Origin of the sequence: Prevotella denticola (assembly GCF_900454835.1) — a bacterium.
In the GTDB taxonomy this organism is placed as follows: domain Bacteria; phylum Bacteroidota; class Bacteroidia; order Bacteroidales; family Bacteroidaceae; genus Prevotella; species Prevotella denticola.
The window spans coordinates 634,384-692,054 of record NZ_UGTM01000002.1; the positions used below are offsets into that span (position 1 = coordinate 634,384).

General features: G+C 48.0%; 38 protein-coding genes, 1 tRNA gene and 1 pseudogene (2 of these 40 only partly in view). 17 read left to right on the plus strand and 23 right to left on the minus strand.

From position 1 onward, the window contains the following. A protein-coding gene (locus DYH27_RS10725) for a helix-turn-helix domain-containing protein (protein ID WP_025067902.1) crosses the window boundary here: on the minus strand, positions 1 to 21 show its 5' portion. It extends 1,719 nt beyond the left edge of the window; the window shows 21 of its 1,740 coding nt (coding positions 1-21); it begins with the start codon at positions 19 to 21; the stop codon falls past the left edge of the window. Positions 22 to 571: 550 nt separating this feature from the next. Between DYH27_RS10725 and DYH27_RS10730 the strand changes: the two genes are divergently transcribed. From DYH27_RS10730 to DYH27_RS10745, 4 genes are all read left to right on the plus strand, one after another. Next, positions 572 to 1,591, plus strand: coding sequence for a helix-turn-helix transcriptional regulator (locus tag DYH27_RS10730; RefSeq protein ID WP_025067903.1), 1,020 nt, complete (start codon positions 572 to 574; stop codon positions 1,589 to 1,591). 193 nt (positions 1,592 to 1,784) lie between these two features. Further along, a complete protein-coding gene (locus DYH27_RS10735; protein WP_025067904.1) occupies positions 1,785 to 3,188 on the plus strand; it encodes a DUF4099 domain-containing protein in 1,404 nt (467 codons plus the stop codon). Positions 3,189 to 3,208: 20 nt separating this feature from the next. Beyond that, a complete protein-coding gene (locus tag DYH27_RS10740) occupies positions 3,209 to 5,293 on the plus strand; it encodes a type IA DNA topoisomerase (protein WP_025067905.1) in 2,085 nt (694 codons plus the stop codon). A 93-nt stretch (positions 5,294 to 5,386) separates the two neighbouring features. Beyond that, complete coding sequence (locus DYH27_RS10745; protein WP_029216611.1) at positions 5,387 to 11,662, plus strand: helicase-related protein; 6,276 nt, start codon at positions 5,387 to 5,389, stop codon at positions 11,660 to 11,662. 86 nt (positions 11,663 to 11,748) lie between these two features. Here DYH27_RS10745 and DYH27_RS10750 read toward each other — a convergent pair whose 3' ends face one another. The 9 genes from DYH27_RS10750 to DYH27_RS10790 all read right to left on the minus strand — a co-directional run bounded on the left by DYH27_RS10750 (position 11,749) and on the right by DYH27_RS10790 (position 20,437). Next, complete coding sequence (locus DYH27_RS10750) at positions 11,749 to 12,384, minus strand: PP2C family protein-serine/threonine phosphatase (protein ID WP_081457123.1); 636 nt, start codon at positions 12,382 to 12,384, stop codon at positions 11,749 to 11,751. Beyond that, positions 12,365 to 13,219 (minus strand): nucleotidyl transferase AbiEii/AbiGii toxin family protein, encoded by an 855-nt coding sequence (locus DYH27_RS10755; RefSeq protein ID WP_004378811.1) that lies wholly within the window; start codon positions 13,217 to 13,219, stop codon positions 12,365 to 12,367. The genes DYH27_RS10750 and DYH27_RS10755 overlap by 20 nt, the downstream gene beginning before the upstream one ends. Next, positions 13,197 to 14,198, minus strand: a complete 1,002-nt coding sequence (locus tag DYH27_RS10760; protein WP_004378812.1) for a type IV toxin-antitoxin system AbiEi family antitoxin — start codon at positions 14,196 to 14,198, stop codon at positions 13,197 to 13,199. Before DYH27_RS10760 ends, DYH27_RS10755 begins: the two co-directional genes overlap by 23 nt. A gap of 140 nt (positions 14,199 to 14,338) precedes the next feature. Continuing rightward, positions 14,339 to 14,647: a helix-turn-helix domain-containing protein gene (locus DYH27_RS10765; protein WP_004365230.1), complete on the minus strand. Its 309-nt coding sequence runs from the start codon at positions 14,645 to 14,647 to the stop codon at positions 14,339 to 14,341. Next, positions 14,635 to 16,695: a bifunctional DNA primase/helicase gene (locus DYH27_RS10770; protein WP_029216612.1), complete on the minus strand. Its 2,061-nt coding sequence runs from the start codon at positions 16,693 to 16,695 to the stop codon at positions 14,635 to 14,637. Before DYH27_RS10770 ends, DYH27_RS10765 begins: the two co-directional genes overlap by 13 nt. After that, positions 16,692 to 17,072 carry a hypothetical protein gene (locus DYH27_RS10775; protein WP_004365228.1) on the minus strand — a complete coding sequence of 127 codons (381 nt, stop codon included), beginning with the start codon at positions 17,070 to 17,072 and terminating at the stop codon, positions 16,692 to 16,694. The genes DYH27_RS10770 and DYH27_RS10775 overlap by 4 nt, the downstream gene beginning before the upstream one ends. A gap of 6 nt (positions 17,073 to 17,078) precedes the next feature. Continuing rightward, the gene (locus tag DYH27_RS10780; RefSeq protein WP_004365227.1) at positions 17,079 to 17,414 is read right to left on the minus strand and encodes a helix-turn-helix domain-containing protein; all 336 of its coding nucleotides are present in this window, start codon (positions 17,412 to 17,414) and stop codon (positions 17,079 to 17,081) included. A gap of 464 nt (positions 17,415 to 17,878) precedes the next feature. Beyond that, the gene (locus tag DYH27_RS10785; RefSeq protein WP_029755018.1) at positions 17,879 to 19,156 is read right to left on the minus strand and encodes a site-specific integrase; all 1,278 of its coding nucleotides are present in this window, start codon (positions 19,154 to 19,156) and stop codon (positions 17,879 to 17,881) included. A 51-nt stretch (positions 19,157 to 19,207) separates the two neighbouring features. Continuing rightward, a complete protein-coding gene (locus DYH27_RS10790) occupies positions 19,208 to 20,437 on the minus strand; it encodes a site-specific integrase (protein WP_004381960.1) in 1,230 nt (409 codons plus the stop codon). A gap of 810 nt (positions 20,438 to 21,247) precedes the next feature. Here DYH27_RS10790 and gyrA point away from each other — a divergent pair. From gyrA to DYH27_RS10840, 10 genes are all read left to right on the plus strand, one after another. Beyond that, positions 21,248 to 23,830, plus strand: coding sequence for a DNA gyrase subunit A (gyrA, locus tag DYH27_RS10795; protein ID WP_004354305.1), 2,583 nt, complete (start codon positions 21,248 to 21,250; stop codon positions 23,828 to 23,830). 47 nt (positions 23,831 to 23,877) lie between these two features. Continuing rightward, positions 23,878 to 25,140 carry a tetratricopeptide repeat protein gene (locus DYH27_RS10800; protein WP_004354355.1) on the plus strand — a complete coding sequence of 421 codons (1,263 nt, stop codon included), beginning with the start codon at positions 23,878 to 23,880 and terminating at the stop codon, positions 25,138 to 25,140. Positions 25,141 to 25,226: 86 nt separating this feature from the next. Then, complete coding sequence (locus DYH27_RS10805) at positions 25,227 to 26,339, plus strand: tetratricopeptide repeat protein (RefSeq protein WP_025067907.1); 1,113 nt, start codon at positions 25,227 to 25,229, stop codon at positions 26,337 to 26,339. Continuing rightward, positions 26,336 to 27,541: a tetratricopeptide repeat protein gene (locus DYH27_RS10810; RefSeq protein WP_025067908.1), complete on the plus strand. Its 1,206-nt coding sequence runs from the start codon at positions 26,336 to 26,338 to the stop codon at positions 27,539 to 27,541. The genes DYH27_RS10805 and DYH27_RS10810 overlap by 4 nt, the downstream gene beginning before the upstream one ends. A 2-nt stretch (positions 27,542 to 27,543) precedes the next feature. Further along, the gene (locus tag DYH27_RS10815; protein WP_025067909.1) at positions 27,544 to 28,857 is read left to right on the plus strand and encodes a DEAD/DEAH box helicase; all 1,314 of its coding nucleotides are present in this window, start codon (positions 27,544 to 27,546) and stop codon (positions 28,855 to 28,857) included. Positions 28,858 to 29,063: 206 nt separating this feature from the next. Beyond that, on the plus strand, positions 29,064 to 30,131 hold the full coding sequence (gene serC, locus DYH27_RS10820) for a 3-phosphoserine/phosphohydroxythreonine transaminase (RefSeq protein WP_025067910.1): 1,068 nt from the start codon (positions 29,064 to 29,066) through the stop codon (positions 30,129 to 30,131). Between the two features lie 91 nt (positions 30,132 to 30,222). Continuing rightward, positions 30,223 to 31,140, plus strand: a complete 918-nt coding sequence (locus DYH27_RS10825; protein ID WP_025067911.1) for a 3-phosphoglycerate dehydrogenase — start codon at positions 30,223 to 30,225, stop codon at positions 31,138 to 31,140. Positions 31,141 to 31,228: 88 nt separating this feature from the next. Next, the gene (locus DYH27_RS10830) at positions 31,229 to 32,476 is read left to right on the plus strand and encodes a DUF1015 domain-containing protein (protein ID WP_025067912.1); all 1,248 of its coding nucleotides are present in this window, start codon (positions 31,229 to 31,231) and stop codon (positions 32,474 to 32,476) included. Positions 32,477 to 32,496: 20 nt separating this feature from the next. Further along, entirely contained in the window at positions 32,497 to 33,090 is a 594-nt protein-coding gene (locus DYH27_RS10835; RefSeq protein ID WP_025067913.1) for an IMPACT family protein, read from the plus strand. 254 nt (positions 33,091 to 33,344) lie between these two features. Next, positions 33,345 to 33,436 (plus strand) — tRNA-Ser (locus tag DYH27_RS10840). A 642-nt stretch (positions 33,437 to 34,078) separates the two neighbouring features. Here the strand turns inward: DYH27_RS10840 and DYH27_RS10845 are convergent. The 8 genes and pseudogenes from DYH27_RS10845 to DYH27_RS10890 form a co-directional block, all read right to left on the minus strand. Then, positions 34,079 to 35,716: a dipeptidase gene (locus DYH27_RS10845; RefSeq protein ID WP_029216613.1), complete on the minus strand. Its 1,638-nt coding sequence runs from the start codon at positions 35,714 to 35,716 to the stop codon at positions 34,079 to 34,081. Between the two features lie 17 nt (positions 35,717 to 35,733). Next, the gene (locus DYH27_RS10850; protein WP_025067914.1) at positions 35,734 to 37,371 is read right to left on the minus strand and encodes a M23 family metallopeptidase; all 1,638 of its coding nucleotides are present in this window, start codon (positions 37,369 to 37,371) and stop codon (positions 35,734 to 35,736) included. A 68-nt stretch (positions 37,372 to 37,439) separates the two neighbouring features. Then, on the minus strand, positions 37,440 to 37,670 hold the full coding sequence (locus DYH27_RS10855; RefSeq protein ID WP_004354354.1) for a hypothetical protein: 231 nt from the start codon (positions 37,668 to 37,670) through the stop codon (positions 37,440 to 37,442). Continuing rightward, positions 37,667 to 38,620 carry a DUF4296 domain-containing protein gene (locus DYH27_RS10860; protein ID WP_004354299.1) on the minus strand — a complete coding sequence of 318 codons (954 nt, stop codon included), beginning with the start codon at positions 38,618 to 38,620 and terminating at the stop codon, positions 37,667 to 37,669. The genes DYH27_RS10855 and DYH27_RS10860 overlap by 4 nt, the downstream gene beginning before the upstream one ends. Further along, positions 38,607 to 39,335 carry a lipoprotein signal peptidase gene (locus DYH27_RS10865; protein WP_025067915.1) on the minus strand — a complete coding sequence of 243 codons (729 nt, stop codon included), beginning with the start codon at positions 39,333 to 39,335 and terminating at the stop codon, positions 38,607 to 38,609. Before DYH27_RS10865 ends, DYH27_RS10860 begins: the two co-directional genes overlap by 14 nt. Further along, positions 39,335 to 39,718 (minus strand): TraR/DksA family transcriptional regulator, encoded by a 384-nt coding sequence (locus DYH27_RS10870; RefSeq protein WP_004354373.1) that lies wholly within the window; start codon positions 39,716 to 39,718, stop codon positions 39,335 to 39,337. The genes DYH27_RS10865 and DYH27_RS10870 overlap by 1 nt, the downstream gene beginning before the upstream one ends. Positions 39,719 to 39,852: 134 nt before the next feature. Next, a complete protein-coding gene (gene ileS / locus DYH27_RS10875) occupies positions 39,853 to 43,518 on the minus strand; it encodes an isoleucine--tRNA ligase (RefSeq protein WP_029216614.1) in 3,666 nt (1,221 codons plus the stop codon). A 600-nt stretch (positions 43,519 to 44,118) separates the two neighbouring features. Beyond that, positions 44,119 to 45,420 (minus strand): annotated as a pseudogene (locus tag DYH27_RS10890) (IS1380 family transposase). Between the two features lie 160 nt (positions 45,421 to 45,580). On the opposite strand from DYH27_RS10890, the gene DYH27_RS10900 reads away from it, so the two are divergent. Next, positions 45,581 to 47,344, plus strand: a complete 1,764-nt coding sequence (locus DYH27_RS10900) for an AIPR family protein (protein WP_025067916.1) — start codon at positions 45,581 to 45,583, stop codon at positions 47,342 to 47,344. Positions 47,345 to 47,730: 386 nt separating this feature from the next. After that, a complete protein-coding gene (locus DYH27_RS10905; protein ID WP_025067917.1) occupies positions 47,731 to 48,576 on the plus strand; it encodes an aldo/keto reductase in 846 nt (281 codons plus the stop codon). A 721-nt stretch (positions 48,577 to 49,297) separates the two neighbouring features. On the opposite strand, the gene DYH27_RS10910 is transcribed toward DYH27_RS10905, so the two are convergent. After that, positions 49,298 to 49,729, minus strand: a complete 432-nt coding sequence (locus DYH27_RS10910) for a Fur family transcriptional regulator (RefSeq protein WP_004354362.1) — start codon at positions 49,727 to 49,729, stop codon at positions 49,298 to 49,300. A gap of 419 nt (positions 49,730 to 50,148) precedes the next feature. On the opposite strand from DYH27_RS10910, the gene DYH27_RS10915 reads away from it, so the two are divergent. Next, positions 50,149 to 50,685 carry a flavin reductase family protein gene (locus DYH27_RS10915; protein WP_025067918.1) on the plus strand — a complete coding sequence of 179 codons (537 nt, stop codon included), beginning with the start codon at positions 50,149 to 50,151 and terminating at the stop codon, positions 50,683 to 50,685. Positions 50,686 to 50,854: 169 nt separating this feature from the next. Here DYH27_RS10915 and DYH27_RS10920 read toward each other — a convergent pair whose 3' ends face one another. From DYH27_RS10920 to DYH27_RS10935, 4 genes are all read right to left on the minus strand, one after another. Further along, positions 50,855 to 52,144 carry a histidine-type phosphatase gene (locus DYH27_RS10920; RefSeq protein ID WP_029216661.1) on the minus strand — a complete coding sequence of 430 codons (1,290 nt, stop codon included), beginning with the start codon at positions 52,142 to 52,144 and terminating at the stop codon, positions 50,855 to 50,857. Between the two features lie 70 nt (positions 52,145 to 52,214). Continuing rightward, on the minus strand, positions 52,215 to 53,372 hold the full coding sequence (locus DYH27_RS10925) for an OprO/OprP family phosphate-selective porin (RefSeq protein WP_004354290.1): 1,158 nt from the start codon (positions 53,370 to 53,372) through the stop codon (positions 52,215 to 52,217). A 182-nt stretch (positions 53,373 to 53,554) separates the two neighbouring features. After that, complete coding sequence (locus DYH27_RS10930) at positions 53,555 to 54,346, minus strand: acid phosphatase (RefSeq protein ID WP_004354343.1); 792 nt, start codon at positions 54,344 to 54,346, stop codon at positions 53,555 to 53,557. 154 nt (positions 54,347 to 54,500) lie between these two features. Continuing rightward, a protein-coding gene (locus tag DYH27_RS10935) for a ligand-binding sensor domain-containing protein (protein WP_036860773.1) crosses the window boundary here: on the minus strand, positions 54,501 to 57,671 show its 3' portion. 84 nt of this gene lie beyond the right edge of the window; only the last 3,171 of its 3,255 coding nucleotides appear in the window; its start codon lies beyond the right edge, outside the window — the gene reads right to left on this strand; its stop codon occupies positions 54,501 to 54,503.

Sequence of the window (57,671 nt, forward strand, 5' to 3'; positions counted from 1 at the left end):
TAATGTGATAAAATGTTTCATTTCCTGTATATATTCAGTTTTACGGTTTCATAGACATAACAGGTTTCTTGTCCTTCCTCCCCCTAAAGTATATCCCGCAGGTAGTAGCAACGACTGCTCTGTTTGAGCTATTTTCTATCCCTGCCGTGCCACCAGTATCAGGACGAAGAGGTAGGTGCTGATCCTGATTCTCTGAATGATGCCTGTTGTTTTTCATTTGCCATAATCTCATTCTCTTTATGAATAACTCTTTTTGCTAATTATGAATTAAATATATTTCTACGTTCTCATTTTCTCATTTCGCATTCCTTTCTGCTGAATTTCGTATGCTGGACAGTTCATTTCTTGGCTGTTCTGCAAGGAATATTTCTGCGAGAACAGCAAAAGACTATACAAAAATAACAAACAGAATGTTATAAATCAGAGTTTCTTAGCAGAAAGACCATTTAAAGGCTTTCATTACACCCCTAAAAACCTTAATTATCCCTTAAAAACACTTAATAAAAAGCTTGGTAAAGAGAAAATAAAAACGTATCTTTGCAGTCGTTATAAAAAGTAAAAAACGGCAACAATGTTCATTCATTCTCTCACAGAAAAGGTATCGGCATTCCTACGGTCGCGCACTACAAACACCATTGAACGGCACCGCGTCATCGTGTATTTGCTCCACTCCCTTCTCGTTGTTTCCGTCATCTCCTTGCAGTTCATGAGGCTGGGTGGCTCACACGACAGGCTGCCACTTTCCATGAGCGGCATACACCTTGCGACATGCCTTCTTTCGCTGCTGCTCTATCTCACGCAGCGGCTGACACTTCCCAAGGCTTTTTCACTCACGGTGCTCGTGGCGCAGTGTACCATCGCCGTGCGCTTCTTTTATTTCGCCACCGTACGTCCCGACCATTTTCTGCAGCTCATCCTCATCAATCAGGTAACGTCGCTGCTGGCCGTCTTCTTCCTTGTGTTGAGCTTTGTCCGGATCACCCCCTTTATCGTCTCTGCTATCAGTGTGGTTAGCTACGGTTGTGTGGCAGCCTATCTTCAAGAGCCTTCGCTTTGGCGTCTGTTCGCTTTCTTCCTCTTCGTGCAGTTTTTCCTCTGCACGCTGGGCGAGCTGCTGCGATATAATGTGATGAGTGTAACGAAGGAAAATACCGATTTGCATCACCGTGAGACGGCACTGATGCACGCCGTCAGGCTGAACAGGCAGGAGATAGAGGCCTATCTGCGCATGAGCGGCAACAGCCACCCTTCGCCCGAGGACACGGACCGCCTGTTTTCCATGCTCAAACCGAAATCGCAACGCAACCTTATCAACGCCGTGCGCCTGCATCTGAAAAAACACTTGATGGATGACTGCGATCTGGGGCACCACTTTCCCTGTCTGACTAAATCAGAAACGGATGTGTGCCGCCTCATTCTCGCGGGAAAGAAGCGGAGCGAAATCGGCCTGCTACTTGACAAAACCGAAAACAACGTCGACGTGACGCGTAACCACATCCGCAAGAAACTCAATGTACCCACTGACCAAGACTTGCAGAAATTTCTCATCAATTTATTGATAGAAAAAGAATATTCGAAAAGGAGGAAATAAATAAATAAGTTCCTCTACCGGAAACGTTCATATTTATTTATAACATGCCATTATCCGCTTTCCATATAGATTCGGATAATGGCTTCTTGTTTTTTCCCTGTATTTCCCGATTTTCCCAAAAGTTTTTCAATTTCTTCATATACCTATAATTTAGCTGCTTGATAACAATATTCATCATTAAAATTATCAAGCAATGGAATCAAACAGCAATGACAATTATGTGCTGGTTCTGGAAGACCGCACGGAAGTGAAGAATGAAAAGGAAGTGGGGAAACTCTCCGTTGTTTCAGGTATCAACGACAAGGGAAAACTCCAAACAACGGAAGCCACAGCAGCCAATCAAGCAGCGTTTTTGAAATTCAACAACAAAGACGGCTTGCTGAAGAACTTCATGACCAACTTCCTCAAACAGTTTAATAACCCGACTCATTTCGGGTTGTACAAGGTCGTGGCAGACAACGTGGAACAGGGCGTGGGCAACCTGCGCACTATGCTACAAAACCGAGAGAAGCCAGAAAGCAAACAGCAACTGGCAGAGATGGGTGTTTCCTTTGAGGATTATTTGCCCAAACAGAAGAATGCCACCGCCATCGATCCTGAAAAGGTGGACTGGAAGCAACTCGACAATCTCGGTCTTACCCGTGAGCGATTGGAGCAGAGTGGAGAATTGGAAAAAATGCTTTCTTGGCAGAAGAGCAACCTCATTACGATTGCCATCCCGATGGGTGATACCACCATTTATACTGATGCACGCCTTGCATTCCGCACGGATGACAACGGCAACATCGGTTTGGCTATCCATCCTTTACGCAAGGAGCCACAACTCGATTTTCCCTATATGGGCTACAAGTTCTCTCCCGAAGAAAAGGAGCAACTCCTCACTACCGGTAATCTCGGCAAGACCATCGAGGTGACACCCAAGAACGGAAAGCCTTTCTCTGCATACGTTTCTATTGACCCGCAGACGAATGAAATCATCGCCCTGCGTGCAGATCGGGTAAACATTCCCAAGGAAATCAAGGGCGTGACACTTTCTGATGCTCAGTATAAAGACCTTGTGGAAGGCAAAGCCGTGAAAGTGGAAGGTATGACTGCCAAGAGTGGCAAATCCTTCAATGCCACCCTGCAGGTCAATGCAGAGAAGAAAGGCATTGAATTTATCTTTGGTGACAACCGTGGATTCAAGGAACGGCAGCAGCAGACACAGCAACAAGGCGTCCCGCATAAACTCTGCGGACTGGAACTCTCAGAAAAACAGCGTGAAGCTTTGGATAGCGGTCGTACACTATATCTAAAGAATATGGTGGACAAACAGGGGCAGCCTTTCAATGCATACGTTCGCATGGACAAGGAACAGAACCGCCCACGTTTTTACAAGTGGAATCCTGACAAGAAGCAGGAAACCGGCAAAGAAAAGGTGGTTGCCGTAGCCGAAGAACACAAAACACAGGTAGCCGTGAATAACCACGGTAAGACGAATGAAGCCACCAAGAACGTGAAAGAACCACTCAAAACGGGACAGACACAGCCTACTGCCGAGCAGAAGCAAAAGCAGGACGAAAACAAACAGAAGAAATCCCGTGGACGTAGAATGTAACCTTAAAACCATTTATCACTATGACAACTTGTATTATTGCCGAGAAGCCCTCGGTAGCCAGAGATATTGCCCGCATTGTTGGGGCAGATAGTAAGCAGGACGGAAACATGGAGGGCAACGGTTACCTCGTTACTTGGGCAATGGGACACCTCATCGCCCTTGCCATGCCCGAAACCTATGGTTTTTCTGCCTACAAAGCTGAAGATCTACCCATCCGTCCCAATCCTTTTCAGTTAGTGGTACGACAAGTACGTAAGGATAAGGACTATATATCCGACCCAGCAGCACTCAAGCAGCTCAAGGTGATACGATCCTGCTTTGACAAGGTTGACCGCATCATCGTTGCTACCGATGCAGGTCGGGAGGGTGAGCTTATCTTCAGATACATCTATTCCTATCTCAATTGCCGAAAACCCTTCGACCGCCTTTGGATTTCTTCACTCACGGACAGAGCTATCCGTGAGGGGCTTTCTAATCTCAAGGCCGGAAGCCATTACGACAACCTCTATCATTCCGCCAAGGCAAGAAGCGAAGCCGACTGGCTCGTGGGTATCAATGCAAGTCGTGCGCTGTCCATTGCTCGCAAAGGCGGCTATTCCTTGGGACGGGTACAGACCCCAACCCTTGCTATGGTCTGCCGTCGGTACATAGAGAACCGTGATTTTTCTTCCGCACCCTATTGGAAACTTTCTGCTTTCACGGAGAAAGAGGGCATGTCGCTGAAAGCCGTTGGCTGTGAAGACTATGAGGATAAAGCATCGGCACAGACAGCTCTCGCTGCGCTCCGCAGTCAGAGCCGGCTTAAAGTAGAGTCGGTCGCAAAACAGGTGGGACATACCGTACCACCACTCTTGTACGACCTTACTGCCTTGCAGAAAGAAGCCAACAGACGCCACGGCTTTTCAGCAGACAAGACCCTCTCGATTGCCCAGAGCCTCTATGAGAAGAAAATCACGACCTATCCCCGCACAGGCAGCCGATACATCAGTGAGGATGTCTTTGAGGAAGTACCCGTCCTGCTTCGCAAGATAGACAAGGCGCTATCCAATCCGCTTAACCGCCATTCTGTGGACAATGCAAAAGTTACCGACCACCACGCTATTATCCCCACAGGAGAAACCCCTTCGGGCTTGTCGGTGTACGAGGCGACCATCTATCAAATGATAGTAACTCGCTTTTTAGAGGCTTTCTCTCCCGACTCAGAGGAAGAACGTATGCAGGTGAAGTTCACGGACGGCACCAATACCTTTACTTGGAAGGCGTGCCGACAAATCTCTTTGGGTTGGAAAGACGTGCAGCAAGGCGCTGACACTCAAAATGAAAATGGAAAGGAAAACGAGGAACAGACCTTATCCGCCCTGCCCAGCTTAACGGAAGGTGAAGTCCTGTCACTTCTCAATGCAGAGATTACCGAGCATAAGACCAAGCCGAAACCACTCTACACAGAAGCAACTCTGCTCTCTGCAATGGAGAACGCTGGGAAAGATGTCGAAGATGCTGAAAGCAAGAAGGCGATGGCAGAGTGCGGTATCGGCACACCTGCAACCCGTGCCAACATTATCGAAACGCTTATTCTCCGTGACTATATCCGTAGGAATAAGAAAGCTATCATACCTACCGAAAAAGGCTTGTCAGTCTATGAGATTGTCAAGGACAAGAAGATTGCCAATGCGGAGATGACTGGCAGTTGGGAACTGGCTCTTGCCGCTATCGAGGCGAGACAAATGCCGGCGGAGAAGTTCGCGCAAGGCATCAACTCATACGTCGGCACTATCTGCGAGGAACTCCTTGCCCTTGCTCCACAGGTGCAGAAGTCTTACCCCACCTACCACTGCCCTAAATGTGGTAACGAAAGTGTGGGCATTTATACCAAAGTCGCCAAATGCAGACACGAGGGATGCGACTTCCACATCTTCCGTGAGATCTGTGGCACGCTGCTCTCCGAGGACAATATCCGGGACTTAATAACCACAGGACGGACACCCGTTCTCAATGGCTTGACCAGCAAGGCTGGTAAGAAGTTCAATGCTCGTCTGGCATTGCAGGACGACTGTACCACTGCATTTGAGTTTGAGAATAGGAAAGGAAAACAACGAGGGAGATAATCCCGACAGAAACAAAGAGGAACAGAATTGGTCGGGAGGTAGCACGAGTATCTTCTGACCTTTTTCACTTTTCTTTAATTAAAGCATATTATTATGGCATACAATAAGAAAGCAGTCTTGGCGGCCAACACGGAAGCCATCCGTGTCGTGCTGCGCTTGGAGAAAGAACGCCGTGAAGCCACCGAAGCAGAGAAAGGCATATTGCGCGACTATCAGGGCTTCGGTGGCTTGAAATGCGTGCTTAACCGCACGGACAACCCCAACGACATTCGTTATTGGAGCAAGTCGGAGCAACACCTCTTCGAGCCTACCCAAAGGCTCAAGCAGATGATTTACCGTGATGCCGTCGATGCCAATACCGCCAAACGTTATTGGGAGAGCATCAAGGCAAGCGTGCTCACGTCCTTTTATACTGACACCCGTATCGTCAATGCCATTGCAGACGCACTCTCTTCAGTAGATGTTCCCATACGTCGATGCTTGGATCCGTCGGCAGGCATGGGAGCTTTTACTGAGACCTTTGCGAAAAAGGCCGGTATGGTCGATGCAATGGAGAAAGACCTGCTCACAGCCCGTATCTCACAAGCCATTCATCCTTATGGGCAAGGCAATATCATTGTCCGCCAAGTCCCTTTTGAAGCCATCGGGGAATTTGAGGATAAGGACAAGTACGACCTAATAACGAGTAACATTCCCTTTGGTGATTTCATGGTCTATGACCGTGAGTACAGCAAGGGCAAGGACATTCTCAAACGCGAATCCACACGAGCCATCCACAATTACTTCTTTGTAAAGGGGCTGGACTGCATTAAAGAAGGTGGGCTGATGGCATTCATCACCTCGCAGGGTGTGCTGGACAGCCCGAAGAACGAAGCCATCCGCCGTTATCTGATGCAGAACAGCCGGCTTATCTCCGCTCTCCGCCTGCCGTCGGGTATGTTCTCTGAGAATGCAGGAACGGAAGTCGGCAGCGACCTCATCGTCCTGCAAAAGCAGTCGGGCAAGACCATCGGCGAGGGCATCGAACAGCAGTTCGTAGCTTCTGTGTCTGTTCCCATAGCCGAAGGTTCCTCTGTCGTATTCAAGCACAACTCGCTCTTTGATGGTGAATGGAAGGACATAGCCCACCGCACCATTGCCACGGAACGCACGATGGGCAGGGACCCATACGGCAAACCTGCATGGGAGTATCGCTTCGATGGCAGCATTGATGATATGGCGGAGAGTATCAGAACACAACTCTCCTTGGAATTTGAGCAACGCTTTGACCGAAAGCTCTATGAAACTGGCATACCGATGACGGAAGAGGAACGACAGAAAGAAGTGGAGAAACAACTGCAGAAGTTGGGTATAACGGTTGATTTGCCCAACGAGGAGCCAAAAACGGACAAGGAGGCGGATAACGCCTATAATCTCATGCCCGACAGCATCAGGAAACAATTGCCCAAACTATACAGCACGGAGAAGGAACTCATTGGCGATAAAATAGCCTACGCACGCTATTTCTTCCCGATGGGGGCATATACGGCCTACCTCTTGGAGTACGACCCGAAGACCCGCATCGGTTTCGGTGCTGTCACGATGGGCTATGGTTGGGAACTGGGCAATATGTCGCTTGACGAAATGGAGGAAGTCAAGATACATGGGTTAGGCATTGAGCGAGACTTATATTTTAGCCCCAAGAAACTGCACGAGATTGCAGAACTGGAGGAGATTGTCCAAGGACAATACACCAAGGAGCCGATTATTGAGGAAATCAAGAAAAAAGCCGAGCCGACAGTTCTGGCTCAGCCAATGGAGGAGAAGCTCTCCACGGAAGAGGACAAGGAGGAAGTTCAAGTAGAAAAGGCTGGGGAGCAAGTCAGGGAAAAGGCTAATAGGCAAATCGTGCAGGCTATCGACCACATTTCCTATGAGCCTGCTCCTGAAGGCGTGCCTACATTGACTCTTCACCGTCAGTATGAGCAGGATGTGAAGGAAATCCGTACCGATGTGGAGTCTCCACGGGAGATGAACGGCCAGATGGTCTATTTCGACGATGACCATCATCCGGTGATGAACGGCATGGACGAGCGACAGGAAACGGAGCAGCCTTCACTGTTCGCTCCGGAGGAATACAATCTCTGGACGCAGGAAGTAACGCGCGTGAACAGCGAGATTAAAGAAGCTCCAAAATCGCAGGTGCAGACAGCTCAAAAGCAACCGGAAAACAAAGCAGGAAAGGAGAGCGAAAAACAACCTACAGTCACTCCAGGGCGTAAAACCAGAGGAAAGGGCAATAAGAAGATCATCTCCCCCTCATATCGTGAGCCATCTCTCTTTGACTTCATGAATGAAGCCGAAGAGCGAAAACCACAACCGATAGCGGAGGTGAAAAAGGAGTTTGATTCCTCACCCCGTCCCTTTCTCTCATCGCCCGATTCGCATTTGAGGGACGGCTCCATTGTCGTGCAGAAGGGGCAGGTCGGTTTTCTTTCTGATTTGAAGCGGCATCCCACCTTCAATCCGATGGACTTGCCTTATTCACAACTCTCACGGCTCAAGGCATATATCGACATCAGGGATAGTTATCACAGACTGTATGACTATGAAGCGAACAATCAAGCAGAGGACAAGGAAGAACGCGAGAAACTCAACCGACTTTATGACGGCTATGTCCTACGCTGGGGCTATTTTAACCAGAAGACGAATACCGACATCATCAAGATGGACGCCACGGGCATGGAGATACTGTTCTTGGAACGTTCCGAGAACGGTAAATATATCAAGGCGGACATCTTTGACCATCCCACGGCATTCGCCACCACCGAACTGACCGTCGCAGCTGACCCGATGGAAGCACTCGGTGCATCGCTCAACAAGTATGGCTCGGTGGAACTCGACTATATGAGTTCCCTGCTACCCGATATGGAAGAGAGCGACATCATTTCAGCTCTGGAGGGACGCATCTTCTACAATCCCGAAGAGGGCGGTTATGAGGTGGCGGACAAGTTCATTTCGGGTAACGTGATTGAAAAGGCGGAACGTATCGAGTCGTGGCTCTTGGACCATCCCGGACACGAGGAAGCCAAGCTAAGCCTTGCCGCCCTACGTGCAGCCACACCTACGCCCATTCCCTTTGCCGAACTTGACTTCAACCTCGGTGAGCGATGGATACCTGCCAAGGTCTATGGCAGGTTCGCCTCTGAGTTCTTCGGAACGGAGATAGGCGTGTCGTATCACTCCAATATGGATGAGTATTCCATTTCATGCGACCGCAAGAATGCCAACATCTGGCACAAGTATGCAGTACAAGGCGAGTTTCGTCGCTATGACGGCATCAATCTCCTGAAGCACGCCCTGCACAATACCATTCCCGACATCAACAAGAGTAAGGAGGTGGCGGATAAGGTTACGGGAGAAATTAAGACCGTCAAGGTACGTGACGGACACGCCATACAGATGGCAAATGCCAAGATTGAGGAAATCAGGCAGGGCTTTGTCGATTGGCTCGGACAGACACCCGATACGTTCAAGCAGCAACTCTCCGACCGTTACAACCGCCTTTTCAACTGTTTTGTGCGCCCCAACTTTGACGGTACGCATCAGACTTTTCCCGATCTTGACCTAAAAAGATTGGGTATTGCCGATCTGTACAAGAGTCAGAAAGATGCCGTATGGATGCTCAAAACCAACGGCGGAGGTATCTGCGACCACGAGGTGGGAGCAGGCAAGACTCTCATCATGTGTACGGCAGCCTACGAGATGAAGCGATTGGGACTGGCCAACAAGCCGATGATTATCGGTCTGAAGGCAAACGTATTCGACATTGCCGATACCTTTAGGAAAGCTTATCCTAATGCTAAGGTACTCTATCCAGGTAAGAACGATTTTAATAAGCAGAACCGCCAGCGCATCTTCAACGATATCAAGAACAACGACTGGGACTGCATCATCCTCACGCATGAGCAATTCGGCATGATACCGCAGGCCTTGGAGATACAGGAGGCTATCCTGCAGAAGGAGATGGACTCCGTGGAGGAAAACCTCGAAGTCCTGCGTATGCAGGGAGCGGAGATTTCCCGTGGAATGCTCAAAGGTTTGGAGAAACGCAAGCAGACGCTTGAAGCGAAGCTGCAGAACATACAGGACAGCATCGCCGAAAGAAAAGACGATACCGTGGACTTCAAGATGATGGGTATTGACCACCTCTTTGTCGATGAAAGCCACCAATTCAAGAACCTGATGTTCAACACCCGTCACGACCGTGTGTCGGGCTTGGGCAATCCCGACGGCTCACAGAGAGCCCTCAATATGCTCTTTGCCATACGCACCATACAGGAGCGGTCGGGCAAGGACTTAGGAGCGACTTTCCTTTCGGGAACGACCATTTCCAATAGCCTGACGGAGTTGTATCTTCTGTTCAAGTATCTCCGTCCGCAGGCATTAGAAAAACAGGGTATCAACAGTTTTGATGCTTGGGCAGCAGTCTTTGCCAAGAAATCAACTGACTATGAGTTCTCCATCACAAACGACATCATTCAGAAAGAGCGGTTCCGCACCTTTATCAAAGTGCCGGAGCTTGCCTCGTTCTATGCGGAGATTTGCGACTTTCGCACAGCCAAGGACATCGGTATCGACCGCCCCGAGAAGAACGAGATACTGCATAACATACCGCCCACGCCCGAGCAGGAGGTTTTTATCGGCAAGTTGATGGAGTTTGCCAAGAGTGGAGATGCCACAATCTTGGGACGAGCACCTCTGAGTGAGAGCGAGGGAAGGGCAAAAATGCTCATCGCAACGGATTACGCCCGCAAGATGAGCCTTGATTTACGCATGATTGATGAAAATGCTTACTCAGATCATATCGACAACAAGGCAAGTCACTGTGCCAAAATGCTCAATGACTATTACCAAAAGTACGATGCACAGAAAGGAACGCAGTTTGTTTTCTCAGACTTGGGTACTTACAAGCCTGGTGGAGACTTCAATATCTATTCGGAAATCAAGAGAAAGTTGGTAGAAGACTATCATATTCCATCTTATGAGATACGCTTCATTCAGGAGTGCAAGAACGAGAAAGCAAAGAAGGCAATGGTAGATGCGATGAACCGTGGTGATATTCGCATTATCTTCGGTTCTACGTCCATGTTGGGCACAGGTGTGAATGCCCAGCAGCGGGCAGTAGCGGTCCATCAACTTGACACGCCGTGGCGACCATCGGACTTAGAGCAGCGTAACGGGCGTGCCATCCGTAAAGGTAATCTTGTTGCCAAGGAGTTTGCCGACAACAAGGTCGATGTGATTATTTATGCCGTGGAACGCTCGTTGGACAGTTACAAGTTCAACCTGCTGCACAACAAGCAGCTTTTCATCAACCAGTTAAAGACGAACACTTTAGGGAGCCGTACCATTGACGAGGGATCGATGGACGAGGACAGCGGTATGAACTTTTCAGAATATGTAGCAGTACTTTCAGGCAATACCGACCTTTTGGAAAAAGCAAGATTGGATAAGAAGATTACCACCTTGGAATCAGAGCGCAAGAACTTTCTCCGTGAGCGTGATGCCGCAACGGGCAAGCTGGCAGAGATTGAGAGTTCCGTGTCTTTCCATACAGACAAAGTCAAGGAGGCACAGTCTGACTTGGCTCTCTTTGAGAAGCGTGTGGAGCGTGATGAGGAAGGTGTGCCTATCAATAAGCTGACTATCAAAGGTGTGGAAGACAGCACCGATATCAAGGCCATTGCTGCACGTCTGCAGGAAATAGACGAGAAAGCACGCACCAAGGGGGAATACAACAAAATCGGTGAGATTTATGGCTTTTCTATTATGGTTAAGACGGAGAGCACTTCCAAGGACTTGTTTGATTGCTCTGTAAATCGTTTCTTTGTGAAGGGGCAGGAGAGTATCTACTATACCTATAATAACGGTAAGCTGGCATCCGATCCGAAACTTGCTTGCCAGAACTTTATCAATGCCTTGGAGCGTATCCCGAAGGTAATAGAGTCGCACGAAAAGGAGATGGAAAAGGTCGCAGCCAATAAAGACGTTTACACCAACATTGCGGGCAGCTCTTGGAAAAAGGAAGAAGAGCTTCGCACGCTCAAAGGCGAGGCAGCCGAACTGGATAGGCGAATTGCACTTACCCTTGCTCCACCGGAGGAGGAAAAAGAGGATATAGGGCAAGAGGCACAGCATGGTGCCATACAGCAAAGTAAATCAGTAGATGATATATCAGAACCCCGTTCTTATAAGAATTCATTCTCAAAAAACACAGACAACATACCTTTGCCCACATCTCCCAAGAACAATAGTCAGCAGAATGTATCCGACAACAATGACATTACGAGCAAAGTTATTATCTCAAAACCAAAGTGGAAGATGTAGAATGTCTTATTGTATCGAAAAGCGCCAAGTACTTGAAATAAAGTGTTTGACGCTTTTGAGAAACCGTATCAGAGAATTTGACAGATTCATTGTATAATTTCTATTCTGACAACAGAGCTGTCGTCATCTACCAATGTTGGAGGTGTCTGCTCTTTATGGTGAAAACAATGGGGAATATCATGAACTTTGTAATAGCCATCACTACAAAGCAGCAGAGAATCACCCATGTTCAATGGCAAACGTTGAACCTGAATGGGGTTTCTAAAACCTCTTCCCGCAATGCAAGTTGTCAGATAAGTGTCTGCTCCTTGCATAATGGTATCATCGTTTGTTAGTTGAGTTACTTCTCCTTGTTTGTCTCGATAGTATAGGCGCACATCTCCCAAAGATGTGTAGAAGAGCATAGCATCACTGATATATACAAGAAGTAAAGCCGAACCCATCTTGGATTTCTTCTCCTTGCAAAAAGCAGCCAAACGCTCATCAGCATATTTGATGCTCCTGAGGATATGTTCCGTACAATCAATTATATCGGTTTTTACAAAATATTCTGAGATAGCTTCGCAAACAATTTTTGAAGCACTTTCCGGCAACGACAAACCACTCATCCCATCTGCAAGTAGAATGAGTGTTGCTCCATTAGGCAATTCTCGTTGGAGAATGTAATCTCCATTTTCTTTACCAGCCGGAATACTTAAGCTTTCAATCTGAATCTTCACCATGCAAAACTTTATCAAATACGGCAATCATTTTTTGAAATGCGAGGAGCAGTTTCTCATAAGAAAAAACACTGCTACTATCTATAACCTGTTGTATCAGCCTGCTATTTTCTCTTTTCTCTATCTCATTCCGCAGACATTGCTCATAGTGGAAAAGATGCTCTTTTGATAGAAATCCGACAATGTCATAAGCAAGCCAATAAGCTCCGACAACAATCTCATCAAAGTCTTCCCAATCATACACTTCTGCATGCAAGTTCCTATTCAAGTTAGCAATGAAATAGTTTTCCAGAATGAATGCCATATCTACGGCATCTTTATTCGTTTGGATATTCCTGTCTAACCAAGCATTGAACTTCAATACAAATAATCCATGCAACGATGCTATCTTGATGTCGAATTCATTGTCAATCGTTACGGTAATAGCACCACTCAGCACATCAGCAAACCCCTTAACGGACATAGCTATATCCTCCTCAGGAGGCCAGTATATGTATCCATCTTCTCTTTCTATATCTCCGTATGGTACTATGTCCATTTCGTAGTCGCCATCATAGAACCGTTGATACATCTGTCCGTCTTTTTGAAACCCTTGTGCTAATAATGCCCGCTTAATCTCTTCGAATGCATCCCAATCGGGAATGGCTATGGCGAGGTCTAAATCCCTCGTCTTTCTCCCTGAACTTATACCTACTAACTGCCGAATTAAAATATCTCGCGCAGTAGCCCCGATAACAAAGAAATCCTGCCCAATCTCAGCAAAACAATGACTGACTTTTCTTAGCAGTTCAACCAACAGGGGGTTGCCAATCTTCTTACTCGAAATCTGAAAGTTCATCTTTTAATAATTTATTTGCAGCTTCAATACAACGGCTGTCTCCGCTACTTACTAAATCGGCATATATCAAAATGCAGGGCATTACATCGCCTTTCCAAAACTTCTGATATACATAAATAACTCCTTCGGTAGTCCGTGTTGCGCCAGTCTTCATCAGATTGGAGAAAGATGTCTCTGTATAGAGTTCAAAAAGTTCCGGAGTAAGGTAACCATTCAATAAATTAGATGCACACTCTCCACCCCATAACATACCATTTGGCAATGCTATTTCTTCCCATTTTTCTTTTTGTTCCGGTGTCCGAAAATCCAGCTGCTTCAACAGCAACTTGGGCTTTAATATCTGATGATAGTTTTCCGACCATAAATCGAGCAAAAGACGACGTTTTTTCAGAACTCTTTTCTTCTGAGTTACGAGAATAAACTTACGGACTTCCAATTCATCAATCACATTTTTGACAGTACCTATCGAAACTCCACTATACTCCTTGATTTCCCGAAAAGATTTGCCCACATTCTCAGGAGCTTGCAAGAGATAAAAGATTACCTTCAGGCCTGCTTCTTGGAATATAGGATAGTTTTTGTTGTTATTCACAGGGGCTTTCTCCCCTGTGTGAGAAAGGTGGAATATCACTTTCCTGCCCTTCGTGTACTGTATATTGTAGTTACCTGCCGTGTCAGCAAAGTTAAGTTCCATTTTACGCAAAGTTCCATAGACAGATGGCTGTACATATCTTGCAACCAATATGACAGGTCCCTTGTAAGTCCCCATACAGCTCTTTGATTTTTCTTCAATGCGCAGGATATTTGTTCCATTTATCTCATTTTCAACAAGGCATCGGAACTCTATGCCCATAATTCTGACGTATTGTTCCATCGAAGGCGTTTCCGGCTGAAGCGCATCGATTATGACATCTTGAGAATCCTCCCACTGTCTCCTTATCGCACTAACCGCCTGATCTATAATCTGTATTCCGTACATATCTTGTTCAATATTTATAGTCGTTCAATAGGATTGAACACTGCAAAGATAGTGAACAAAAATCAAACTGCAAATTTTTTCGTTCATTATTTAATGCTTGTTCAATTTTGTTGAACAAGCATTAAATAATGAACGGGTGCCTACCAGTTCCCTTGTTTCCGTAGCATTTCATCTATCTCTTTCCGAAGGAAAAGTAATCTGCCATTGGCTTTAAGATAAGGAATTTTTCCAGCCCAAACCCAGTTGTAAATGGTCTTTTGTTCCACCTTCAAAATTTTGGAGACATCTATGATATCCAAGTATTCGGGTTTCAATGGAGGGTGAATGGTCGTATCTACTTCTTGTTCCCGTAGGACAAGCAGACGGTCGAGCTTGTCTTCCATATTCTTCAGTTTATCAAACAGGCGTTTCTGCCATGTATCTTCTGGCTGTTGATCTAAGTATGGCATAATTCTCCTTTTTGATAATTCCCACTTGTATCTTGTATCAAAATACGCTGCTCTTTCATATAGGCAATATATTTCTTTGCGGTCCTGTCCTTGATTTCCATCTCTCGCATCAGAACCTCACAAAGTTCTTGGTAAGTGAGCTTGAAAGAATTTCGGAAGGCTTCTTTGACAACGCCAATAAGCTCATCAGTCTTGCGCTTTTCCTTGTCCTCCTTGGACTTCTCACCACGATAGACGTGCATGTCTTCTTCCTTGTCCCAGCCGAAAAGCATCATCGGTACGTCCAACGGACTTCCGTCACGCACTTTCAACGCCTTTACGACCGAGTATTCGGGATTGTCGTCTTTCTCTATGGAAAGGATACCCGCCGCCTTACGTTGAAGCTCCGAGCCGATATGTCCCCGAAGTTTGATGCCGTTCGGCACGAAGTGCAATACGCAGATAATACAAGTATTGTATATCCCTGCCAAGCGGTAAAGTTCGTCAACAATGGCTATACTTTCCGTTTCATCGTTCGCAGAACGTATCAGATCAGCAATACCATCAATGACAACGAGGTGTATTCCACCATGCTTGTGATGGAACAAGTCCATACTTTCACGGATAAGTTTCAAGCGGTCCTTACGAGAGAGTGAGGCAAGGTAGAGTGAATGGTAAAACTTCGGTACTGCCGTCAATGAAGCCCGGCGCAATGTCTTGCCCAGATTCTTGTGCAGTTGAGCCTCGGACTGTTCTGTGTCATAATGTAGGACTGCCAAGTCTTTGGGATTGGCGGTAATCTCCAATCCCAAGGTTTTCTCTATCGGCAGCCGTTTATTCCCCAAAGCTCCGGCAAGGATGGCTCCTACATAGTTGCTCTTGCCCGTACCCTCACCTCCGGTAATGCAGAACAGATTGTCCTGCGTTCCCAAAGGGACACCATTCACAGCCACCACAGTCTTGGAAATATCCGGTGGATTGTCGTAGTCAATCTCACAGGAGCGAAGCATCATCATGGTTTGGCTATATAGGTCTGTAAACATCTTGGCAAGCAGTTCTTTCAGTTCCTTCGCCCCGTTGCCTAAGGCAAAGAAATCAGAAATGTCCTTTTCCGTCTTGGTTCCACTAAGTGGGAGTGTAAGATTCAATACCTTGTATTCTGCCAAATGTTCAGCTTGTCTATGCGCTTCCCGTACACCCGTCTCATCTGCATCATACAAGAGAATGATATGCCGAAAGCGAAGTTGAAGGCTCTCTATGATGCTTTCCGGTATTTGTGCCGTTTCACTGTTGAAGCAGATTGCATTGAACCCGTGCGCATACAACGAGAGCACATCTTTTTCCCCACCTGTAATGAAGAGCATATCTCCTTTGGTGGGAATCTGCTCCATGCCGAAACAATAGGTCATAGGCATCCGCCCGCCATAGAGAAAGCGGATTTTCGGACTGTGAGGGCGATATATCTTGACATAGCCATTTCCAATATAGGCGAATATCGGTTCTGTCGGCGAACTGTGAAGCTCAAACTTCTTACCTTCGGCTGATACGCTATCATACCGTTTAAGACTCCGTACACGAAAAAGCCGAAGTGTATCTTCATGGATACCATAATGCGCCCAATAGTTCATCAGTCCATCGTCAAAAGGCTGTATCTCAAAACTGTATGGACGTTCTTCCGTACACTTGGTTATATCAGCCTTAGGAGTGGGAACGATAGTTCTTTTATATGATAACGTGATATGGTTGCTATGCTTTTCACCATCACATAAAGAATACAATCCAAGTTCTTGTACAATAGTTTCCAAGACTTCGGGAAAACTTGTTTTCAGGTTCAAGTTACGGAGGGTTGCCACAAACCAGAAGCAATCCCCTGAATAGGTGGTATCGCCATGATCATAGAATTTGTAAGAAGAAGTTTTCCTGTCGTAGTAGATATGGCAGGAAGCCCGTCTGTCGTCATAGAAGGGGCTTCGGAAGTTGCGATGAAGGTTTACCTCAAAGCCGAGGAAATGGGAAAACACATTCAGACCTCCCTGTGTAAGCAAAAGAATCTGTTCCTTTTCTATCATAGTTGTCGGTTTTTAGGATTAAGACATGAACTTATGATGAGATTGTCCTTAAAACGGTTGAGCCGACCAAGAACCTCGTCGTTTCTCATGCCTGAGACACGGAGTCGGTTACATTTCGTGGCTATCACGATAGACTTGAAGAAGTAGCGTACATCGCCACCCTCCGTGTAGCGATACCGTACCAACTGTTTCTTGCGCCAGCGATAAAGGGTGGACTCTGAAACATTCAGAGTCCCGATAAGATCTTTGGTTGTCATCTCCAGCTCGTCATCTATATCTTGGATAAGATGAGAAGTGCGCTCAACATACCGCTCTATTCGGTTGAGCCTGTCTATCAGTTCCTGATAGGCTTGGCTTTCTACTGCGATTATTTCCATCAGCCTTTATAATTTGGTTTGTAAAATAATGTGTTGCGGCCCAAGCTCCTTTACAAGATCTATAATTCTGTCGTAGGATTCCTTGTCAAACACTTCGATACTCATCTGAGCGAGTGGAAGCGGTCTTGCCTGTTGTCTTTGTGCAATAGATGCAAGCAGGTCGAGTTCATCCCATCCCAATACCTTGGCATAACTGTAAGTTTGTGAGGTGGTCATCGACACAGCTCCAGTTTCCCATCGTGAAATGGTACTTGAGCTAACATTCAGTTTTCCAGCGACATACTCTTGTGAGTAACCTTCAAGCTCTCGCTTTTCCTTTAGGGTTTTGTGCAACTGTTTCATATGTATAAAGTTACAAAGACACCTAAATTTGAGCAACCCGCTACATTCAAATGTTTACACCCCATGCAAGGTGGCTTGCATTAGGTGCAGATGAATATGATGAGCGATGTCGGCATGGGATGATTTAATTGGTTTGTTTTCTATAATTCATAAACGGAAATACATTGTAAGAACAATCATTCCAGAACAAAATCAAATAATTTTGAGAAAATCCCTCCAGTGCAAGGTGCAAGTCCCCTTATATATAGGGGCTTGCACCTTGCACTGGAAAGTGTAGCAGTAAAATTTCTAAATATTTATGGCACAAAGATTTGGAGGTTAGTACAATTTTATATACCTTTGTACTCAAGAAAAGAGAGCAGTTGTGCTTTCATAAGGTAGTCAGAATGGTAGTCATTAGGCGGTCAAAATACTGCTACAAAAATGCTACACTACTGATTTGTCAAAATTGATAGGACATTTAATTACAACGAGTTAGCAGAGTTTGGTTCACAAACCCCTCTCTCCGCAGTTTCCTTTCCCTTTACCGTTTGTTTGGCTATGAGCCTGTCCATATCCTCAGAAATTTTCTTGTCCGTCACCTGTGCGTAAATCTGTGTGCTTGATATAGAAGCGTGTCCCATCATCTTGGCTATGCTCTCGATAGGTATTCCTGCACTAAGGCTCATCGTTCCGAAGGTGTGGCGAGCCATGTGAAACGACAACCGTTCCTTTATGCCGCAAGCCTTGCCTACAATACACAGGTTCTTGCCCATTACACTGCGATTGCAATCACGGGGGAATACAAGGCTGTCGCCTTTTTCTTTTATTGCTTGATGCGCTTTGTTCCCTTCTTGTTCATTCCTACAATAGTTGATAATGGCTTCCGCTATCGGATGCAGCGGCACAATGAACTCCCCCTTTGTCTTTTGGCGTTCTTTTCGGATATACTTCCTTCCGTCCGCTGCCGTTTGGATATGCTTATATAGCAAGTGTTCCATATCAGCGATTGCCAGTCCCGTAAGACAGGAAAAGACGAACATCAGCCTTGCCAATTCCGCCTCGCTGTCATTCATTTTCATTGTCGCAAGTTTAGCGACTTCACTCTTTTGCAGGAAGCGTATCTTCTTTTCTTCTTTTTCATACTTGGCATGCTCAAAAGGATTGTAGCGGATAATCCTTTGACTAACTGCACGGAACATCAACCTGCTCAGCCAGCAGAGATAGTTGTTGATAGTCGTTCCCTTCAATCCACGCTTTTTGAGAAAGAAGCGGTATTCCTCAAACAAGTCCTCCGTGATTGCCCCAATAGGTATATCCTGCACTCCTTTATCTTCCACAAACTCACGGAGATTTCTCTCAGAATGGGACAGGTTCAGATAAGTTCCCGCAGCTCTTGACCTTCCAACGCTTTCCTTGATTGCTCGCAGTTCCGCCTTGCTCATGGCAAGGAGAGTTGTCGGATTCTCTGATATGCCTTGCAGGTGATTCTTGATAAGTTCTGCACTTACCACTCCGTCTCTTGTCAGTATATCCCGATAGGTCTTTTCCACAAATTTCCTGTACTCATGGAGTCTTTGATTGATTTTCCTGTCTGTCGTCAAGCCCTGTTTGGCATTCCACTCGGAGGGCTTACACTCTTCGCCTGTGCTAATGGCTGCGCTTTTCCCGTCTATGGTGATACGGCAGAGAATGCCTGTCTTTCCGTCCGCCTTTGTTTTCTGTCTGTTAATATAGAACAGTATCTTGAATGTACTTCTCATTGTCTTGATATTTTGATTGAATGAATAAGGAATAAAGTAATTTGATAAGGCTTATATAGCCAACTGCATATCATCGGTGAAAGAACGGAAACGGTCAAATTCCTCAAAGAGTTTCTGTGGTGTTACCTTTGCGTAGCGTTCGGTCATGCTTATGTTGGAATGTCCCAGCATCTTGCTCACCGTCTCAATAGGCACGCCCTGTTCAAGCGTGATGAGCGTTGCGAAAGTATGCCTTGCCGTGTGCGTGGTAAAGGGAAACGAGATGCCAGCACGAAGCCGCAGGGCTTTCAGACAGGTCTGATAGTTCTTGTACTTGATATAGGGGAGCAATGTTTCCCTTTCACCGCTGTGGAGCTTCTCCATCAGCCTTATGGCTTCGGGTAATAGCTTGATACGGCAAAGTACACCGGTCTTCTGACGATTGAACTTCAGCCATAGGTTTCCATCATCATCACGGACAAGATGGGATTTCTTCAGTTCCATCAAGTCGCAATAGGCTGCACCTGTATAACAGGCGAAGAGAAAGATGTCTCTTGCCGTTTCCATTTCCTCCTCCAAATCATCAAAGCGGAGAGCCTTTAACTTGTCCAATGCTTCCCTGTCCAATGCTTTGGGCAGTTTGTTGTCGCCTTTGCTGATTTTGGCTTTGTCAAATAGTAGTACATCTGCCAATCCCTCACGGTATGCCAATCTGCATACCGTCTTTAAATGCGTGGCTACATTATAGAACGTGCTTTCCTGAAAACCGCACTCACCTAAGAAATACTGCCGGAACTCATTGATAAAATTCTCTGTGAGTTGCGAGAATGCCAAGTCCGAGACCTTGTACTTCCATTGAATAAATTTCTGTAAATGTATGCGGGCGGAGTGGTAGCCGTGTATGGCTCCTTCCTTGATGTCTATACCTACATGGCTTTCTTTTTCCTTGATGAGCATATCCAACCTCTCGATGAGCATGCACCGTGTCTGCACGCTGCCCTGAAACTGCTCTTTTATATCGGTTGCGTCAAATGGGCAGCCTTTGGAGAGCAAGGACTGATAAGCAGACTGAACGGACAACAACAGATTCTCCAACCTGCCGTTTATCTCCACTGCCTCACGGCTCTTTCCGTCCATTCGGCTCTCACGTGGGTTCCATAGGTCGGGATCGCAGGATAACTTGCAACTGAACTGTGCGATGGAATGCCCGACGGTGATGCGTCCCATAATCGGAGCTCTGCCCGACTTGTCAAGACCGCTCTTTTTAAGGTAGAGCAACACCTTCATTTTCTCTGTTTTCATACGCTTTAATATTTGTGGGCAAAGTTACCCGAATTAAAGCGTTCCTCACTTATGCAGAATACTGCCGACCGAAGCAACAGCCACACGAGCGAAAATAATTCAGTTACCCGTATCTTCTTCATTGTTACCTAAGTCATAATCGGGTAACGCTTTGGTAACTGAACTTCTGCCTAAATCTGCATAGTACTGCCTTTTACGAACGATGCAGTTTTACGCAAATTATTCCATTTCCTCCTCATTATCAGTTAGTTTACACCAACTTCGACCTTTCTTCATTTTCCTTGATTAGTTGCATTCCAAAAGGGCCTTGATTGCAGTGCAAGTAAGCGTTAGTTGGAGTGCTGTCAGGCGTTAGTTGGAACGCAAGTAGTGCTTGTTGGCCATATAGGCACTTGTTTTCTTCCGTTTGCCGTTTGCTGTGGCGGAAGGAAACAGGTGCCTTTTCTGTTGGAAAAGTAAAATGTTTTCCATCTTGCTGAGATTTGTCCTTTCTGTGATTGTACCGGATGTGCTTAAGTGAAAAAACGGCAAAACGGATCGCCTGAAAGGGGGAAACTTTCAGGACCTGTCTTAGAGAAGTATTTGCCGCGGTCCATGCGGGATTCTTCACTTATAAAATATCAGAACATACCTAAATAATGTTTTTTTCGTTCTGGGCGTTTTGCGGTATGGAAATTTATTCGTATCTTTACACCTTGAAAATACATAAAAACGGCCCAGAAGGGAAATAAAGCCTGTTACAGGCGGTTTCATCCTGTTTTGAATGAGCCTGTTTTGACATCAGAAAATCAATAACAGTAAAAATAAATAATGGACGAAAATCAGACAATTGATCAGGACAGAATCATGAAGATCAACATCGAGGAGGAGATGAAAAGCTCCTACATCGACTATTCTATGTCGGTGATTGTGGCGCGTGCCCTCCCTGATGTCCGTGACGGTTTCAAGCCTGTTCACCGCCGCATTCTCTTCGGTATGCGCGGTATCGGAAACTTCAGCAACCAGCCTTACAAGAAGTGCGCCCGCGTCGTCGGCGAGGTGCTCGGTAAGTATCATCCACACGGAGACTCTTCTGTCTACGGTGCGCTGGTACGTATGGGACAGGACTGGAATATGCGCTACAAACTGGTTGACGGGCAGGGTAACTTCGGTTCCGTCGACGGCGACTCTGCCGCTGCAATGCGTTACACGGAGTGCCGTCTCTCCAAAATGGGCGAGCACATCATGGACGACATTGAGAAAGACACGGTGGACATGGTCAACAACTTCGATGACACACTGCGTGAGCCGGCCGTGATGCCGACGAAGATTCCCAATCTGCTTGTAAACGGCGGCAACGGTATTGCCGTGGGCATGGCGACAAACATCCCTACACACAATCTCGGTGAAGTTATCGACGGCTGCTGTGCCTACATAGACAATCCGGAGATTACGACCGACGGTCTGATGGAGTTCATTCCTGCTCCCGACTTCCCTACAGGGGCATACATATACGGTCTGCAGGGAGTCAAGGATGCCTATGAGACAGGACGCGGACGTGTCGTAATGCGTGCCAAGGCAGAGATTGAAAGCGATGAAAATCACGACAAAATCGTAGTTACAGAGATTCCTTACGGTGTAAACAAACAGCAGCTCATTGAGTATATTGCCGATTTGGTGAAGGAAGGCAAGCTCGAAGGCATATCAAACGTCAACGACGAGACCGGGCGGCAGGGAATGCGTATCGTAGTTGATGTAAAGCGTGACGCAAATGCAAATGTCATTCTGAATAAACTCTTCAAGATGACAGCCCTGCAAAGCTCATTCTCAGTGAATTGCATTGCATTGGTAGGGGGACGCCCACGTCTGTTGAGCCTTCGTGAGTGTATCAAGTACTTCGTAGAACACCGGCATGATGTCACCATCCGCCGCACAAGGTTCGACCTCAAGAAGGCACAGGAGCGTGCGCACATTCTGGAAGCACTGATAAAGGCCTGCGACAACATCGACGAGGTGGTTCATCTTATCCGTGCCAGCAAGACACCTTCCGAAGCACAGAAGAACCTTGAGAAGCGTTTCGGTTTTGACGAACTGCAGTCAAAGGCAATTGTCGATATGCGTCTGTCTCAACTGACAGGCCTGCGTCTCGACCAGCTACACCAGGAATTTGACGAGCTGATGCAGACCATCAAGGATCTGCAGGAAATCCTCGACAATCCGGAGCGTTGCAGGGAAGTGATGAAGGCAGAACTGCAGGAGGTGAAGGAGAAGTACGGCGATGAACGTCGTACGGAGATCATTCCCGACGAACACGAGTTCAATGCAGAAGATTTCTATCCTAACGACCCTGTCGTCATTACCATCAGCCACCTCGGTTATATCAAGCGTACGCCGCTTGCCGATTTCAAGGAGCAGGCACGTGGCGGCGTTGGCTCGAAAGGGGCACGGACACGGGAAAAGGACTTCACCGAATATATCTATCCGGCGACGATGCACCAGACGATGCTTTTCTTCACGCGCAAGGGCCGCTGCTACTGGATGAAGTGCTACGACATTCCCGAGGGCGACAAGAACGCAAAGGGACGTGCCATCCAGAATATGCTCTCGCTGGAGGCGGGCGATGCCGTAAACGCTTTCCTTCGCATCCGCGGGCTTGACGACGATGCGTTCCTTGACTCCCACTTCGTGGTGTTTGCCACCAAGCAGGGCATTGTGAAGAAGACCTCCCTCCGTGCCTACTCACGGCCACGTACCAACGGTGTGATAGCTATCAATATCAACGAGGGCGACGAGGTAGTAGACGTTCGCCTGACAAACGGAAAGAACGAGCTGATCATGGCCGACCGCAACGGCCGTGCATGCCGCTTCGACGAGTCGAACATCCGCACCATGGGACGTGTTTCGACCGGTGTGCGTGGTATGCGTCTGGACGAGGACGGTCAGGATGAGGTCGTCGGCATGATTGTTGTCAATGATCCTGTCAATGAGACGGTCATGGTCGTGTCCGAGGAAGGTTATGGCAAGCGCTCACAAGTTGAAGACTACCGATTGACCAACCGTGGCGGAAAGGGTGTCAAGACGCTGAACATCACGGAAAAGACGGGTAAGCTCGTCGCCATCAAGAACGTTACCGATGCCAACGACCTGATGATTATCAACAAGAGCGGCATCGTCATCCGAATGTCGGTTGCCGAGTGTCGTGTCATGGGACGTGCGACACAGGGTGTCCGCCTGATCAATCTCGCCAAGAAGAATGATGTCATAGCGTCTGTCTGCAAGGTGATGAGCTCTGAAATGGAGACACAGGTTGAGGAAGAAAGCCGTGAGCAGTGGTCGAAGACCAGTGAAGAAATCAAGAGCGACACTGTTGCTCCGGGAGAGACGGAAGACACAACGCCTGCCGGCTTCGAATAAAGCAGGGAGCAAGAATAGATCATAAACCTTTTAAAAAGATAACCAATATGAAAAAGTTAATGTTTGCAGCATTGATGCTACTAAGTACATCGGCTGCTTTCGCTGGTGACAGCGAACCTCTGAAGGCAATCCTGAAGGCACAGACCTATGCTGAAGCGGCTGACCTCCTGAAGGCGAACCTTGCACAGATTACGGACAATGCCGAGAAAGCAAAGGCCTACGACAAGCTCTACGAACTTGCCATGAAGAAGGTAAGTGCAGAGCAGGGCGTACAGCTCGAGAACCAGACCAACAAGCAGATGGGCAAGGAAGGGAACAAGCCCGTCGACGAGAAGGGACTCTATGAGGCTGTCGGTCAGGCTTTCGATGCCGCAGCAGAGGTTGTCAAGTATGACAATATGCCTAATGCCAAAGGCAAGGTGAAGCCGAGGTATGCCGGCCTGGCCGACCAGCTCTATCCGCTCCGTGGGCAGCTCATCAACGGCGGTATCTTCTATCAGGGCATCAAGGACGATGCCAATGCCTACAAGTACCTTGCCCGCTATGTTGACTCTGCTGACGACCCGATGTTTGCCAAGTTCGACAAGTCCAAGGACGAGAATCTGAATGAGATCGCCTATTTCGCTACTTATTATGCTTATCAGAACAAGGATTACCAGAAGGCGGAGAAGTATGTTTCCTATGCGATGAAGAGCAAGGACCGTGCAAAGGACGCCCAGCAGCTTCAGCTGGCGATTCTCGGTGCACAGCTCAAGACACGTCAGGATTCTGTCAGCTACGCAGAAAAACTCGCAGGCATCTATGCACAGGATCCGGACAATGACGCTGTCCTGACAACGCTGACGGCGACCTACAGCGCACTCGGCATGCAGAACAAGGCTGAGGAAATCGTCAACGCTGCATTGGCGAAGAACCCCAACAGCTATGGCGCACTGGTAATGCTCGGTCAGTTTGCAAGTCAGAAGAAGGAATACGAGAAGGCTGCCGACTACCTTTCAAAGGCATTGGCTCTTGCAAAGGACGACAATGCAAGGATTGCCATCAATGCGTCAATCGGACAGTGCTGGTTCTACAAGGCACAGGAACGTGTGGCAGCTGTCAAGGGAGTTCTTTCTCCGGCGGCACGCGCACAGTTCAACGAGGTGTACAACAAGGCTGTTTCTTACCTCGAAACGGCTAAGAAGCTGGACGTGCTGAAGGAGCAGAAGTCTTCCTGGGCTTACCCGCTCTATGGCTGTTATTACTTTGTAAAGGGCCCTCAGGCTCCTGAAACACTGGCAGCGGCAGCTGATGCCGGTGTACAGCAGTAACATCTTCTATCTGTCATCCCCTCTTGCATAATGCTGCTGTCAGAGATTATGCGAGAGGGGGTATTGTTTCACGAAAACCGTTGCGGATGAATCGAATACAGATATTGACAATTGTCTTCCTTGCCGGATGGAGTGTTGCCGGAGCACAGGAGGCTTACAAGCAGGCCGAATCTTTCAACCGACTTGCCAAAGAGGCTGTTTCCCGCATGGAGAAATGTCCGGATAGGGACTCTGTCGCCATTTTCAACGCTGTTGTGGATGGTGTGGAGTATTCACTGAAATGTGATGAGTTCGACAGAATGCCTAACCGGAAGGGGAAAGTGGAACCGAAGTTTGAAGAAGAGAACAGACGCCGGCTGGCCCTGCTTCATCCGATGCTGATAGATGCAGGCAAGTATTTCAGCAAGAGCGTGTATACGAAGCAGGAGGGAATGGATGCCCTGAAACTCTACCTGACAACACGCAGGTCGACTCTTGTGAAGGACAATGCGGATGAATCCGGGGTGGCCTCCTATTACCTTTCTTATTATTATCTGAAAGCGCATAACCTTCTGAAAGCCGATGAATATGCGGATTCGGCCATGCAGTACGATGAGACGGCACAGGCTGCCGCAGAAATAAAAGCCCAGTGTATGCACGACAAGATGGTGAATGAAGAGGACTCCCTGCGCTATCTTTCCGTTGTCCAGAAGCTCTACCGTGCCGATCCGACGAATGAGACTTATTTCGCATGGATCATGAAGTTCTATCAGAATCCTACACGGAAGTTCAACATAGAGGATTTCATTGACAAGATGCTGGAAGAGAATACGAACTCTACGGTTCCATGGATATTGAAGGGGGAGATTGCCATGCATGCCGAGCGGTGGGAGGAAGCCATTGATGCCTACAAGCAGGCTGACGAGATCGATCCGGGCAGCATCCCTGTCGCCTATAACATAGGCGTATGCCTGAATACGGTTGGAATGGCTGTACGCGACTCTGTGGCCGCACGGAAAAAGAAAGGAGAACTTGTTTCGGACAAGGAATTCCTGAATTATTTCTCCGAAGCACGCACTTATCTGGAGCGGGTAAAGGCAAAGGATCCGCGCAGGAACAGGGTGGATTGGGTTGGGCCGCTCTATCTTGATTATACCTTGTTGAACGATAAAATCAAGGCTGAAGAATTAGAACCCCTCGTAACAAACTATAAGAAGTGAAGAAAACAAGGATCATTCTTTTATGGCTCTGCCTTGTCATCCCTCTTTGCGGTTATGCACAGAAGAAACAGCTGCAAGCCTTCCGTGACCAGATAAAGGCAGGAAAGGATCTCGCAAAAGCCGAGAACGCACTTCGCGGGCTGCTTGTCGATTCCGCAGCGAGAACGGACAGCAGGATATGGCTTATGCTTTGCGATGCATTGACAAAGCAATATGAGCAGGGGAATGAGAAGTTATACTTGAAACAGAAGTATGATACAGCTGCCTTCTTCTCTGTCACGAGAAGGTTGTACGATGTCATGTCACGTTTCGACTCGCTTGACGCACGGCCAGACGAGAAGGGGCGGGTGCGTCCGAAGTACCGGGTCAGACATGCTGCATTCCTGAACTCGATCCGTCCGAATCTCTTCAACGGTGGAACCTATTTCGTTCACAGGAATGATTACCAGACGGCTTTTGAATATTACCGTGACTATCTGCTGTCGGCAGATTATCCGCTCTTCGCTGGATATGATTATATGCAGCATGATGCTCTTATTCCGCATGCTGCTTACTGGGCGATGTTCTGTGGATATAAACTGGGCGATGCCGACAAGACCATGCGCTTCAAGGACCTGGCTGAACGCGACACATCGATGCTGAACTTTGTAAGACAGTACGAGGCGGAGGCTTATTTGATGAGGAAGGACACAGCCATGTACGTGAAGTCCCTGCAGGCCGGTTTTGAACAGTATCCGAACTTCGCTTTTTTCTTTCCGCGTCTGGTAGAGTATTATGCCCGGATCGGTGAGCACGAGAAGGCACTTGAGATAACGGAACGTGCTTTGAAGGCCGATTCGACGAGCCTGCTGTTCCGTTTTGCCAAAAGTACGGCCCTGCTCAATCTCGGAAGGTACGATGAATGTATCCGGCTATGCAGACAGCTGATCAAAGAAAAAGAATCTTTTGCAGATGCCTATTACAATATAGGTCTCGCTTATTTCAACCAGGCGATAGAACTGAACAAGGACAGACAGAAGTATCGTTCAAACAAGGACAAGATAATCGCATTGTATCAGCGTTCAAAGCCTTACATGGAGAAGTACAGAACACTTGTACCTGAAGCGAAAAGCAAATGGCTGGCACCTCTGTATACCATTTATCTCAATCTGAACATGGGTAAGGAATTTGATGAAATAGACAAGATAAGAAAGGAAAAATAACGATGGACAATATTATGCTTGAAAAGCTGGGTATCACGCTGAATTCTATGCAGGAAGCCACTGCCGATGCAGTATTGCACACGGACAGAGACGTTGTGGTGATTTCGCCGACAGGATCAGGTAAAACGTATGCCTACCTGCTGCCTCTGGTACAGCGGCTGGATGCGTCGTCAGACGAATTGCAGGCTGTCGTTCTGGTGCCTGGGCGTGAACTGGCACTTCAGTCCGCCAATGTACTCAGGGATATGGGAAGCGGGTTGCGCTCCATGCCACTGTATGGCGGACGACCTACGATGGAAGAACACCGTATGCTGCGTGATGTGAAACCGCAGATTGTCTTCGTGACACCGGGGCGTATGAATGACCACCTTGACAAGGCGAACATCAATTCCAGAACAGTTAAATGGCTGGTGATAGATGAGTTCGACAAGTGCCTTGAACTGGGATTTCAAGACGAGATGAAGAGCATTCTCTGTAAGTTACCGGACATAGAAAGAAGAATCCTGCTTTCGGCAACAGATTCGGAATCGATTCCGGATTTCGTCTCCATGGGCAAGACGGTCCGTTTAGATTATCGGGCAGACGAGGGAAACATCCCCGACCGCATCCGTCTTTATACGGTTTCAAGTCCGGAGAAAGACAAGCTCGGAACATTGGAGAAGCTCCTGCTGTCTCTGGGTGACAGGAGCAGCATCGTATTCCTGAATTACCGCGACTCGGTTGAACGCACCGCCTTGTTCTTGAAAGAAAAAGGATTTACTGTAAGTTGGTTTCACGGAGGACTGGAGCAGCGTGAGCGTGAAGCTGCACTCTACCGGTTCTCCAATGGATCTGCACCGATTCTTGTCAGTACGGATCTGGCTTCTCGCGGACTGGACATTCCTGATGTCGACAATATCATTCACTATCATCTTCCGGAAACCGAGGATAGCTACGTTCATAGGGTAGGGCGTACAGCGCGTTGGGACAAGGGAGGTCAGTCCTTCTTCCTGCTCGGTCCGGAAGAATTCTTGCCCGACTATGTCGGCAAGGAACATCACGAGTATCAGATTCCAGAAGACCTGCCCCGTCCGGCACTGCCTCGTATGGCTACGATATATATAGGTAAAGGGAAAAAAGATAAAATATCGAAGAATGACATCGTTGGTTTCCTCTGTAAGAAGGGAGGATTACGGTCTTCCGAAATTGGGAAGATAGATGTCAGGGACCGTTTCTCTTATGTGGCTGTAACCCGTTCGGAGATAAAGAAAATAATTTCACTGACCAAAGGTGAAAAAATCAAGGGTATTCATACCGTTGTGGAAGAAGTAAGATAACACCGGGGACAAAGTGTCACTTCTGTATTTGCTGTGTACGTTCACATGTCTATGGTGTTTGAAATCATGTCGGATAAAAAATATGTTATTTTATTTGGAAGTATAAAAATAAAAGCGTATCTTCGCAACGTAAAGCCATAGAAAGCTCTGACAACATACAGGTTGTAACTACAAAACATAAGTCGAACTTAAACTAATCAAATCAGATGAAGAAGTACAATTTTAATGCAGGTCCATCAATGCTTCCACGCGAAGTGATTGAGAATACTGCGAAGCAGATTTTGGATTTCAATGGTATCGGTCTTTCCCTCATGGAAATCAGTCACCGTTCGAAAGATTTCCAGCCGGTTATAGACGAGAGTGTTGCTCTTATCAAAGAGCTGTTGGACGTGCCGGCAGGTTATTCTGTCATCTTCTTAGGAGGTGGTGCTTCGCTCGAGTTCATGCAGATTCCGGCCAATTTCCTGATCAAAAAGGCAGGTTATCTGAATACTGGTACATGGGCAAAGAAGGCTTTGAAAGAAGCCAAGCACTTCGGTGAGGTCGTTGAGGTCGCTTCTTCAGCTGATGACGGCTACATGAAGCTGCCTCACAACTTTGATATTCCAAAGGATCTGGATTATCTCCACATAACAAGCAACAATACCATTTATGGTACAGAATACCGCAAGGACCTGGATTCTCCTGTCCCGTTGATCGGCGATATGTCCTCTGACATCATGAGCCGTCCGGTTGACGTGTCAAAATACACCTGTATCTATGCCGGTGCACAGAAGAACATGGCAATGGCAGGGGTCACTGTGCTTATTGTGAAGGATGATATGCTGGGCAAGGCTCCACGCGAGTTGCCGACAATGGTTGACTACCGCACACACGTGGAGAAAGGTTCCATGTTCAATACTCCTCCTGTGGTTCCCATCTACTCTGTTCTGGAGACCATGCGCTGGGTGAAGGCACAGGGAGGTGTAAAGGAAATGGAACGTCGTGCTGACGAGCGTGCCCGTATTCTCTATGATGAGATTGATCGCAACAAGCTCTTCAGAGGCACTGTTGCAACAGAGGACCGTTCGGTAATGAATATCTGCTTCGTCATGAACGATGAGTATAAGGAGCTTGAAAAGCCGTTCTTCGACTTTGCTACTGAACGTGGCATGGTAGGCATCAAGGGACACCGCTCTGTCGGTGGCTTCCGCGCTTCCTGCTACAATGCCCAGACACTCGAAGGCGTGAATGCTCTCGTTCAGGCCATGAAGGATTTCGAGGCGCAGCACTAAATAAATAATCATCAGGCTTGGCAATGGTAGAAATATCATTCGCTAAGTCTGAACGGTATCTTTACTATATTCAAACCTAAACTTTAAAGCTATGAAGGTTTTAATTGCAACCGAGAAACCATTTGCACCGGCAGCTGTGCAAGGGATTACAAACGAACTTAAAGGAGCGGGACACGAGGTGGTTCTGCTTGAGAAGTATACGGAGAAATCACAGCTCCTCGATGCCGTGAAGGATGCCGATGCGATGATTGTCCGCTCTGACAAAATTACTCCGGAAGTTCTTGACGCTGCCAGGCAGTTGAAGATTGTTGTTCGTGCCGGTGCCGGTTACGATTCCATCGACACCGCCTATGCAAAGGAAAAGGGTGTTGTTGTTGAGAACACTCCTGGCCAGAACTCTAACGCTGTTGCCGAACTCGTATTCGGTATGTTGGTATATGCTGTCCGCAACTTTTACAATGGAAAGGCCGGTACAGAGCTGATGGGTAAGAAACTGGGTATTCTGGCTTTTGGCAATGTCGGACGCAATGTGGCACGCATTGCCAAGGGCTTCGGTATGGAAGTTTATGCATACGATGCATTCTGTCCGGCTGAGGCTATCGAAGCAGCCGGGGTACATGCAGTCAAGTCACAGGACGAGCTGTTCAAGACCTGCAATGTTCTTTCACTCCACATCCCTGCAACGCCACAGACCGTGAAGAGCATTGACTACCGTCTGGTTAATCTGCTCCCAAAGAAAGGTATTCTCATCAATACTGCACGCAAGGAGGTTATCAATGAGGAAGAACTGTTGAAATTGATGTCAGAGCGTGAAGACTTGAAGTTCATCACAGATATCAAGCCTGATGCTGATGAGGAGTTCAAGAAGTTTGAAGGCCGCTACTTCTCAACACCGAAGAAGATGGGTGCCCAGACAGCAGAGGCGAATACCAATGCAGGTATTGCTGCTGCAAAGCAGATCAATGCTTTCTTTGCAACAGGTGACACTAAGTTCCAGGTAAACAAATAAAAAATCATTATATAAGGATTGATTGCTATGACCGTCAAGAACAGGTTGCAGCATTCAATCCTTTTTCATTTTCTAAAACCTAAACACTATGGCAGTTATCAAACCATTCAAGGGTGTCCGTCCACCTAAGAATCTTGTAGAATTGGTAGCAAGTCGTCCTTATGATGTGCTCGACTCGGAAGAGGCACGTGAAGAGGCCGGCGACAACGAAAAGAGTCTGTATCATATCATCAAGCCTGAAATCAATTTCGAGCCAGGAACCAGCGAATATGACCCTCGTGTCTACGAGAGTGCTGTCGAACAGTTCAGGAAATTCCAGAAGGAAGGCTGGCTTGTGCAGGATGACAAGGAACATTATTATATCTATGCGCAGACCATGAATGGGAAGACACAGTATGGGCTTGTTGTCGGTGCGTTTGTCAACGACTATCTTACAGGTAACATCAAGAAACATGAGTTGACACGCCGCGACAAGGAAGAAGACCGCATGAAGCATGTCCGCGCATGCAATGCCAATATAGAGCCTGTCTTTTTTGCCTATCCTGACAACCGTGTTCTGGACAACCTGCTGAAAAAGTATGCCCAGACGCCACCTGAATATGATTTCGTCGCACCTGACGATGGTTTCCGCCATCAGTTCTGGGTAATTTCAGATGAGGCCGATATCAAGGCTGTGACAGAAGAGTTCAGAAAGATGCCGAGCCTTTACATAGCAGACGGGCACCACCGCTCGGCGGCTGCTGCTTTGGTGGGAGCAGAGAAAGCCAAGAACAATCCCAGACACAAGGGTGATGAAGAGTACAACTACTTCATGGCTGTATGCTTCCAGGCAAGTCAGTTGACGATTCTCGACTACAACCGTGTCATCAAGGACTTGAATGGCATGACTGCTGCAGGGTTCCTGAAAGCTTTGGAAAAGAATTTCACAGTCGAGTTGAAAGGAAAGGACGAGTATCGTCCGAAGAAGCTGCATGAGTTCTCGATGTATCTTGATGGTAACTGGTACAGTTTAGTTGCCAAGCCAGGTACATACGATGACAATGATCCGATAGGTGTCCTCGATGTAGACATCTCAAGCCGTCTTATCCTGGACGAACTGATGGGTATCAAGGATCTGCGTTCTGACAAACGAATTGATTTCGTGGGTGGTCTGCGTGGCCTTGGCGAACTGAAACGTCGTGTTGACAGTGGCGAAATGCGATGGGCATTGGCACTCTATCCCGTCTCTATGCAGCAGATCATGGATATTGCAGACAGTGGGAAAATCATGCCGCCTAAGGCTACATGGTTTGAGCCGAAACTCCGTTCAGGTCTTGTCATCCATAAGCTGGATTGAAACAGGAACATAAATTCCGAATGGATAACGATAAATACAAAACTATAAAAGAGAAAGCAATTGGCGAGGGATTTTACTCTGAAAAGCGGAGTAAATTCCTCGCTTTTGCCCATCATGTCGATTCTGTCGAAGAGGCTCTGGAGATTGTAAAGGCGTACAAGAAGAAATATTATGATGCACGGCACTGCTGTTATGCTTACAGGATTGGGCCGGATGGAACTGACTGCCGGGCCAATGATGACGGAGAGCCGTCTTCAACAGCAGGCAAACCTATTCTCGGACAGATTGACAGTCATGGGTTGACAAACACGCTTGTCTGTGTCATTCGATATTTCGGAGGGGTGAAACTTGGTACAGGCGGTCTGATTGTCGCATATCGGGAAGCGGCATCAGACGCATTGGAGAAAAGTGAGATCGAAGAACATTTTGTAGAGGAAGAAGTGGCGTTTACTTTTACTTATCCCATGATGAATGATGTCATGAAGATTATAAAAGAAATGAACCCACGTATTGTCAGTCAGGTTTTTGACAATACCTGTGAAATTGTCCTTTCTATAAGAAAGAGCCAGGCAGAAGAGCTGCGCACACGCTTTAGAAGTCTGTCATTTGTTTGAAACCGGAACTCATCAGGCCGATTTCCCTTGATAAAAAGGAGGTAATTCAATTCTTCCACATACTGTGTGTGCAGTATTTGCGGCTATGGAAGCAACAAAGGAAAATTTGATCTCGGGTCTTTCGTGTGGGAGCTTGCAAGACCGGCTGAATCAATGATTCTTTTCCATTCATTTCCATTAAGTCCTTATGCAATTATCGCTTGAATAATTTGGCGTTTACAGTAGAATTGTTTACTTTTGCACTGTCAAATCGAGGAAGTATGGCAGAGTGACCGAATGCGCTGGACTCGAAATCCGGTATACGCCCTTAAGCGTATCGGGGGTTTGAATCCCTCTACTTCCGCCAGTAAGGAGGATGTGTCAGGTGTACACATCCTCTTTTCATATCATTCCCCGTGTAAGTCAGTCATCGGTGTCTTACTGTATATGACAGCGACAGGAATGAACCGCACTCTCCAGCAAATGTGTGGATGCCCGCCACGTATTGTGTTGTCGGTAAACACCGGTCGTGTTGACGGCCCGCTCCTTGCAACATATTGCGGGGGATGGGAGCAGCTTGTAGCTGGAGAAGAACAGTGCCGGCAGAACTCATTTAATTAGAGGGCTTACTTTTCCGAAAACAATGCGGATTTTTCCCGTTTAAAGGATTATGCATAGGAAACCATGCTGTTTAAGTCTTATCGGACAGTATTCAATAAATTTAAGTGCAGGAAAGTGAAATGCATGGCCTTGGTGAACAGCCGTCCCTTCACGTCAAGGCTATGCGCTCTATGCGACAGCTGTCTACGCATTTAATGGTAGAATTCCGTTTCCCTTTCAGATGATCAGACTCAGCTTTCTTCTTGAGGGAGAGTACAGTGGCTATACGGCTGGACGGAAAAGCGAAATTTTCTTTATATTTGGTTGGGATTTAATCGGAAAATGAAAAAAGAGAGGTGACTGATTCGGATTGGGAATCAGTCACCTCTCGTCGTATATGGGGGCTTATTTATTTTGCAGGCATGATCAGCTTGTCACCAGTCTGCCTGATCAGCTCTCGTTTGAAGAAGTCACTGTACCCTGGTCGCTGTACTCGTTCACCGAGTCCAGTCGGTGTGCGGAGGAACTTGCCGTCCTTTTCAGGCTTGACAGCCATGTCGTTGAATTTTACGATCATGTAGATTGCCAGCCGACGCCAACGGGCAATCATCTCGTCACTCTTCTTGATGGAATAGCCGTTGAGATATTTTACAGCTGCAGCCTTGTCACTGGCATAGAGTGCCAAAGCCTTGGCTTCCACATCTTTCTGGGCTGCGAAGTAAGAGTTTTCGAGCGAGTCGCGTACCTCCTTCAGGGCCGGAAACAGCTGGGAGTAACGCGGGTAGGTCATGTTGCTGACCCAGTTGCAGACCCAAAAAGCGTTCTTGTCCGAAAAGGTCACGGCATCTGCTCCAGGAGTGTTGAAGCATTCTGCACGTTCGGTATTGCTGCAATAGATTGGTACATAGGCAACCATGTTCCCATCGTCATTGCCGAACCACAGGATGCCGCCAATCTCACGTGGCAGCCATGAACGGAGCTGGGCGACATAGGAGAAACCTGTCTGTTGAGTTGAGGTTGGACGTTCGTTGAAGCATTTCTTTCCGTCTACTTCAAACTGGAGCGGAGTAGGGCGGTAGGGTGAGTTCCATATTCCCTGGGCAATGTCCTTGTCGAGTGCCAGCGGTGTTCCCTCATAGTGGTCGCGCATACAGCTCTCCATCGTGGCCACATCGAGTTTTTTGTCCGGCACAATCCAAAGCGGCATATCCTCTGCCTGTTCGTCTTTGCCCAGGGCCCAGGGAAGCCAGTGGGACATGTCCTTGAAGTGGTTGAAGAAACTCCATACACGGGCATCGCACCAGCGGCGGCCGGTGAAATCGGGTTTGGCATAGGCCATCTTCCAGTTGAAGTCTTTGTCCTTGCCAGAGAACCATCCCTTTGAACGGGCATAGCTGATGCAGTTCTTAGATGTGATCACCTCTGTGTCATAGGTTGAGAACTGACCGATGCGGCTTTGGTTGGCATGACCGGAAATCATACCGTCCGGAATACGAACGGCAACCCATACCACCTTCTGTTTTCTGTCGCCACCGCATCCCTGCATCTCGAGCAGCCAGACCTCGTCGGGGTCTGCAATGGTGAAAGTTTCTCCTTCAGAGTTATATCCATAGGTTTCTGCCAGTGAGGTCATGATTTTGATGGCCTCACGGGCTGTCTTGCTGCGCTGCAGACCGAGATACATCAGTGAACCGTAATCGATTGTACCTGACTTGTCGACCATTTCCTCACGTCCACCGTAAGTTGTCTCACCGATACTTACCTGATATTCGTTGATGTTCCCGATTACATTGTAGGTAACAGAAGCCTCCGGGATGAAGCCGTGGCTTTCGTGTGTGTCGTAGTCGATGATCTCACGGCGTGTCCCCTTGGCGTGTGTGCCGGCGGGATAATGACACAGATTGGTGAACAGGCCGTAATCGTCGGCATTGTAAGTCACGAGGACAGATCCGTCCTTTGTTGCTCCCTTGGTTGCAATGAAATTGGTACACGCATGGGCATACGCCATCATGGAAAGGAAGAACAGTGTTGCAAATGTTTTCTTCATAATCTGCAATTTAAGAATTAATACTTTATCTTGGTCATGTATTCATGTCGGTTGTCTCGGTTGTCGACGGCTATGACCTTCAGCGTCCGTTCTTTTCCTGTAGGACGGACCGGGGTATCGGTCAGGTCGCAGAAGAATACTTCTTTGTTCTTGCCAAATGCCAGGAGGATGAACTTCCCGTCAACATAAGCCTCATATCCTTTCAGGCCGCTCCCCGTATCAGTTATCTTGAAGAAGAGATGATGTGGATTGAGGTTCATCCGTGTGATAGTCGGAGAGGTCTCATCAGACGCTATGTAATAGACATTCGACAGTTCCCGCAGTCGTCCTGTCACCCAGCCGTCGGCATATTCACCACCGCAGAACGATGCCGGTGCAGCAGCCCCTATGCCCGTCCGCATGGCAATATACAGTTTCTTGGGATTACGGACTACGCCTGCCGGTTTGATGCTTATCCGTGCGTAGTGGAACAATGGGAATGAAGCCTTGGAAAAGCTATAGCCCATTGAAAATGAACTGGCGGCATTGATGCGCCGTGGCTGTAACCAGCTGTTCTTCGCAAGCAACCCTTTCGGAATATCCAGCCGCACACCGTCCGCCTCATAGCGGTTGTCCTTGGCATAACAGAGCGGGGTTGCCTCTTCTGGGCCGACAGGTTTGGGAATGGCTTCAGGCTCACCACGTACAACAAACTCCTTTACAGTCTGATTGCCAAAGACATCGCTGATTACATAGCGCAGGTGATAGTCGCGTTGCCGGTTGAAGTTGATGATGCCTCTGTCAGCACCCGCCCGGAGGATAGGGAGCGTGTTGCCGGGTTCTATATACGACTTCATGAACCATATCTTCGTCGAAAGGAAGTGTTCGTAATCGCCCCATGAGTTCACCATCCTGTGGCAGCTTATCGGAATGTTGTTTACATCTGAGGAAAAGACAAGCCGTCCGTCACAGTACAGGCGTATATAACGTACGCCGTAATTGTTATATACGGAGTCCATGTGGTCGTTGGCCCTTACGCCGAAGCCCACCTTGCCCCATGCCTGGAAATGTCCCTTGTCAAAAGTGAAGATGCGTGAGGAGGATGAGTGCTGGAAGACGCCTTCCCCCGGCTGCGGATATGATTTGAAGGCATAGACGGCCGGTGCCGTCCTGTCTTTTACAATACCTTTGAGGAAATTGAGCGGGTCACAGAGATTGTCATTCTTTGTTCTGTGCATTTCCAGATGGATGTGCGGGCCTTGAGATGAGCCTGTATTTCCGCTGAGAGCAATGAACTGTCCTTTTGCGACAGGAAATTCTCCCGGTCGGAATTTTATGTCACAGGCATATTGGCGGTGTACATATTGCCACTTGCGTACGGCAGCCTCAATCTGTGGGGCAAATCGGTTCAGGTGGAAATAATAGCTTGTGTAGCCGTTCGGATGAGTTACCATCAGGGCGTGCCCTTCTCCGTACTTCTCAATGACGGCTCCCGAAATGTAGCCGTCGGCAATGGAGTAGACACCGAGGTTGACTTCCCTGTCGGTCTTGACATCAATCCCTCCGTGAAAGTGATTGGGGCGGGGTTCGCCGAAGTTTCCCGCCAGTTGCACAGGAACATGAACCGGCGAGCCAAAGGGCAATACGGATAATAAAAGATTCAATAACAGATTCATTCTCTATCAGATTCTTTTTTTCATTCTATGTTCTGTTCAAAGCTATGATGCCGAGACGGATGGAGAGGCTATTCCAGCAGTGTGTTCCCTTTGTAGGCCCTGGCCTTGCCATTGTCGTCAATCCGTATGGTGATGGTACCGGAGACCCATTCGGTCATTGGCTGTTCTTCGGTGAAGGGAAAGGTCATCTTGACGATGCCACTCTCTATTACCACTATTCCCTGTTCAATCAGCCCTTCGGGCAGTTCAATTATATGGGCTCCGATACGTCTTAGCGTAATCTTTCTCTTCCCTGTCATCGACTGGTCCTGTCTGGTATGCCACGTTCTTTCATTGCATCTGCAGGAGTTCTTGCCGGTGGTGCGACAGGCTGCTCGGGGACAGCCTGTGGATTGACGGGCTCGCCTCCGATGGTTCGGATCGGATCGGAACTCTGTAGCGAATCAGTATCCTCGACGGTACCTTCACGTCGGATATGCATACGCACAAGATGTATGTTGTTCAGAACAAGCATCTTGAAAGTTGTCGTAGGCTGCTGTCCTTTCAACATCAGGAAGTAGCCGCGGATGCTCTTGATACGCAGGGAGTCACCTGCATCGATGGTCATTGTCTGGTGAGAATCGGATGAGATATGCTGGTATTGCGTGACGATACTGTCATTGGAATAGGTGACAGCCATTACAACGACCGCATCACGCATACCGTCCTGTATCAGGAATTGTGAGTCGAAACTCATCAGCAGGCGGTCGCCTTTGTGGTAGGCTGTGTCCGCCTTGATTTCAAAGGTCTCACGGTCCACAGGGGCGTATGGAGAAAGAACCAGTGACCGGCTGCCGTGCCAGATGTCAGTCGTGTCTCCTTTCGAAGCAACGTCACCATATTGAGCCAGTTCACTCTCGGATGCACCTTGCGAGCGTGCCTCGTTCTCAAACCGTTTGGTAAGATCCACATAGATGTCGTGCAGCTTCTCGGTGTGGCGCATATAGTACTGAAGCGACTTGTCGAATTTCTCTTCCGACACTCCATACTTCTTCATCACGGCCAGTTTGAAAGCCTTTTCCCTTACGTCTGTGTAACCGTCACGGCTCACCATTGCCATGGACAGATGGTAGTCGTAGAGCATATCCTCCATTTCCGATGGCTGGATATACTCGGAGGGGATAGCAGGCTTGCAGCTTACAGAGAAGACTGCGAGCAGAACCCCACTGAATGCGGCATGCAGGCGTGCTTTATGTTTACTTCTTGTCATCAGTCATCCGGTTGTCTACATTGTCCTGGCTGTCAACGCCAGTCCTTCCGACAGCAGCCTTGCTGTCTGCGACCGGTCTGCTGTTGGCTGGCACCCAGCCGTTGAAGTCCTTGCGGAATGCAAGGATAATGGTTATTACCCCTATGGAAATACAGGAGTCTGCAAAGTTGAAGACAGGTGAGAAGAAGACGAATGACTCGCCCCCCCACAGTGGGAACCAGTCAGGAAACGTACCACGGAAAAGTGGGAAATAGAACATATCCACTACCTTGCCCATCAGTACCGGTGCATATCCTTCGCCCCATGAGACAAGTGTCGCCGGTGTCGCACCCTCTATATAATAAGGTGTGGAGGCGGTGAAGATCTGTCCATAGAAGATGGAGTCGAAAATGTTTCCGGCAGCACCGGCAGTGATCATAGCCAGTACGACGATATATCCCGTCCTTGCTCCCTGTCTGATACGGTTGGATATGTACCAGAGAAGGAGGCCTATGGCAATGATGCGGAACACACTGAGGAAGAGTTTGCTTCCCAGTTCCATGCCCCATGCCATACCCACATTCTCGACGAATTCTATCTGGAACCAGTCGAAGATATGGATGGACTCACCTAAGTTCATGTTAAGCTTGACAGCCACCTTGATGACCTGGTCGATTAGAATCAACAGGACAATCAGCGAAGCAGCTGTCAGGCTTTGTTTTTTCTGTTTGCTCATCAGTGATTTTTGTTTGCGACCTTGGATGCCACACTCAGTGTTGCATGAGGTACTACCCGCAGACGTTCTTTGGGAATCAGCTCTCCCGTGATTCGGTCGATGCCGTAGGTCTTGTTGTTGATTCTGACGAGTGCTGCCTGCAGAGCCTGGATGAACTTCTGCTGGCGTTGTGCCATCTGCACCAGTTCCTCCTTTGTCTGGCTTGAACTGCCTTCTTCCAGTGCCTTATACGTCGGTGAGGTGTCATCCACGTCATTCGTATTCTTGTTCATCAGGATTTTCATTGTTTCCTCATAGTCGGATTTGGCAACAGACAGTTTGTCATTTACAATCGAGCGGAACTCCTCGAGCTCCTCATCGGTATAACGCTTTTTTGTTTCCATAAAGTAAAATTGAATTAGGTTTATTGAATATGATCAGTAGAATACAGGAGTAGAGGCCGTCTCATGAGAAGACATCTTACCTGCAAAGAAAGAGCTTCCGGGCGCATTTGCCAATGCCCCCGGATCCCATTGTCTCAGTTCTTTTGTATAGCGATATGCAGTCTGAAGTCATCGAATTCGACCTCCGCACCGTTGTTTTCGCCAAGAGTTACAGCATCAGCAAGCACCTGGGTCCTGATCAGTTCGCCGAACGATTCTACTGCCGCCGCCACCTCCTTGTTCGGTTCAATGACAACAGCAATGCGGTCGGTGATTTCAAGTCCGGACTCTTTGCGCAGGTTCTGGATACGGTTGATCAGCTCTCGTGCCATACCCTCGCGACGGAGTTCGTCTGTCAGTTCAACCTCAAGGGCCACCGTCAGGTTACCCTCATTGCTGACCAGCCATCCCGGAATGTCCTCCGAGATGATTTCCACATCGGCTGCCTCCACTTTGACCGGCTGACCTTCTACCTCGAAGCAGAACTCGCCGGATGTCTCCAGTGTGGCGATCTCCTCCTGTGTCAGTTCGTTCATGCGGGCAGCGACCTGCTTCATCAGCTTGCCATATTTCTTGCCCATGACACGGAAGTTACACTTCACCTTCTTTACAAGAACGCCCTGACCTTCAACGAATACGAGTTCTTTCACGTTCACCTCGTGTCTGATAAGATCGGCCACAGCCTCTATGTGCTTCTTCTGTGTTGCGTCAACAGCCGGTATCATGATCTGTGCCAGTGGCTGACGCACCTTGATGTTCACCTTGCGGCGAAGGGCGAGAACCATTGATGTGATACGCTGTGCCATGTCCATACGTGCTTCAAGGTCAGCATCGATGACAGCCTCGTCGGCCACTGGCCAACGGTCGAGATGGATACTCTCGAGTTCTCCGCCGAGGTCCTTGTAGAGCTGGTCGGCATAGAACGGAGCGAAAGGTGCCAGCAGCCGTGCAACGGTCATCAGACTGGTGTACAGCGTGTCGTAAGCACTCTTCTTGTCGGCACTCATTTCCTTGCCCCAGAAACGTTTGCGGTTCAGACGGACGTACCAGTTGCTGAGGTCGTTGTTGACGAAAGCGTCAATCAACCGGCCGGCACGCGTCGGGTCAAAGTTCTCCAGCTCATGGGTAACACCCTTTATGAGTGAATTGAGTTTGGAGATGATCCAACGGTCAATCTCCGGAGCACCGGCCTTCACCGACTCGCAGGTTGCGGCATCATATCCGTCAACGTTCGCATAGAGTGCAAAGAAGCTGTATGTGTTGTATAAGGTGCCGAAGAACTTGCGGCGGCACTCGTCAACTCCCTCCGGGTCGAACTTCAGGTTGTCCCATGGTTCGCTGTTGGTCATCATGTAGAAGCGGACAGGATCGGCACCGTATTTATGCAGCATCTCGAACGGATCGGTCACGTTCCCCACGTGCTTGCTCATCTTGTTGCCCTTGGCATCGAGCACAAGGCCGGACGAAATGACATTCTTGAAGGCGACAGAATCGAACACCATCGTCGCAATGGCATGGAGCGTGAAGAACCAGCCGCGGGTCTGGTCGACACCCTCATTGATAAAATCAGCCGGGAAGAAAGCCGGTGGAACGGCTGTTCCTTCGTAGGTGGAGTGTACCAGTTCCCTGCGGTATTCGGCTTCGGTCTTGCCTGTGGCTTTCAATCCTTCTGCATTGATCTCGCCCTCGAACGGATAATGCAACTGTGCATAAGGCATGGAACCGCTGTCGAACCATACATCGATGAGGTCTGCCTCCCGGTGCATGGGTCTGCCCTCCTCGTTTACAAGAACAATCTCATCCACGTAAGGACGGTGCAGATCAATCCTGTCGTAATTCTCCTGACTGAAGTCCCCCACGACGAATCCGGCTTCTTTCAGCGGATTCCTGTCCATCACACCGGCGGCGACAGCCTTCTCAATCTCATTATAAAGCTCCTCTACCGAACCGATGCACTTCTCGCCGCGGTTCTCGTCACGCCAGATCGGCAGCGGAGTGCCCCAGAAGCGTGAACGGCTCAGGTTCCAGTCGTTCAGGTTCTCCAGCCAGTTGCCGAAGCGGCCGGTACCTGTCGATTCCGGCTGCCACCGGATGGTTCCGTTCAGTTCAACCATGCGCGCTTTCCTTGCCGTGTCCTTGATGAACCAGCTGTCGAGCGGATAGTAGAGGATGGGTTTGTCGGTACGCCAGCAGTGGGGATAGTTGTGTACGTGCTTCTGGATGTTGAAAGCCGTTCCCTCCTGCTTCATCTCCATGCAGATGACGATGTTCAGGTCTTCCGCCTTTTCTGAGGCCTTCTTGTCCCAGATGCCATTCGGATTGAAGCGCGGATCGTAGGCATTCTTCACATAGTCACCGGCATGATGGCCGTAAGCCTTTTCGTTGACACAAGCCTTGACGAAGTTTCTGTCCAGTTCGTCAATCGTGTAGTATTTCCCCTGCAGATCCACCATCGGGCGTGTTTCGCCTTTCTTTGATATAAGGTAGAGTGCAGGAATGTCGGCATCCCTGGCCACCTTGGCATCGTCTGCACCGAAGGTAGGGGCGATGTGTACGATGCCCGTACCGTCTTCTGTCGTCACGTAGTCGCCGAGGATGATGCGGAAAGCCTCGCTTTCCATCTCGACGAACCTGTCGCGGCCGTCCTCGCTCGTGAACACCTTCTCCGGATGAGCGGCAGCATAGTCGTTCACGAACTTAGGAGCAAGTTCACCGGTCTTCTCCACCGGCTTTACCCATGGCATGAGCTGCCGATAGTGCAGGCCCTCGAGTTCCGTACCCGTCAGTCTGGCTACGACACGATAGGGGACATATTTGTCGCCGCGCTCGTAGGGCGGCAGTTCGCCGCCGTCCGTTATCTCGCCTTCCGGTTTCAGATAGGCAGCGACACGGCTTGAAGCCATGACCAGCGTCAGTTTTTCAGCATCGTAGGGATTGTAGGTCTCGATGATATCGTATTCTATCTTTGGTCCTACGCAGAGCGCGACGTTTGAGGGCAAGGTCCAGGGAGTGGTGGTCCATGCCACGAAGCAGGGCTTTCCCCAGGCCTCCTTGGGAAGATCCGCCTTCTCTGCTAATACTTTCCAATCAGCAGCGGGGATGGAGAACTGCGCCGTAACGGTTGTGTCCTTCACGTCACGATAGCACCCCGGCTGGTTCAGTTCATGGCTCGAAAGGCCAGTGCCGGCAGCAGGGGAGTAGGGCTGTATGGTGTAACCTTTATAGAGCAGCCCCTTGTTGTAAAGCTGCTTGAGCAGCCACCACAGTGTCTCGATATACTTGTTGTCGTAGGTAATGTAGGGATGCTCCATGTCGACGAAGTAGCCCATTTCCTCTGTCAACTGCTTCCACTCGGCTGTGAACTTCATCACGTTCTCACGGCACTTGTGGTTGTAGTCTTCCGTCGAGATATATTTTGGGGATGAGTGGTTGTCAATGTCTTTCTTGGTGATACCCAGCTCTTTCTCTACACCCAATTCAACAGGAAGGCCGTGCGTATCCCAACCCGCCTTGCGATGAACCTGGAAGCCCTGCATGGTCTTGTAGCGGTTGAAAGCGTCCTTGATTGAACGTGCCAGCACATGGTGAATACCTGGGTGACCGTTGGCTGAAGGAGGTCCTTCGAAGAAGATGAACTGGGGATTACCCTCTCTTTCATCGATACTTTTGTGGAAGATGTCTTTCTTCTCCCACGCTTTCAAGATTTCCTGGTTGGTACTTACAAGGTCCAGTCCCTTGTGCTCGGCGAATTTCTTTGCCATATTATATCTGTTATTTTGCTTGTTTTCTAAATACCTGCAAAGATACAAATAACAACTGAAACTACCAAACTTTTCAGCTGTACGGGAAAGCCAATCGGTTTTCTGCCGGGCAAAGCGGCATCGTGACAGAGGGCGGACAGCAGAAAGAATAGGAGCAGATGTCGGATATTATCTTTGTTGCTGTTCCTTTCAGGTAAGCGGAATACACCGTATAAACACAGGAAAGTACGAAGAACAGGCAATGTTCATATAGACAGCCGTTCAAAGTGGAGCATTCCCATAATCCTGACATTGAATGGGAAATACGTAGGAATGAAACAGACATGACTGCTCTTTGTCTGACATCCCCATGAGGAAATTTGTCTGTCATCCCATGAGGAAAGAAGTAGAGACTTTTATTCGACGAGGCGGCCCTTCGCTTTTCTTTCTAAACCTTAATTCCGCAGTATTTTTTCTTGTGAGAATTTTTTATATGTTGAGATGTCTTTTGGGAGCTCTATATGTTGATATGAGGTGCTTCGGTGTTTCTTGGGTCTTTTCTAAGCATAAAATCCCCCACCCAAACCAATGGGGAATATGAGAACCACAAAGAAATGCTGCTTATTCAAGGAAGACCTCAGAGTAGTAGGTTTTATTTGTATACAGGTTCAGAACGTTCCACCTTCATGTTCGCACCCATTTTGCTGGCACGCTGACAAAATGTAGGATAAAGGCTTTCAGCCTGCTTGTCTTTTTCAACGGCTTGACCTTTTCGCTGATATGACGGACGAGATAGAGATAGAAGTTCTTCAGCATGGCGGTAACCATCATGAAAACCATGTTCTCATCCATGAAGGAAAAGGGCAGATGCGACCATCCGAAGTCATTGTTCTGTATGTCGAAGTTCTTTTCGCTTGCTCCACGCTCATTGTAGAATGTGATGATGTCCTTCTCTGTGGATGTCCGGTTATTGGTAAGGATACAGCGGTATGTGTATATCACTCCGAATATATCCGTCTGTTCCCTGCCGTGCTTGTCTTTCAAGGGACTACGCTATACGACAAGCCTGTATGACCTTCCTTCTATTAAGTTGTCCATGCTGACGGAGGTGACATCGCATCTCTCATAACCAACCTCAACGCTCTTCCATTCTTCCAGCTGGCGGAAGTCCTCGTGTCGGCTGCCGCAGTTGGCAGCACGTATATAGAACGTGTTGCAGCGCTGCTCTACGGTCTGGATGATCTCCTTCGAGAACGACCCGCAGTCGGCACGGAAACGCTCTATCACCACACCAAGTTCTGAGGTTACACGGTCCATAATGCGACGGAGCGTGTCCTCCTGATGGAATTTCACATTGGTGTTTCCGTCACGGTTCTCACCTCCGACTATGATTCCCCCGATGGAAGCCCAACCAGGGAAATAGCCATGGTCCTGCCTGTAGGAATACTTTGCATCGAACTTGTGGGCTGGAATAAACTGATGATCAAAGTTTAAGTCAACATGACTGCCCACCTTTATAAGCCCCATTCTTCGTATCATCCGTAAAAGTAAGGTATTCAACTTTTCTGCTGTGTTGAAACTATACGACTTGTCGGAGGTCTCGCTCTTATAGACAATATTTTTCTCGGTAAGCTCCTTTAGTCCGCGCCCCACGGTGTCGGCACCGGGTAACAGCGTATCAGGTCTCTGTTTGAACTGCCCAATAAGCGCATTGATGTCCTCAAGGCATTCTCCACCACAAAGGTAACTGAAGAAGAGAGAGCCGAAAATACTTCCATAACAGAATGCTTTGCCGCTACTTCCACGTTTGCCCAATACAGATTCGGTAAGTTTTTCAAAGCCCAACTTTGAGAAAACGTCCATAATATGATAAATTCCACCGTAAGAGGTGATATTCTCGTTTTTAATTGCTACCTTTGCCATGTCAGTTTTTTGCTTACTATGTTTGCAGCACCAAGATAGGTGGAATTTCTGACATATCCAAGTGTTTTGAGAACTTTGTTTCTCAGGCACTTGGAGTTCTTACAAGAATTTATGCTGCGGAATTAAGGACTTCTTGATTATTATTACTTAACTTTTTCATATGGCTATTCAAAATCGCATTATTAAATCTTGCATGAATTCTTTCTTGTCCGACTATCGGATAGAAGAGAAAGACGAAAGTGTCCAATTCGAACACTTTGTAAACTTCTGCATTGTTAGTAAGTATCAACTAGATGCCTACCAAGACGATCCGCTCCTTTACGAGGCTGTCCACACTGGTCAGGGCGGTGACTTCGGCATCGATGGTTTATTAGTCCTGGTCAATGATAATATCGTTACGAACAAGGAACAATTTGAAGGTATCGTTGGCAATGGGAAGTTTAATGTAAAAATTGTTTTTGTACAATCTAAGACTAGTAGTACTTTTGATTCTGGTGACATGCTAAAAATGGGTAATGGCATTACTCGCTTTTTCGACGTAAAGCCCATCAATGGGAATCCTAAAATCACTAAGGCGAAAGTACTGATGGATACTATTTTTGAGAAGGCTGATCGGTTTGAGAAGAATCCTGAATGCTATATTTATTATGTTACAACAGGAAAATGGACAAACGATGAGAATCTTGTCCAAGTACAACGAAAAATCATCAAGGACATAGAGATTCTTAATATTACTTCAAGAGTTGATCTCATTCCCGTAGATGCAGACAAGCTGCATTCTTTCTATCGTGAGGTGACACAGTCTATCGTCAAGAATGTGCCGATGGAAAAGACTGTTGCTTTCCCTGCAATAAGTGGAGTTAAGGAAGCTTATTTAGGACTGCTGAGCATAAAAGATCTCCTTAATTTGATTTGTGATGATGATGGCGTTCTTCAAAATGCTTTGTTCTATGAAAACGTCCGTGGTTTTTTAGGGTATAACCCTGTGAATGAAGAAATTCGGAGAACTCTTGTTGATGGCAAGAAATCTGTTCATTTCCCAATATTAAATAACGGAATAACGATCGTTGCCCGAACAATGAATCGGGTTGGTGACAATTTTACCATTTCAGATTTTCAAGTCGTTAATGGATGTCAAACGTGCAACGTGATATATTCGTCAAGAAACGATATTAAAAATGCAAAGAATATATTCTGTAGCATTAAACTGATTAGCACGGATGATCCAGAGCTTATTATAGACATTATCAAATCCACTAATAAGCAGACACAAGTTCTTGACGAGGCGTTTGAGTCATTAAAAGATTTTCATAAGAAGCTCCAAGCATATTATGAAACATACGATGCGCCTCAACGTTTGTATTATGAGCGCCGATCTAGGGAATTCAATACGCAAGAGGAAATTAATCGCAAACGTATCGTTACCTTAACAATGCAGATAAAGTCCTATTTGAGCATGTTCCTACTCGAACCACAGAGTACCCATCGATATTACGGAGAGCTCTTATCATCGTATCGCAAGAAGCTTTTTGTTGACAGCGACAAGTTGATTCTTTACTATACTGCAGCATGGTGCCTGTATCGAACGAATGAGGTGATCTTTAGCGATAGGAAATACAGTTCTATAAAGAAGTTCTCCTATCATATAATCATGTTAGTCGCACTATTAGCAGCAAAGCGACCGAACAACTTTAGACCTAATTCGGGCGATGCCGAGAAATACTGTAATAAAGTTCTTGATGTTGTCAACGATGATGCTAAATTTACGAAAGTTCTTGCTCAAGCTGCTGGGATAATTGCCTCAACATTGAGTTCTATGGGAGTCCATAAGTCTAGCTCCAAACAGAACGAGCAACTCACCAGACAAAGAGACTTTACTATCGCACTAATGCGAAACGCTGGGTATAAAGTGGAAGGACACTAATCAGTATATCCAAGTTTGTTAGTGGCTCTCCAATGGATAACTCTAGTGCTATATTTGCGGGCAGGCTTTTCAAGATATCTTTTGAAATGTCTGCCTGCATTTGTTTCTTACTGGATATAATTACATACTTCGAATTACTAATATTATCAGAGTTGGCCAGGCGATGAACATCGTTGACAAGTATAGGTCTTACAGTGCTAATAGCAAGATAATAATAAAGAATTCTCTTGGTGCGTTGAGCATCAAGGGAATCTCTTTAGGGATGTTCTAAAAATTAATTAGCTGAATATCAGCTAATAATTTTCTCAGGCACTTGGAGTTCTCACAAGAATTTATGCTGCGGAATTAAGAACTTTGTAATCATTAACCCCAAAAAAGAGAAGAAAATGAAGTATGTAACGTTAAACAACGGAGTGAAAATACCCCAATTGGGCTACGGGGTATATCAAGTGGAACCGACAGAAGCCGGACGTTGCGTGAACGACGCACTCGGCGCAGGTTATCGGATGGTGGATACTGCGCAAGCGTATCACAATGAAGAGGGCGTGGGCGCAGCAGTGAAGAAGAGCGGCATTGCCCGCAGCGAAATCTTTTTGGTGTCTAAAATATGGATAAGCAACTACGGCTACGAACGTGCCAAAGCAAGCATTGACGAGAGCCTGCGCCGGTTGCAGACCGAATACATCGACCTCATGCTGCTTCATCAGCCTTTTTGTGACTACTATGGTGCCTATCGCGCTTTGGAAGAGGCTTATCGGGAGGGCAAATTGCGCGCTATCGGTGTGAGCAATTTCCAGCCGAACCATTTCATTGACCTTGCGAGCAATGTCGAAATCGTACCGGCAGTGAACCAAGTGGAGACGCACGTCTTCTGCCAGCAAATCAGGAGTAAGGAGTACATGGATGAGTTCGGCACGCATACGATGTCGTGGGGACCGCTTGCCGAAGGTCGCAACGGACTCTTCGTGAATCCTGTGTTAAAGGAAATCGGCAAGGTGCATGGCAAGAGCGTGGCACAGGTTGCCCTCCGCTACCTCACCCAACGCGATGTCATCATCATTCCGAAGTCCGTCCACCGCAACCGTATGGAAGAGAACTTCAACATCTACGACTTCGAGCTTACACCCGACGAAATGGAGCGTATCAAATCCCTTGACCTCGCCAAAAGCGCATTTTTCGACCATAACGATCCGGAGACCGTGAAGATGTTTATGGGATGGAGAGCACTCTGATGTGATTTTGTCATGTCAAATTTTTGCTTACTTGTTATGTTTGCAGCACCAAGATAGGTGAAGTTTCTGACATATCCAAGTGTTTTGAGAACTTTGTTTCTCAGGCACTTGGAGTTCTCACAAGAATTTATGCTGCGGAATTAAGGCTAAAGAAAAAGAAGAGGTTTTGAACAAGGGATGAGAAGCAGATGATATTCAACAACTGTATTGCGTTTTGTCCTGATAATTTACCAGGCCAATGCCTCTCCCTGCCTGGTTTACGTGTTTGTTGATAAATTTGGACAAGTCTGACAGCCCATAAGCGTCAGGCTGTTTCTATGAAAGGTGTAACTCGCTCTTTATCAAGTCGGTACATACCTGTTTTGGAAAGGTGCTTAATTACGTTGCAGACAGGCGTTAACTGGCGTGCAAGTAGGCACTGATTGGAACGAAATCAGGCGTTAACAGAAAGGCAGGCAGTGCCTGTTACGGGACCGGGACTCTGTCTCCAGCTTTTCCACGCATGCCAGGACGGAAGAAACCGGTTGGATGAATAGTCCGAAATGTAAACTTCTTTTCATTCTTTATAGGACGGAATCCTGCTCCTCCGAGCGTCAGACATGACTGCTGTCCGGGCGCACATGGATTCCCCGTCTTTCATATCCTGGTTATCATGCAGGAACAGCGACTTGCAGACCGCTGTATGCGGGAGATACGGCCATAGGAATAGGAAGGCAGCCTGTCAGTTCAGGCCGTCTTCTTCTTTCATTGCTTCCAGACATTTCGGGCAGATACCCTTGTAATAGAGCTGTGTATCGTCAATCCTGAATCCCTTGCCGAGTTCGCCGGTATAGCGCGGCATCTCCATGGCCTCAAAGTCGTACACCTTCTCGCAGCGTTTGCAGAAGAAGTGTGCGTGCGGCTCCGTGACACCGTCGTAGCATACACGGTGGTCGTCGATGGTAATCATCAGTGCGGCTCCGTGTTCCGACAGCATTCTCAGCGTGTTGTAAACAGTTGTGCGGCTTACCGTAGGCAGTTGCTTTTTCAGTGCGACGAAAACCTCCTCCACCGTTGGGTGTGTATGGTGGGAAAGCAGGTACTTCATAATGGCGACACGCTGGATGGAAGGGCGGATACCCAATGCGATGAGTTTATTGTAAGCTGAATCCACTATAGTAAGATTTTATCAATTTATATTGAGAAATAATTTTATTATCAACACTGAATCCCCTGTGTGTACAGATGACTTACGTATTCTTTCTGCAAAGTTACTGTTTTTGTATTTAGCGGACAAATATTATGTTGTAAATTATACAAGGATAAGAGGGATTTGACTTTAATTCACACTTTATCTTTGTTATTTCATGTAATTTATAACGGTGTCTTTCCGTGTACCGTCCTGCATGGAACACTACTGGGTTTACAGGAATATTGCAGTCCTGCCAAAGGGAATTTCAGGGTCTGTCGTAAAAATACCATTGAAGTGTATTGCCGAGAGCCATAAAAATCTTACTTTTGTATCTGGATTCTGCTCAAGTGTACAGCGGGGCAGGACACACTCCTTTAAATTTAAACGAACATATAATCAGCATGAAAGAAGTCAGTTACAAAGAATTGAAATTCAATCCGTTCAATCTTCTTGGGAAGGAATGGATGCTCATTTCGGCCGGCAGTGAGCAGACCGGGTGCAATACGATGACTATCAGCTGGGGACACCTCGGCTGTCTCTGGGGACATAACGACCCGACTGCTGTTGTCTACCTCCGTCCAAGCCGCTATACAAAGACGTTTGTGGACCGGGAGGATTACTTTACACTCTGCGTCATGGATGAGTCTTTCAGGAAGCAGATGGCTTATCTTGGTTCTGTGTCGGGACGCGATGAAGACAAAATCGGGAAGGCCGGCCTCACGAAAGTGTTTGCTGACAACAGTGTCTATTTCAAGGAAGCCAAGCTGGTGTTCATCTGCAAGAAAGAATATGCTGCAGAATTACAGGAAAGCGGTTTTGTTGACAAGGACATCTTTCATCAGGCTTACCCTCTGAAAGACCTTCATACCATGTATGTCGGGAAGATTGAAAAGGTTTTGGTTCGAGACGATGAATATGTAGATGACAATGTCCGGTGATCATTTTCCCGTCAGCCAGGAATGAAAAAAAGAGACTGTATGAAAGCGCAGATGTACAAGGTTGCACATTCTGGCTGTCATGCAGTCTCTCTTAGTTGTATTTAGTGTTTTATTGACGGATCGTTTGGTCAGAGTCAGTCTGTTGACAAGCAGCTCTCCAGCCCACGGTCTACTTTATGTCATCGTATGCACGGATAGCCCGCAGAAATCGATTGTTGACATCCTCGAAGGTGTAGAGTCCGTCTGTGTTCTGGGTGAGACCTTTCAGCTTCAGCGCATAGATTTGCGGGGTATGCCGAAGGTCGAGCAGGGACATCTGCTTGAGCTGGCCGGTGCTCTGATATACGAGGTTTATCGCTACATAGGCTTTATCGGCAGCGTCTACCCACTTTTCGAATACGAGTTTTGAGCCGATAGGTGTCTTCTTCTCGATGGAGTTGGGGAGTGAATAATCCTCGACGCCGAGGGCTGCATCAACACTTGCGATGTTTGAGTCATGGCCGCATAGGAAAGTGAACTTCCGTGTGTCAGCATTCAATTCGTCGTACATATACTGCAAGAGAGGATGTGCTACGTTGACAGCAACGATGGGAGCCGTGAAGAGAACGTCACCGTACACGTCTTTGATTCTGGCTATCTTTGTCCAGTCTTCCAGCGAGAGTTTGTGTCCGAAGGCTGCCTTTAAGGCATCGGGCTCCTCATAGTACTGGAGGATGAAAGCGTCGGAAGCAGAGTTGGCGTTTTTCAGTGAGCCTTTCATGCCGGGTTCCTGATTGAGGTTGAGCGTAATCCGGGTGTCGTTGTCGACGAAGTCTTTTACTTCACCTTTCTTATAATATTCGCTCTGTTTCATGTCCAGTACCTTGGAAATAATGTCATAGCTGTCCTTCAGGCTCTTGTTGATGCCGACCAGCCCATCTTTTCCACCCATGGCATTTATCTGCTTCATGGCCTCAGTGCGGAAAGCCTCACTGCTTTTTGTCAGGCGTGGAAAGAATACGGGATCCATCTTGGACGGTACATAGCGGTGGTTCACGTGCAGTCCGGCAACCGGCATGAAGCCGCTGGAGAAGTACTGTGCGGTGGCTATGCAACGCTGCATGGAGTTGGCGTAGAGGTTTACTTCGTCAACCGTCGGCACGTAGTTCTCCTTGAACAGTCCCTCTTCAACGGTCCATTTGCGGAAGAACTGCCCCATCTCCGTCTCAAGTACACCGCCCCGGAGGGTCAGTTCGCTCGCTGCGGATGACCACTCCGTCCACTCATGCGGCGTCATCTTGCTCAGAGCTGAACCGTTGGTTGACAGCGGCGATCGGATATTATGACGGGAGAGGATGACGACCTCTTTCAGTTTATATTTTCCCTTGAAGGCTTCCGAACGCTGGAGCTGTGCCTGTGCCAGCGACGGACAGATGAATGCCAGCAGAAGAAGAAACAGGAGTGAATTTAGTTTTCTCATTGTAATGATGTTTTTATGTTCATACTTTGATTCTTGCTCCATAGCCCTCAGCATGGGCTATGGATGATTGTCAGAACTTGATCTGCAGACGTGTCTCGAGAACCGAGAAGGTGTTGTTCTTGAAGGCGGCATTCTCTGTCGCACGGGTGATTGAACCGCGGACACGCCATATCATATACTTGTTGAGATAATAGTTGAAGGTCAGCGACCAGTCATTTACCTTACCGCCATAGATATTGGCATCTTTGTCGGTCAATGTTGAGTAGTTGTAGGATGCAACGAGTTCCATTGAGCCCGGATCCGGAGTTGCGATGCCTGCATCTGCCCTTGTATAGGTGTAGCCCTGGCCGTTGAGCAGATAGCGTACATTGCCGTATGCACCCCATGCATCATAGTTGGGCATACCGTTATCGCGTTTGATGCCTACATAGAAATACTGAGCCTCGAGGCCGAAGTTACCGCAGGCAAGGTTCATTTCAGGAGAGAACTTCCACAGTGCCTTTGCGTCCGTGATGGTTGCTTCCTGTGCACTGACGCTGGCAATACGTGTCGGGAACGGAGCTTTCAGCGTATAGGACTTGTGGCTGATGGCAGCATTCTTGTTGTAGCGTGGCGACTCATAGGCACCGCTGATGCCGACATGGAAAATCTTTCCACGCTCTGTCATCGGACGCCATACCAGACGTGTCATAACGCCCCAAGCCTCATTGCCGAGCTTGTCGGTGGTCATCTTCATGGCATCATTCTCTGCGAATACAGATGCTGTAGCGTGGAATTTCTCACCAGCGTGGACATACATGGCACCGAGCAGGCGGCTGTTGAAGAACGCCTGGCTTGCCAACGGTTCTTCCATTGAAATCTTGAAACTGGAGGATGTGCCGCTCTGAAGGCCGTATTGATGAACGAAGTAACCCATGCGAACCAGGTTTTCCTTGTCGAAGTTGTAATCGATGTTGATGTCCTTCAGTGAAAGACTCTGGCGTGCATAACCGACGTCAACCTTTGCCTTCCATTTGCCGTAAGTAGCGCTCAGTCCGGCACGGACATCGGGAATGGCAACGCCGTCGTTGAGCTTGTCGTCGAGTGCATCGTCTGTCGAGTGCATCACGCCTGCATCCATAAGGATACGTCCTGACGGCTTGACAATCAGCTTCGGCTCGTCCTGCTGAGCGAAGACACCTGCGCAAGCCATCAGGCCGCAGGCTGTAAAAAGAATCATTCTTTTCATAGAGATGTATTTATGTTATCTGTTATTTTTGGAGTTAAAAGACTTAAAGGAGATAATGGAATCAGGGAAAGTTAAAGGGGGAATTAAGCCATTGCCTCCGTTGTTGATGTTGTCTGTGCGGAACCCAATGCTGTCGGCTTGAAGTCTGCTGATTCATCAAACATCTTTATCTTTATGCCCTGTCAGTTTGCTGCCTTGAAAGAACTCTTGGCTACCTTACCTTCTTTCTGAAGCTTTGCAAACTCTTTCTTTGCTTTAGCCAATTGAGTCTGGAAAGCCGGATCAGCATGCAGACGGGCAACGACGGCTGCACTCACGAGGCGGGCCGCATCGACATCACTCTGCCAGTGATAGCCGCAGATGACACGGCTCTGTCCCATCTGGTAGCCACGCTCGAGTATCTCGTTCTGGCGGTCGACATTGATTTCTGCAAGGACAAGTGCCGTTGCCCAGCCAATGGCTGTATGCCCGGATGGGTAAGATCCGTTGGTAGACAGCTCCTGCTGCTGCTCCGGGTTGCACGTCATTTCCTTGTAGAAAGCAAAAGGACGGACACGCATATAATGGTTCTTGGCACTGCGGGTAGCCAGGTCACCGGCATCTTCGCGCATATTCAGGACGAGCTTGTAGATCTCCGGTGTGGTCTCCTTGCTGATCTTGATGCCGAATGCTTCCGAAAAGGCATTGGGCACACCGTCACCGCCGACACGTGCGTCAGCCGCAGCCTGGTCGCCGCGTGGTGTGTCACGCTGCATCTTTCCCCACTGGTACTGTGACTCGTCATACAGGAACTGTATGCTTCCCGGCTGCGGGGGAGCGGGCAGAAGGTCAAGCGAACTTGCCTGCTGACCGTCCTGAAGGAAGAAGAGGTCGGGTTTGGTACGTGCATCCTTGATTTTTGATGCAGGTGTCTGTGCAAATGTGGTTACTGACAATACCGCCAGTAAACCAGCCAGTAAGGTTTTCTTTGTCATTTGGTTCTTGATCTTTAATAAAGGTTTAATACTAAGTCTAAGTTATGTTGATGCCTGCAAAGATAAGTGAAAAAGCGCATACAAAACAGTTGCATCCGTATATTTCCCGAAGATAAACGGATGCAACGTCTTTTAACCATTTGGCTGTCAGCTGTTAACTTTGTTCAGATAATTTCAGAATATATTGCACGATGCTGTCTGGGTTCTTCCTGCAATACTCGGTGAGTGCTGTGCGGTTGACGGCAATCTTGTTATGGTATATTCTGCTCACGACAGGGTTAAGGTTGCCATACATAGCCAGCATACCGGGCAGGAGCGTGCGCTTTACCCGTGGCATTGCCAGCAGCAGGATGAGTACACGTACCTGCTGGCTGCCAGCCGTCGTGAAGTGGAACAGGTCTTCACATACGGTTCTGTCCGTGGCGTTGAATTTCCTGAAGAAAATCTCTGACAGGTCTGCTATACGGTCGGTAATGTTCCGCGTGGCCGTCTCTATGTCGGCGAAGAGCTTGGAGTCGAACTTCTTCATACGACGTTCTTCATTTTCCTGTACAACCTGATCATGCGTACGCCTGTAGTCCTGCATGAGCCGTTGCAGTGTCTTCAGAATCCTGATCTGGGCTATCCGGCTGTCAATCACCTGCAAGTTGCGGAGCAGGACGATGCGGTCACGGCTGCCGGCATCTTTTTCTATTGAAGTCAGTTCGTCCAGCAAGGCATTCACCATTTCCTCATAGCCCTCCAGCCGCCGTAGTCTTTCGATACGGCCAGTTAGATATTTACGGATCACATCCAGCCCTTCTTGTGTGAAAATCCTTTCATATTGCACTTTTACAGCGATGAAGTCCGGGTAGACTTCAGCTATGGGACGCTGCCGGCATTCATCGGCGATCTGGCGGATACGTTCTTCCATGCCGTCGTTCAACCCTTTCAGTACGAGTGTGTCCTGTGTCGCATGGCGGAACTTCTCAAGTCGTTCTTTCAGTTCCTGTACGTGGTTGATCCAGACATCATTCCGACGGCATTGCTCCATGATGGCCTCTATGTCATCCGTGCTGCGTGCCTCTTCTGAAGCCTTCACCAGAGCGGTACACTCGTAGGTGTCAAACTTCCGTATGCGTTCAATCTGGTCATTGAGATATTTTACCACCTGCAAGGCTGCGTCCCGGTTCATCCTTGTAATCCTGGCAGACAGTGCGGCAAGCTGCTCATTGGAAGTATGCAGATTTTGTTCACTGATGCTGTCAATCTCACGTATGATGCCGTCTATGCTGTTGCGTTCGGTCTCTGTCAGGCGGGAGCGCAAGGTGTCCAGGGCAGACAGCCGCCGATACAGGTCGGTTTTGCTGACCTGTATCTGTCGGTATTCCAGCTGGTGTCGTCTGCGATAACTGACAAGCAGGATGCAGAAGATACATACGGTGGTGAAAATTATTATGCCGACAAGCTGCAGACTCGGCACCCTGTTGTCGAACGTGACCCACCCGGCTGTGTCTTCCCTGCCGTTTTCCACTCTCAAGACACCAAGGTCCGATCCTATATATAAGGTGTGGCCATGGACGAATCCTGCCTGTGCGTTGAAATGAATGTCGTCAAAATAGACACCGCAGTCTTCTATCTTTCCATTCCTGATTTTATACTTGTGCAAGCCTGCTTCAGGGACGGCATAGACAATGCTGTCGCTGATGCAGAACATCCTGCTGCATCCATCGGCCCTGACCGAATCGGCTTCGAGGTTCTGCAGCTGATGATTGGTGAGCAGAAGCAGATGGCCCCCGGAGCGTCCGTATGTGGACAGGCTGCTTATGAAGGCCTTGTTCTCTGTCCCTGCAATGCGCCGTACATCATTCCCGTCTCCTGCGAATACGCCGTCATTGAGCGTGGCGATATAGATCTCACGGCTGTTTCGTGGCTGATAGAAATCGGTGATGTACCTGTTGTTCATCGCCTTCACGGTGTCTGTCCTGCCGTTTCTAAGGTTGACGGACAGCAAATAATCCTGTACGCCGAGCAGTATTCTCTCCCTTGAAGACTGTAGCTCCATCGAGGTGATACGTGTCTTGGGCTGCACGAGGACCTGTGGCCGTGCGAAGAGCTGGTTGATGAGATAGTTCCTTCCGAGGGTCAGTCGACACAGCTGGTTGTTGGCATTGTAGTAGTAAATGTCATTTCCTTTCGCACACATCTCCCGCGGCAGGTCGTCATCTTCAAAATCATAGATCTTCCCGGCAGTCTGTTCATCTGCTTTCTGCCGGAACAGTTCGTGCTGGTTGTTGACATAGATCAGCTCATTGCCTGCCGGGCAGGCAGCAATGACCGGCGGATTGGCATTGAATATACCGAGATGGTGGGGGATGCGCCATACTGCATTCTTCGTGAGGAGTATAGAGAATCCTTTTCCATCGTCGGGAATGGCAATCCTGTGTGGATTGTCGGGAATATTGCTTCTTAGTGATATGCTGACAAACCGTTTCAGGTTGTCAGACAGCAGGATGCTTGACGATGTAATGAAATAGTGTGTCGGTCCTGCCTTGTAAAAGGAAAGTACAGGTTGTGGGAGCGGGTAGGACACTTGCTTCATTCCGTCGGGTTCTTCTATTGTCAGTCGTTCACCGGACAGCACGTAGAGTTTCCCTCCGTAGACGGCAACGTTGCGTATGTTCTCTCCCTTGTGGTAAACGTCTGTCTTTCGTGAAGTTCTGTCGAAACTTACTACCCCGGCCTGTGTTGCGGCAAAAATCCGGTTGCCTCCTGCATGGCAGAGTCCGTTTACCAGGAAAGGCTTTCCCTGCTGTTTCGCACCGTCTTCACAGACAGGATAAAGTTTCCTGAGTCCCTGTTGCTGCCGGTGGAGAGACATTGTGTAGAGTCCCTGGGAGGTTGCAACGAACAGACTGCTGTCTGCAATGTCGATGTCGTAGGGAGAGTAGCGGTTTCCCTTGCAGGGAATGTCGAAGGTGATCCGGTGGACGAGCGTGTCTCCGGCCGTTTCCCATAATTGCAGTCCGGCATTGCGGCTTGCAATCCATAGAAAGTCCGTGCGGGCAGGGTCACGCTCTATGTCGTAGATACGGTCCAGTCCGGTATAAAAGCGCTGTCGGTTTTCTCCCATAACGTGCCAGACGATTCCGTTTTCACCGCCTATCCAGTAACCGTTCCTGTCAAGGGAGAGTGCCGACAGCGGGTCGTCATAATGAAACTCCCTCTCCGATAATGAACGTGAGGCGGTTGTTTCCTTGCAGCCTGTAACGGCAAGGAATACCAGCATGCAGAGGCAACCTGCCAGAAGAAGTTTCTTCGACTTCCTGTTATCTTTCCTAATCAT

Bases quoted from the DNA above. Each gene is read 5' to 3' on its own strand.
- DYH27_RS10765 (WP_004365230.1), bottom strand. From the start codon at position 14,647: ATGCCATACTTAGATCAACAGCCAGAAGATACATGGCAGAAACGCCTG.
- DYH27_RS10870 (WP_004354373.1), bottom strand. From the start codon at position 39,718: ATGGAAACAAAAAAGCGTTATACCGATGAGGAGCTCGAGGAGTTCCGC.
- DYH27_RS10915 (WP_025067918.1), top strand. From the start codon at position 50,149: ATGAAAGAAGTCAGTTACAAAGAATTGAAATTCAATCCGTTCAATCTT.
- DYH27_RS10760 (WP_004378812.1), bottom strand. From the start codon at position 14,198: ATGTACGGAATACAGATTATAGATCAGGCGGTTAGTGCGATAAGGAGA.
- DYH27_RS10775 (WP_004365228.1), bottom strand. From the start codon at position 17,072: ATGGAAATAATCGCAGTAGAAAGCCAAGCCTATCAGGAACTGATAGAC.
- DYH27_RS10770 (WP_029216612.1), bottom strand. From the start codon at position 16,695: ATGATAGAAAAGGAACAGATTCTTTTGCTTACACAGGGAGGTCTGAAT.
- DYH27_RS10900 (WP_025067916.1), top strand. From the start codon at position 45,581: ATGGCTATTCAAAATCGCATTATTAAATCTTGCATGAATTCTTTCTTG.
- DYH27_RS10805 (WP_025067907.1), top strand. From the start codon at position 25,227: ATGAATCGAATACAGATATTGACAATTGTCTTCCTTGCCGGATGGAGT.
- DYH27_RS10790 (WP_004381960.1), bottom strand. From the start codon at position 20,437: ATGAAAACAGAGAAAATGAAGGTGTTGCTCTACCTTAAAAAGAGCGGT.
- DYH27_RS10855 (WP_004354354.1), bottom strand. From the start codon at position 37,670: ATGACAGGGAAGAGAAAGATTACGCTAAGACGTATCGGAGCCCATATA.
- DYH27_RS10750 (WP_081457123.1), bottom strand. From the start codon at position 12,384: ATGGTGAAGATTCAGATTGAAAGCTTAAGTATTCCGGCTGGTAAAGAA.
- gyrA (WP_004354305.1), top strand. From the start codon at position 21,248: ATGGACGAAAATCAGACAATTGATCAGGACAGAATCATGAAGATCAAC.
- DYH27_RS10830 (WP_025067912.1), top strand. From the start codon at position 31,229: ATGGCAGTTATCAAACCATTCAAGGGTGTCCGTCCACCTAAGAATCTT.
- DYH27_RS10730 (WP_025067903.1), top strand. From the start codon at position 572: ATGTTCATTCATTCTCTCACAGAAAAGGTATCGGCATTCCTACGGTCG.
- DYH27_RS10835 (WP_025067913.1), top strand. From the start codon at position 32,497: ATGGATAACGATAAATACAAAACTATAAAAGAGAAAGCAATTGGCGAG.
- DYH27_RS10925 (WP_004354290.1), bottom strand. From the start codon at position 53,372: ATGAAAAGAATGATTCTTTTTACAGCCTGCGGCCTGATGGCTTGCGCA.
- DYH27_RS10905 (WP_025067917.1), top strand. From the start codon at position 47,731: ATGAAGTATGTAACGTTAAACAACGGAGTGAAAATACCCCAATTGGGC.
- DYH27_RS10860 (WP_004354299.1), bottom strand. From the start codon at position 38,620: ATGACAAGAAGTAAACATAAAGCACGCCTGCATGCCGCATTCAGTGGG.
- DYH27_RS10800 (WP_004354355.1), top strand. From the start codon at position 23,878: ATGAAAAAGTTAATGTTTGCAGCATTGATGCTACTAAGTACATCGGCT.
- DYH27_RS10755 (WP_004378811.1), bottom strand. From the start codon at position 13,219: ATGAACTTTCAGATTTCGAGTAAGAAGATTGGCAACCCCCTGTTGGTT.
- DYH27_RS10930 (WP_004354343.1), bottom strand. From the start codon at position 54,346: ATGACAAAGAAAACCTTACTGGCTGGTTTACTGGCGGTATTGTCAGTA.
- DYH27_RS10740 (WP_025067905.1), top strand. From the start codon at position 3,209: ATGACAACTTGTATTATTGCCGAGAAGCCCTCGGTAGCCAGAGATATT.
- DYH27_RS10780 (WP_004365227.1), bottom strand. From the start codon at position 17,414: ATGAAACAGTTGCACAAAACCCTAAAGGAAAAGCGAGAGCTTGAAGGT.
- DYH27_RS10825 (WP_025067911.1), top strand. From the start codon at position 30,223: ATGAAGGTTTTAATTGCAACCGAGAAACCATTTGCACCGGCAGCTGTG.
- serC (WP_025067910.1), top strand. From the start codon at position 29,064: ATGAAGAAGTACAATTTTAATGCAGGTCCATCAATGCTTCCACGCGAA.
- DYH27_RS10845 (WP_029216613.1), bottom strand. From the start codon at position 35,716: ATGAAGAAAACATTTGCAACACTGTTCTTCCTTTCCATGATGGCGTAT.
- DYH27_RS10850 (WP_025067914.1), bottom strand. From the start codon at position 37,371: ATGAATCTGTTATTGAATCTTTTATTATCCGTATTGCCCTTTGGCTCG.
- DYH27_RS10920 (WP_029216661.1), bottom strand. From the start codon at position 52,144: ATGAGAAAACTAAATTCACTCCTGTTTCTTCTTCTGCTGGCATTCATC.
- DYH27_RS10815 (WP_025067909.1), top strand. From the start codon at position 27,544: ATGGACAATATTATGCTTGAAAAGCTGGGTATCACGCTGAATTCTATG.
- DYH27_RS10745 (WP_029216611.1), top strand. From the start codon at position 5,387: ATGGCATACAATAAGAAAGCAGTCTTGGCGGCCAACACGGAAGCCATC.
- DYH27_RS10735 (WP_025067904.1), top strand. From the start codon at position 1,785: ATGGAATCAAACAGCAATGACAATTATGTGCTGGTTCTGGAAGACCGC.
- DYH27_RS10785 (WP_029755018.1), bottom strand. From the start codon at position 19,156: ATGAGAAGTACATTCAAGATACTGTTCTATATTAACAGACAGAAAACA.
- DYH27_RS10865 (WP_025067915.1), bottom strand. From the start codon at position 39,335: ATGAGCAAACAGAAAAAACAAAGCCTGACAGCTGCTTCGCTGATTGTC.
- ileS (WP_029216614.1), bottom strand. From the start codon at position 43,518: ATGGCAAAGAAATTCGCCGAGCACAAGGGACTGGACCTTGTAAGTACC.